Annotated in this window: 50 protein-coding genes (1 of these 50 running past the window's edge); 17 read left to right on the forward strand and 33 right to left on the reverse strand. The window is 59.8% G+C overall.

Annotated features, from left to right (window positions below; all coding sequences use genetic code 11):
* Nucleotides 1-264: 264 nt before the first annotated feature.
* The 9 genes from MRBLMR1_RS27015 to MRBLMR1_RS27055 all read right to left on the reverse strand — a co-directional run bounded on the left by MRBLMR1_RS27015 (nt 265) and on the right by MRBLMR1_RS27055 (nt 9,068).
* Nucleotides 265-471: a substrate-binding domain-containing protein gene (locus tag MRBLMR1_RS27015; RefSeq protein ID WP_148144450.1), complete on the reverse strand. Its 207-nt coding sequence runs from the start codon at nt 469-471 to the stop codon at nt 265-267.
* Nucleotides 472-547: 76 nt separating this feature from the next.
* Entirely contained in the window at nt 548-1,387 is an 840-nt protein-coding gene (locus MRBLMR1_RS27020) for a MurR/RpiR family transcriptional regulator (RefSeq protein ID WP_148144451.1), read from the reverse strand.
* Between the two features lie 98 nt (nt 1,388-1,485).
* Complete coding sequence (locus tag MRBLMR1_RS27025; RefSeq protein ID WP_500066968.1) at nt 1,486-2,163, reverse strand: aspartate/glutamate racemase family protein; 678 nt, start codon at nt 2,161-2,163, stop codon at nt 1,486-1,488.
* Nucleotides 2,164-2,229: 66 nt separating this feature from the next.
* Nucleotides 2,230-3,198 carry an ABC transporter ATP-binding protein gene (locus MRBLMR1_RS27030; protein ID WP_500066969.1) on the reverse strand — a complete coding sequence of 323 codons (969 nt, stop codon included), beginning with the start codon at nt 3,196-3,198 and terminating at the stop codon, nt 2,230-2,232.
* A gap of 1 nt (nt 3,199) precedes the next feature.
* Nucleotides 3,200-4,273, reverse strand: coding sequence for an ABC transporter ATP-binding protein (locus tag MRBLMR1_RS27035; protein ID WP_404945516.1), 1,074 nt, complete (start codon nt 4,271-4,273; stop codon nt 3,200-3,202).
* The gene (locus tag MRBLMR1_RS27040; RefSeq protein ID WP_500066970.1) at nt 4,270-5,160 is read right to left on the reverse strand and encodes an ABC transporter permease; all 891 of its coding nucleotides are present in this window, start codon (nt 5,158-5,160) and stop codon (nt 4,270-4,272) included. The genes MRBLMR1_RS27035 and MRBLMR1_RS27040 overlap by 4 nt, the downstream gene beginning before the upstream one ends.
* Before the next feature lie 2 nt (nt 5,161-5,162).
* Entirely contained in the window at nt 5,163-6,116 is a 954-nt protein-coding gene (locus MRBLMR1_RS27045) for an ABC transporter permease (RefSeq protein WP_500066971.1), read from the reverse strand.
* Between the two features lie 66 nt (nt 6,117-6,182).
* Nucleotides 6,183-7,826 (reverse strand): ABC transporter substrate-binding protein, encoded by a 1,644-nt coding sequence (locus MRBLMR1_RS27050; protein ID WP_206827125.1) that lies wholly within the window; start codon nt 7,824-7,826, stop codon nt 6,183-6,185.
* 357 nt (nt 7,827-8,183) lie between these two features.
* Nucleotides 8,184-9,068, reverse strand: a complete 885-nt coding sequence (locus MRBLMR1_RS27055; protein WP_148144458.1) for a LysR family transcriptional regulator — start codon at nt 9,066-9,068, stop codon at nt 8,184-8,186.
* A 113-nt stretch (nt 9,069-9,181) separates the two neighbouring features.
* Between MRBLMR1_RS27055 and MRBLMR1_RS27060 the strand changes: the two genes are divergently transcribed.
* Nucleotides 9,182-10,357: an L-talarate/galactarate dehydratase gene (locus MRBLMR1_RS27060; RefSeq protein ID WP_500066972.1), complete on the forward strand. Its 1,176-nt coding sequence runs from the start codon at nt 9,182-9,184 to the stop codon at nt 10,355-10,357.
* Nucleotide 10,358: 1 nt separating this feature from the next.
* Here MRBLMR1_RS27060 and MRBLMR1_RS27065 read toward each other — a convergent pair whose 3' ends face one another.
* Nucleotides 10,359-11,384 (reverse strand): LacI family DNA-binding transcriptional regulator, encoded by a 1,026-nt coding sequence (locus MRBLMR1_RS27065; RefSeq protein WP_206827126.1) that lies wholly within the window; start codon nt 11,382-11,384, stop codon nt 10,359-10,361.
* 237 nt (nt 11,385-11,621) lie between these two features.
* Here MRBLMR1_RS27065 and MRBLMR1_RS27070 point away from each other — a divergent pair, with 237 nt between their 5' ends.
* From MRBLMR1_RS27070 to araD, 5 genes are read left to right on the forward strand one after another with little or no spacing between them, the layout of a single operon-like run.
* A complete protein-coding gene (locus MRBLMR1_RS27070; RefSeq protein ID WP_148144461.1) occupies nt 11,622-12,602 on the forward strand; it encodes a tripartite tricarboxylate transporter substrate binding protein in 981 nt (326 codons plus the stop codon).
* Nucleotides 12,599-13,144 (forward strand): tripartite tricarboxylate transporter TctB family protein, encoded by a 546-nt coding sequence (locus MRBLMR1_RS27075; RefSeq protein ID WP_286194853.1) that lies wholly within the window; start codon nt 12,599-12,601, stop codon nt 13,142-13,144. The genes MRBLMR1_RS27070 and MRBLMR1_RS27075 overlap by 4 nt, the downstream gene beginning before the upstream one ends.
* Before the next feature lie 52 nt (nt 13,145-13,196).
* Complete coding sequence (locus MRBLMR1_RS27080; RefSeq protein WP_206827128.1) at nt 13,197-14,696, forward strand: tripartite tricarboxylate transporter permease; 1,500 nt, start codon at nt 13,197-13,199, stop codon at nt 14,694-14,696.
* Nucleotides 14,697-14,702: 6 nt separating this feature from the next.
* Entirely contained in the window at nt 14,703-15,605 is a 903-nt protein-coding gene (locus MRBLMR1_RS27085) for a dihydrodipicolinate synthase family protein (RefSeq protein WP_206827129.1), read from the forward strand.
* 40 nt (nt 15,606-15,645) lie between these two features.
* Nucleotides 15,646-17,385, forward strand: a complete 1,740-nt coding sequence (araD, locus tag MRBLMR1_RS27090) for an L-arabinonate dehydratase (protein WP_500066973.1) — start codon at nt 15,646-15,648, stop codon at nt 17,383-17,385.
* 158 nt (nt 17,386-17,543) lie between these two features.
* On the opposite strand, the gene MRBLMR1_RS27095 is transcribed toward araD, so the two are convergent.
* On the reverse strand, nt 17,544-18,905 hold the full coding sequence (locus MRBLMR1_RS27095; RefSeq protein ID WP_500067043.1) for a formimidoylglutamate deiminase: 1,362 nt from the start codon (nt 18,903-18,905) through the stop codon (nt 17,544-17,546).
* Between the two features lie 117 nt (nt 18,906-19,022).
* Between MRBLMR1_RS27095 and hutI the strand changes: the two genes are divergently transcribed.
* From hutI to MRBLMR1_RS27115, 4 genes are read left to right on the forward strand one after another with little or no spacing between them, the layout of a single operon-like run.
* Nucleotides 19,023-20,312 (forward strand): imidazolonepropionase, encoded by a 1,290-nt coding sequence (gene hutI / locus MRBLMR1_RS27100; RefSeq protein WP_500066974.1) that lies wholly within the window; start codon nt 19,023-19,025, stop codon nt 20,310-20,312.
* Nucleotides 20,309-21,844 carry a histidine ammonia-lyase gene (gene hutH / locus MRBLMR1_RS27105; protein ID WP_206827133.1) on the forward strand — a complete coding sequence of 512 codons (1,536 nt, stop codon included), beginning with the start codon at nt 20,309-20,311 and terminating at the stop codon, nt 21,842-21,844. The genes hutI and hutH overlap by 4 nt, the downstream gene beginning before the upstream one ends.
* Nucleotides 21,845-21,872: 28 nt before the next feature.
* Complete coding sequence (gene hutU, locus MRBLMR1_RS27110; RefSeq protein ID WP_206827135.1) at nt 21,873-23,558, forward strand: urocanate hydratase; 1,686 nt, start codon at nt 21,873-21,875, stop codon at nt 23,556-23,558.
* Between the two features lie 4 nt (nt 23,559-23,562).
* Complete coding sequence (locus tag MRBLMR1_RS27115; RefSeq protein ID WP_148144469.1) at nt 23,563-24,135, forward strand: HutD family protein; 573 nt, start codon at nt 23,563-23,565, stop codon at nt 24,133-24,135.
* Between the two features lie 32 nt (nt 24,136-24,167).
* Here MRBLMR1_RS27115 and MRBLMR1_RS27120 read toward each other — a convergent pair whose 3' ends face one another.
* From MRBLMR1_RS27120 to MRBLMR1_RS27170, 11 genes are all read right to left on the reverse strand, one after another.
* Nucleotides 24,168-25,904, reverse strand: a complete 1,737-nt coding sequence (locus MRBLMR1_RS27120; RefSeq protein WP_148144470.1) for a sulfite reductase subunit alpha — start codon at nt 25,902-25,904, stop codon at nt 24,168-24,170.
* A gap of 10 nt (nt 25,905-25,914) precedes the next feature.
* Nucleotides 25,915-31,410 carry a glutamate synthase-related protein gene (locus MRBLMR1_RS27125; RefSeq protein ID WP_500066975.1) on the reverse strand — a complete coding sequence of 1,832 codons (5,496 nt, stop codon included), beginning with the start codon at nt 31,408-31,410 and terminating at the stop codon, nt 25,915-25,917.
* 216 nt (nt 31,411-31,626) lie between these two features.
* Complete coding sequence (locus MRBLMR1_RS27130; protein ID WP_148144472.1) at nt 31,627-32,481, reverse strand: D-amino-acid transaminase; 855 nt, start codon at nt 32,479-32,481, stop codon at nt 31,627-31,629.
* A gap of 72 nt (nt 32,482-32,553) precedes the next feature.
* Complete coding sequence (locus MRBLMR1_RS27135) at nt 32,554-33,468, reverse strand: LysR family transcriptional regulator (RefSeq protein WP_148144473.1); 915 nt, start codon at nt 33,466-33,468, stop codon at nt 32,554-32,556.
* Nucleotides 33,469-33,473: 5 nt separating this feature from the next.
* A complete protein-coding gene (locus tag MRBLMR1_RS27140) occupies nt 33,474-34,133 on the reverse strand; it encodes an aspartate/glutamate racemase family protein (protein WP_148144474.1) in 660 nt (219 codons plus the stop codon).
* Complete coding sequence (gene hydA / locus MRBLMR1_RS27145) at nt 34,130-35,590, reverse strand: dihydropyrimidinase (RefSeq protein ID WP_148144475.1); 1,461 nt, start codon at nt 35,588-35,590, stop codon at nt 34,130-34,132. Before hydA ends, MRBLMR1_RS27140 begins: the two co-directional genes overlap by 4 nt.
* A gap of 11 nt (nt 35,591-35,601) precedes the next feature.
* Complete coding sequence (locus tag MRBLMR1_RS27150; protein WP_206827145.1) at nt 35,602-36,528, reverse strand: N-carbamoyl-D-amino-acid hydrolase; 927 nt, start codon at nt 36,526-36,528, stop codon at nt 35,602-35,604.
* A gap of 22 nt (nt 36,529-36,550) precedes the next feature.
* Nucleotides 36,551-37,216 (reverse strand): amino acid ABC transporter permease, encoded by a 666-nt coding sequence (locus MRBLMR1_RS27155; RefSeq protein WP_148144477.1) that lies wholly within the window; start codon nt 37,214-37,216, stop codon nt 36,551-36,553.
* A 9-nt stretch (nt 37,217-37,225) separates the two neighbouring features.
* Nucleotides 37,226-37,900, reverse strand: coding sequence for an amino acid ABC transporter permease (locus MRBLMR1_RS27160; RefSeq protein ID WP_148144478.1), 675 nt, complete (start codon nt 37,898-37,900; stop codon nt 37,226-37,228).
* Nucleotides 37,901-37,905: 5 nt separating this feature from the next.
* A complete protein-coding gene (locus tag MRBLMR1_RS27165; protein ID WP_148144479.1) occupies nt 37,906-38,649 on the reverse strand; it encodes an amino acid ABC transporter ATP-binding protein in 744 nt (247 codons plus the stop codon).
* 162 nt (nt 38,650-38,811) lie between these two features.
* Nucleotides 38,812-39,663 (reverse strand): transporter substrate-binding domain-containing protein, encoded by an 852-nt coding sequence (locus MRBLMR1_RS27170; protein WP_148144480.1) that lies wholly within the window; start codon nt 39,661-39,663, stop codon nt 38,812-38,814.
* Nucleotides 39,664-39,897: 234 nt separating this feature from the next.
* On the opposite strand from MRBLMR1_RS27170, the gene MRBLMR1_RS27175 reads away from it, so the two are divergent.
* Nucleotides 39,898-40,119, forward strand: a complete 222-nt coding sequence (locus MRBLMR1_RS27175) for a hypothetical protein (protein WP_500066976.1) — start codon at nt 39,898-39,900, stop codon at nt 40,117-40,119.
* 85 nt (nt 40,120-40,204) lie between these two features.
* Here the strand turns inward: MRBLMR1_RS27175 and MRBLMR1_RS27180 are convergent, their stop codons facing one another.
* From MRBLMR1_RS27180 to MRBLMR1_RS27205, 6 genes are all read right to left on the reverse strand, one after another.
* Nucleotides 40,205-40,960: an SDR family NAD(P)-dependent oxidoreductase gene (locus tag MRBLMR1_RS27180; RefSeq protein ID WP_404945504.1), complete on the reverse strand. Its 756-nt coding sequence runs from the start codon at nt 40,958-40,960 to the stop codon at nt 40,205-40,207.
* Complete coding sequence (locus MRBLMR1_RS27185) at nt 40,953-41,837, reverse strand: polysaccharide deacetylase family protein (protein ID WP_148144483.1); 885 nt, start codon at nt 41,835-41,837, stop codon at nt 40,953-40,955. Before MRBLMR1_RS27185 ends, MRBLMR1_RS27180 begins: the two co-directional genes overlap by 8 nt.
* A 22-nt stretch (nt 41,838-41,859) precedes the next feature.
* Complete coding sequence (locus tag MRBLMR1_RS27190; RefSeq protein ID WP_148144484.1) at nt 41,860-43,572, reverse strand: ABC transporter ATP-binding protein; 1,713 nt, start codon at nt 43,570-43,572, stop codon at nt 41,860-41,862.
* Complete coding sequence (locus MRBLMR1_RS27195) at nt 43,569-44,444, reverse strand: ABC transporter permease (RefSeq protein WP_148144485.1); 876 nt, start codon at nt 44,442-44,444, stop codon at nt 43,569-43,571. Before MRBLMR1_RS27195 ends, MRBLMR1_RS27190 begins: the two co-directional genes overlap by 4 nt.
* Nucleotides 44,444-45,415: an ABC transporter permease gene (locus MRBLMR1_RS27200; protein ID WP_148144486.1), complete on the reverse strand. Its 972-nt coding sequence runs from the start codon at nt 45,413-45,415 to the stop codon at nt 44,444-44,446. The genes MRBLMR1_RS27195 and MRBLMR1_RS27200 overlap by 1 nt, the downstream gene beginning before the upstream one ends.
* 70 nt (nt 45,416-45,485) lie before the next feature.
* Complete coding sequence (locus MRBLMR1_RS27205) at nt 45,486-46,187, reverse strand: creatininase family protein (RefSeq protein WP_148144487.1); 702 nt, start codon at nt 46,185-46,187, stop codon at nt 45,486-45,488.
* A 205-nt stretch (nt 46,188-46,392) separates the two neighbouring features.
* Between MRBLMR1_RS27205 and MRBLMR1_RS27210 the strand changes: the two genes are divergently transcribed.
* The 5 genes from MRBLMR1_RS27210 to MRBLMR1_RS27230 all read left to right on the forward strand — a co-directional run bounded on the left by MRBLMR1_RS27210 (nt 46,393) and on the right by MRBLMR1_RS27230 (nt 50,545).
* Entirely contained in the window at nt 46,393-46,956 is a 564-nt protein-coding gene (locus tag MRBLMR1_RS27210; protein WP_353654211.1) for a MarR family winged helix-turn-helix transcriptional regulator, read from the forward strand.
* Nucleotides 46,953-48,545: an ABC transporter substrate-binding protein gene (locus MRBLMR1_RS27215; protein ID WP_148144488.1), complete on the forward strand. Its 1,593-nt coding sequence runs from the start codon at nt 46,953-46,955 to the stop codon at nt 48,543-48,545. Before MRBLMR1_RS27210 ends, MRBLMR1_RS27215 begins: the two co-directional genes overlap by 4 nt.
* Before the next feature lie 71 nt (nt 48,546-48,616).
* A complete protein-coding gene (locus tag MRBLMR1_RS27220; RefSeq protein WP_148144489.1) occupies nt 48,617-49,561 on the forward strand; it encodes an isoaspartyl peptidase/L-asparaginase in 945 nt (314 codons plus the stop codon).
* A 157-nt stretch (nt 49,562-49,718) separates the two neighbouring features.
* Complete coding sequence (locus tag MRBLMR1_RS27225; protein ID WP_148144490.1) at nt 49,719-50,165, forward strand: RrF2 family transcriptional regulator; 447 nt, start codon at nt 49,719-49,721, stop codon at nt 50,163-50,165.
* A gap of 134 nt (nt 50,166-50,299) precedes the next feature.
* Nucleotides 50,300-50,545 carry a DUF982 domain-containing protein gene (locus MRBLMR1_RS27230; protein ID WP_206827159.1) on the forward strand — a complete coding sequence of 82 codons (246 nt, stop codon included), beginning with the start codon at nt 50,300-50,302 and terminating at the stop codon, nt 50,543-50,545.
* Nucleotides 50,546-50,580: 35 nt separating this feature from the next.
* On the opposite strand, the gene MRBLMR1_RS27235 is transcribed toward MRBLMR1_RS27230, so the two are convergent.
* The 5 genes from MRBLMR1_RS27235 to MRBLMR1_RS27255 all read right to left on the reverse strand — a co-directional run bounded on the left by MRBLMR1_RS27235 (nt 50,581) and on the right by MRBLMR1_RS27255 (nt 57,404).
* On the reverse strand, nt 50,581-51,864 hold the full coding sequence (locus tag MRBLMR1_RS27235; protein WP_148144492.1) for a cystathionine gamma-synthase family protein: 1,284 nt from the start codon (nt 51,862-51,864) through the stop codon (nt 50,581-50,583).
* Between the two features lie 212 nt (nt 51,865-52,076).
* The gene (locus tag MRBLMR1_RS27240; protein WP_148144493.1) at nt 52,077-53,240 is read right to left on the reverse strand and encodes a sugar ABC transporter permease; all 1,164 of its coding nucleotides are present in this window, start codon (nt 53,238-53,240) and stop codon (nt 52,077-52,079) included.
* 34 nt (nt 53,241-53,274) lie between these two features.
* The gene (locus MRBLMR1_RS27245) at nt 53,275-54,807 is read right to left on the reverse strand and encodes a xylose ABC transporter ATP-binding protein (protein WP_148144494.1); all 1,533 of its coding nucleotides are present in this window, start codon (nt 54,805-54,807) and stop codon (nt 53,275-53,277) included.
* A gap of 61 nt (nt 54,808-54,868) precedes the next feature.
* Complete coding sequence (gene xylF, locus MRBLMR1_RS27250) at nt 54,869-55,885, reverse strand: D-xylose ABC transporter substrate-binding protein (protein WP_148144495.1); 1,017 nt, start codon at nt 55,883-55,885, stop codon at nt 54,869-54,871.
* Between the two features lie 334 nt (nt 55,886-56,219).
* On the reverse strand, nt 56,220-57,404 hold the full coding sequence (locus MRBLMR1_RS27255) for a DNA-binding transcriptional regulator (RefSeq protein ID WP_148144496.1): 1,185 nt from the start codon (nt 57,402-57,404) through the stop codon (nt 56,220-56,222).
* 203 nt (nt 57,405-57,607) lie between these two features.
* Here MRBLMR1_RS27255 and MRBLMR1_RS27260 point away from each other — a divergent pair, with 203 nt between their 5' ends.
* A protein-coding gene (locus tag MRBLMR1_RS27260; protein ID WP_500066977.1) for an ABC transporter substrate-binding protein crosses the window boundary here: on the forward strand, nt 57,608-57,671 show its start. It continues 1,190 nt past the right edge of the window; only the first 64 of its 1,254 coding nucleotides appear in the window; its start codon is at nt 57,608-57,610; its stop codon lies beyond the right edge, outside the window.

Consider the following 57,671-nt stretch of genomic DNA (forward strand, 5'->3'; position numbering starts at 1 on the left):
CCGTCAGATCGAACAGCGGAAATGACATCAGAAATTCCTCCCGGTTCATAAGCGTCTTTGAAGTTGACATAGATGTTATCGATAACATATGCAATCGAAAACAAAACGCGGGAGTGAGAAATGAAGCGTAATTGCTTGGTATCGATCCTCATCCTGAAAGCAAAAGCGGTAGCCTGAAGGATTGCCGTTTACGTGGTATTCCCATCACCCAAACGCCGATTTTTTCCGCCCGCGCAACCGATCTTGTTTGCTGGATAGCGGCTCTCAAGTGCTGCCTTGTCGCAAGACATTATAGCCTGTTTTTGTGATCTTCGCCGCACTTCGGTTTTCCAGCATGGCAATCATCTGTTCGGCCGCCTGCGCGCCGATTACGAAGCTGTCCACGTTGATGGTGGCGATCCCAGGGTCGGACACCGATGCCATTTCATAGTTCCCGAAGCCGGCGATGGCGATATCGCGTGGCAGGACCAACCCATGGGTTCAGTCCACATGAAAGCCCCTGACCACCCACCTGCGAGCGCTGCCTTTGCATCGCGTTCAAGACAGCTCAGAGTTCCTCAAGGCTTTCATTCAGCGCTTCGATGTTTCTTAAGCGTTTGCGGCCCTCGGTGCCCGCCTTTTCGAGGCATCGTGTGATCAGCAGATGGCACAATGCCATCAGGGCCGTGTGATTGAACAGGGGGCCGGGGGCGAATGTCTGGCATTGCATATGCCATGTCGCCCGCGTGTCGAAGGGTGCGCCTTCGTCGGTAACATAGAGAAGCTTCGCCTTCGATTTGCGAACCTGGGTGAGGATGGCATCGGCCTGAGCAGTCCGGCGGCGCAGGGCGAAGAAGACCACGACGTCGTCCTCCCGAAGGCTGACGAAATGCTCGCCCAGTGTCTGGCCGGCGGCGGGAACGGCGACGATATCCTCGATCACCTGCGTCAGCTGCCATTGCAGATAGGAAGCGAAAGGGTGGCTGCTGCGAAAGCCGATCACCCAGACTTTTCGGGCCGCCATCATCGCGTCGGTCACCGCCGTGATCTGGCCGTCAGAAATGGAGAGAAACGTCGCTTCAAGATTGGCCATGCTTTGCGCGACATGCGCCTGCATGGATTGTGCTGTCGATGCATCGGTCGCGGTTGCCAGGAATAGCCGCGAGCCCGTCTGCTTTTCTGCGCGCGCGTGGCGGCGGGCTTCCTCATAGGTCTCATAACCCAGATGTTGGATGAAACGGGTGACGGTTGCCTTGGAAACATGCGCCAATGCCGCCAGTTCCTGGGCGGAATAGCTGGCGAGTTCGCCAGGAAAATCGCAGACGAATTCACCGAGCCGCTTTTCGGCGGGTCGAAGATCGGGCAGGGCCTGCCTTACGCGATAGAGGAACGACCTGTCCTTGGTCACGGGAAACTCCGCCATGTCATCAGCGGGCGGAATGTCGCTTGGAGTTGTTACGCTTGCAACAGGAAATATGTCCCGGCGGTCGGGCGATGACGCCCCTGTCACCGTGCGATCCTTTTCCTTGCCGGAGGTGCCGCGATGCGGGAAAGAAGCAGTGCAACGGCGGAACGGATCGGCGCGATGACCGGGGCGGATAAGAGGCGCTGCAGATCATCGGCGGCCTGACCAAGCGGGCCGCCGCCGATGATCACGGCTTCTGCGCCGTCCTGTTCGAAACATTCGCGCACTGCGACCGCCAGTGCCGCATGGAGGCGCTGAGGATCGGATGCAAGCGCTACCGGATCTCCGCTCGTGAGTCGCGTGCCGGTGAAGAACGGGGTCAGGCCCAATGCATCGGCTTTTCCGGCAAAGCTTCCGACAAGATCCGGTGTTACTGTCGCGATGCCGAAGCGTCGCCCACCGAGCGAGGCTTCAAGCATGCTCGCTTCGCATATGCCGACCACCGGAATATCGCAAATCTCCCGCAGCCGATCGAGCCCCGGGTCGCCGAAGGCGCTGATGATCAATCCATCCGACTTGCCTGATTTGGCCAGCCCCATTTCGATGACGCCGTCGGTGGCTGCGCCAAGCTGCTTCTCATCAAGGATCATCGGCACGCCACCGGCCGCGGTGACGCCCTCGATGGTCGTCTCCGCAGGCAGATATTTGCGTGCGATATCGGTCATCATGGCTGTGGTGGCCGCTGATGTATTCGGGTTGATCAAGGTGATATGCGTCATGTCTCGAGCCGTGCACGACCGCACGACTGCCTCCCTTTGTCATTGCGTTTTTTATTGTGCTTCAGTTCAGGCATATTGAATGCAGGCGATATTGCCCGTCTCTCCGATCGGCTTCAAGAGCGGCACGTCCCTGAGGCATATGTCCGAGGCCTGGCCGCAGCGCGGTGCGAACGCGCAGCCGGGCGGCATAGCGGCAAGATCTGGTGGCGAACCGGGTATCGTCACCAGCCGGTCGCGGCCATGCGCGAGTTCGACACGGGCGCCGAGAAGACCCTTGGTATAGGGATGTTTCGGATCGCGGATGATGTCGCCGACCCTGCCTTCCTCGACAATCCGGCCGGCATACATGACGGCGATGCGGTCTGCCACTTCGGCCGCGACGCCGATATCATGGGTGACGAAGATGACCGAGAGGCCGTATTCCTTCTGCAGCTCGCGGATCAGAAGCAGGATCTGGATCTGAACCGTCGCATCTAGCGCGGTCGTCGGCTCGTCGGCGAGGAGGACTTTCGGATTGCAGGCAAGTGCCATGGCGATCATCGAGCGCTGCAGCATGCCGCCCGACATTTCATGCGGGTAATTCTTCAGCCGCCGTTCGGGCGAGGGAATGCGCACTTTCTGAAAGAGTGCGAGTGCCCGTTCGGTCGCTGCCTGCCGCGACACTTTTTCGTGCCGCATGATGGTTTCCTCGATCTGCCGGCCAATCGTGTAGACCGGATCGAGCGCGAGACGCGGCTCCTGGAAGACCATCGAGACGGTGGCGCCGCGCAATTGGCCGAGTTCGCGTGTCGAAAGCGCCATCACATCGCGACCGGACACGGTCATGCTGCCGGCGATATCCGTGCCCTTCGGATGCAGGCGAAGCAGGGAGCGCATGGTGACGCTCTTGCCCGAACCGGATTCGCCGAGAAGCGCCACCACTTCGCCGGCCTTGACCGACAGGCTGACGCCGTTAACGGCTTTCACCGGCTTGCGGCTGCGATGGAAGGTAACTGAGAGGTCGCGGATATCGATAACTGTCTGCTCTTCACTCATCTCAGGCCTCCATCAATTCGAGTGCAGGTTTTGGTGCATGGCTGTGGCCGGAGCCGGGAACCGACATCAGGCAGGCGGCCTGCTGTTCTCCCGAGACGACCGCAAGGGGAGGGGGCGTGGCAGAACAGACGCCTTCCGCCATGCTGCACCGGGTGTGGAACCGACAGCCCGATGGCGGGTCGATCGGGTTCGGCGGATCGCCGGAAAGCGGCGGTTCCTCGGTGCGCTCCGCCGGATCCATCTTCGGCATGGAGGCGAGGAGGGCGGCTGAGTAGGGGTGTTTCGTATTCTCGTAGATCGCCTCGCGCGTGCCGACCTCGGCGACCTTGCCGAGATACATGACCATCACCCGGTCGCACATGAAGCGCACGACGTTGAGATCGTGGCTGATGAACAGATAGGTCAGGCCGAAATCGCGCTTGAGATCAAGAAGCAGATTGAGCACCTGCGCTTCAACCGATTTGTCGAGTGCCGAAACGGCTTCGTCGAGGATGACAAGGCGCGGTTCGAGCGCCAGAGCGCGGGCGATGTTGACACGCTGTCTCTGGCCGCCGGAGAGTTCGTGCGGATAACGGCCGGCAAAGCGGACCGGTTCAAGGCCGACGCGGTGGAGCAGGTCATGGGCGCGGGCAATCGCCTTTGCCTGCGGCACGCCATGGACGCGGGGGGCAAAGGCGATGGACTCTTCGATTGTCAGGCGCGGATTGAGCGAGGCGTAACTGTCCTGAAACACCATCTGCACCTGTCGCCGGTACTGGGCAAGCGGCAGGGCGGCACCGACCTTTTCACCGTCGAACAGGATCTCACCCTGGTCAGGGATGATCAGTTGCATCAGAAGCCGGGCGGTGGTGGACTTGCCGCAGCCGCTTTCACCGACAACGCCGAGCGTTTCACCTTTCAGGATGTCGAAATCGACGCCATCGACGGCGCGCACGACCTTTTTCGGCTGAAGAAAGCCGCTGCCTTTTACAGGGAAATGCTTGATCAGACCGCGGGCCGAGATCAGCGGCTGAGCCGGGCCGCCGCGTTCACCGAGCGGAAGGTCGGGAATGGTGGTCTCTGCGACTGTCCTCATGATTTCACATCCATTGCCTGGCGCAGGCCGTCCGAGAAAAGGTTGAAACAGATCGAGGTGACGAAAATCATTACGCCGGGAAGGGCGGCGACTGCCGGGTTGTTGTAGATCGCGGTGCGCAGCGTATTCAGCATCAAGCCCCATTCGGCGTCCGGCGGACGCACGCCGAGACCGAGGAAGGAGAGGCCGGAAGCAAGGATCATCGAGACGGAAATCAGGCTGGTGGCGAAGACGAAGATCGGCCCGAGCACGTTGCCGAGAACATGGACGCGGATGATCGTGAATGCCGTGGCGCCGGAGGCACGCGCTGCATCGACATAATCGAGGCTGCGGATCTGGGTGGTGACGCTTTCGGCGACGCGGGCGATCTGCGGGATGAAAACGACGGTAAGCGAAACGAGCGCATTCGTCAGGCCCGAACCGAGTGCGCCGGAAAGGGCGACCGCGAGCAGGACCGAGGGGAAGGCATAGAAGACATCGACCGTGCGCATGATCAGCGTGTTGGTGATGCCGCCGGCATAACCGGCGACGATGCCGATGATCGAGCCGATGACAAAGGCTATCGGCACCGGGATGACGCCCATGATGAGCGACAGGCGGGCGCCGTAGATGAGACGCGAGAGCATGTCGCGGCCGAGTTCGTCGGTGCCGAGAATATAGCTCTCGGTGCCGATAGGTTTCAGCCTTCGGATGACACTGCCCTTGGTCGGGTCGTAAGGGGCGATATAGGGCGCGAGGATGGCGACCACGACGATGATGATGAGGACGGCGAGTGCCGCGAGCGCCACCGGGTCACGGCAGAGACGTTGCAGGACGCCGCTCCAGAAACCGGGGGATTTCGGCACGGCAAGCGGGGTGGGCAAAGTGTCGGCGGTGATGACGGCCATGTTCAGCTCCTCTGGATGCGCGGATCGATGGCGCTTTGCAGCACGTCAACGACGAGATTGACGATGACGAAGAACATTGCGAGCACCAGGATCGTGCCCTGTAGGATCGGCAGGTCGCGGGTGAAGATCGCTCCGTTCAGCAGAAAACCAGTGCCGGGCCAGGAGAAGACGGTTTCGATCAGGATCGAGCCGCCAAGCAGGTAACCGAGTTGCAGGCCCATGACGGAAATCGCCGTCGGTGCGGCGTTGCGGATGACGTGGCGCATCACATGTTTCGTCATCAGCCCTTTGGCAGCCAGCGCTTGAACGAAATCCTGCGACAGGATGTCTGCCACCAGCGAGCGGATGGTGCGGGCGATGATGCCCATCGGGATGACCGACATGGTGACGGCCGGCAGGATAAGATACTGGATATAATCCCAGCTGAAGCTTCGTCCGTCCGAACCGCCGGGACCGCCGCCCATCGACGGCAGCCAGCCGAGCGATACGGAAAAGGAGATGACAAGAACCATGCCGAGCCAGTAATGCGGCACGCTGACACCGAGCATGGCAAGACCGGAGGCGATGCGGTCGATCCAACCTCCGCGGAAGACACCGGCGAGGAAGCCGAGGATCGAGCCGAAGGTAAAGCCGATTATAGTGGCGGCAACTGCGAGGATGATCGAGTTGACCGAGGCGCTGAGGATTTCGGCAAGCACCGGGCGGCCGGTGGCGATTGAATTGCCGAGATCGCCTTGCAGGGCATGCCAGGCCCAGAGCGCGTATTGCACCGGAAGCGGCTGGTCGAGACCGTAGAAGGAGCGCATCTGCGCCTGCAATTCGAGCGAGGCATCTGTCGGCAGGATGGCGGCGAGAGGATCGCCGGGGGCGATATGGATGAGCATGAAGCAGACGATGCTGACCCCGATCGCGACGGGTATGACATGCAGAAGCCGTTTAAAGGCGTAGACGAGCATGAGCTTCTCCGGAAAACCTGAACGAGTGGGATCGCGCCCTTTAGGGCACGATCCGGGCGTTGGGCATCAGGGATCGACGGTGATCGGCGAGAAATCCTGGAACCAGTTCTGCGCCTGCACGAAACCCTTGACTTTGGTGTTCATGGCTCGCGGGTTGACGTCATGCGTCACCATCAGGAACAGCGCATCGTTGACATATTTCTCGTGGACCTGCTGCAGCACCTTGTCCTGTTCGGCGGCATCGAAGGTGGTGCGCACCTTGTTGAACAGGGCATCCATTTCCGGGTCACAGTAATAACCCCAGTTGGTGCCGTTCGGCGGTGCGAGGTTGCACTGCGACTGGCGGATAAGCGCGGTGAAGGGGTCCTGGATGAAGTAGCTGTAGTTGACAGCCGTCGCGCCCTTGGCGCTGGCATCCTTGGCGCCAGCGCGCCAGACATTGATGACCGTGTTCCAGTCCATCACCTCGTATTCGACATTGATGCCGATTTCGGCGAGCGTCTGCTGGATATATTCGTTCATCGCGAGCGGCAGCATCTGGCCCGAACCGGAGGACGAGATGACGACCTTGGTGGTGATCGGCTTGTCCGGACCGTAGCCCGCTTCCGCCATCAGCTTCTTGGCTTCCTCGACATTGTATTCGAGCTTGAAGTCGGGCTTGCCGAACCACTGGTGGCCGGGCGGAAGATAGCCCTGGGCGGGAATGGACAGACCGCCGAGCAGCTCGTTCAGGCCGTCGCGGTCGACCGCGAGATTTGCGGCCTTGCGGACGCGAACATCGTTCCACGGCGAGCCTTCGACGCGGGACAGATGCCAGGTCCAGTTATGCGGATAGGCATTGGTGACGATGGAGAACCCTGCATCCTTCAGCGACTTGACGGAATCCGGTGCCGGGGCTTCGATCCAGTCGACCTGGCCGGAACGCAGAGCTGCAACGCGGGTATTCGGTTCCGGCAGCGGGATCAGCACCAGCTTGTCTAGCTTAGGGATGCGAGCTGTATCCCAATAATCCTTGTTGGGTGTCAGTTCGGCACGTTCGCGCGGGGTAAATCCGCTTTCCATCTTCCACGGGCCGGTGCCGGACGGATGCTGCGCGACCTTTTCCCAGCTCTTGCCCTGGGCTTCCCAGTTTGCCGGCGAGGACATCAGGATCCAGCTGATCTGGTAGGGCAGGGTCGCATCAGGAGACTTGGTGACGATCTCGACGGTCTTTGGATCGGTCGCCTTGTAGCTGGCAACCGCCGGAATGCGCGATTTGCCCTGCGCCGACTGGCGCTGGTCGAATTGCGGGGCGTCGGTCTTCAGGAGCTTGTCGAGGTTCCAGACGACGGCATCGGCGTTGAAGACGCTTCCGTCATGGAATTTCACGCCGTCACGCAGCTTGAATGTCCATTTGGTATGGTCGGCCGGGTCGACAGTCCAGGCCGTCGCAAGGCTGGGGATCAGCGCAGAGGGCTTGTCGGCTCTGCTGAGGTCCCACTCAATCAGCGAATTGTAGACCGTGTATCCCATGAAGCGCTGGCCTTCGCCGCCTTGGTCCGTCTGACCGGTGGTCAGGGGAATATCGGATGCCGTCATGCCAATCCGGAGCGTCCCGGCAGCAAACGCCGAGCTGGCAGTGGCAGCAAAAGCCACGCCGAGTATCGTCGCCGTCCGCAGGGTCTTCAAAAATCCCCCGTCACGCCAGTTCCTCAAAGATGTTTTTGTCATACCGTTCCCTCTTTTTTAATCTGTGCTGGACTTTTGCCCAGTCGAATAAAGAGAAGCAGGTTTCATGCCAACAAATGTGAAACTGAAATTTCATAATTTTGTCAGTTGTTTAGATTTTTTCTCCGAGGGTAAGGCGATGCGTTACAAGTGTATCTGATAAAAAATCAGGCATGGGACGGGTCAGATATGGGCAGTTGAGAACATAGGATATGGAGGCCTGAGATCAGCTATTCGCATCAGCGGTACGAGCATCGGTTTTCCTCAAAATCGCTCGGCATTGACTTTATGGTCGAGTTTTTCGGAACTCATCCCTATTGGGATGCAGATATCTGAAAGCCTCGCTAATCTCTGCAAACCTTAGCTGTCGATGGCAGATACGAGGCCGCAGATGTCCGGCAGTAGCGCATTCCGGTTGTTCGGGCTCCAGATGGCATGAAGTTCGGCAACACATTCTTGCTGCAGATCCATCGGGCGAAACACGACGTTGTCGAAACAGGCGTTCTGTGTGCCGGCGGGCACGATTGCCAGACCTATTCCGGCACTGACCAACGATAGGATCGCCTGCGAGTGGGTCATGCTTTGAACGATCCGGGGTGTGACTGAATTGTCAGCCATCAGTCTCGTCAGTTTGTCGTGGAGATAGCGGGCTGGCGTCGAGAAGCTGATAAAGGGTTCGCCGTTGAGTGCATCCAGGCCAGGGCGGCGCTTGGTGGCGAGTGGATGTGCACGAGGTATGGCCAGCATCATGGGCTCTTGCGCAACAGAGATACTTTCGAGATGGTGTGTGCCGGCAAGCGGACGTGAGAGGCCAAGGTCGATATCGCCAGCATTGATGGCTTGAAGCTGCTCGGACGTTTCCATCTGCACAAGCTCCAGCTCGATCTGCGGTGCTGCGGCGCGCGCTTGACCTATGAATTTGGGCAGGAAACTATATGTGGCGGCTCCGACAAAGGCGATCTTTATGGATCCGGCGCTGCCCCGCGCAGCCCTCCGTGTTGCCGTTATCGCGGCGTCGCTTTGCTCAAGTAACCTTTGTGCTTCGGCAAGAAACGTCATTCCCGCAGCAGTGAGTGTGACGCGACGGCTCGTGCGCTCCACCAGTTTCACATCGAGTTCCTGCTCCAGCAGCCTGATTTGCCGGCTGAGCGGTGGCTGGGTGATGTTCAGTCGTCTGGCTGCCCGGCTGAAATTCAGCTCGGATGCCAGAATAACAAAGGATCGGACCTGACCCATATCCAACATCTATTCAATCCTTGTATCGATATTCAATAATAATCGACTTGGACTTAAATTGATCTCGAGATTATTGGTCAAGCGAGGATGTGGCTCCGAGCAGCCGAACATGGGGTGGAAACATGGACACGCAGTTGCCAGTAGCGAATGATCCGCAAAGTACGACGGTCGGAGCCGACAGTATTGCCTGGATCAAGCTGTCGTCGGTCTTCTTGCCACTGAAGACGCCGATCAGCGATGCGAAAGTGCTCACCGGACGACAAAAGCCGCTGACGGAAGTGGCGTTCCTCTTCGCTGAAATCGAGACGAAGCACGGTCACAGCGGCATTGGCTTCAGCTATTCCAAACGCGCCGGCGGGCCGGGACAATATGAGCATGCAAAAGAAATCGCCCATGTCCTGATCGGCGAAGACCCGAACGATATAGGCAAGCTTTGGAACAAACTCTGCTGGGCGGGGGCTTCCGTTGGGCGCAGCGGACTTGCGGTGCAGGCAATCGCTGCCTTTGACGTCGCGCTGTGGGATCTGAAAGCCAAGCGTGCCGGACTGCCGCTTGCCAAACTGCTCGGCGCACATCGCGACAGCGTGCAATGCTACAATACGTCCGGTGGCTTTCTTTCCTCGCCGATCGAAGAGGTACTCGACAACGTCGAGCAGTCGATCGCGGCCGGCATTGGCGGGATCAAGATCAAGGTCGGGCAACCGGATATGGCGGTTGACCTCAAGCGCGTCGCCGCCGTGCATGACCGGATCGGTGGCCGTGCTGCAATGATGGTCGATGCCAATCAGCAATGGGACCGCCCGAATGCGATGCGTTTCGGTCGGCTCATGGAGCCTTACAATCTAACCTGGATTGAGGAGCCGCTCGACGCGTATGACGTCGAAGGACATGCCGCGCTGGCAGCCCAGCTCGATACGCCAATCGCGACCGGTGAGATGTTGGCGAGCGTGCTGGAGCATATTGCGCTCATCCAGAATAATTCTGTCGACTTCATCCAGCCGGACGCACCGCGTGTCGGTGGCATCACGCAGTTCCTGAAGATCTGTGCGCTGGCTGAGGCGAAAAAGCTGCAGCTCGCGCCGCATTTTGCCATGGAAATCCATCTGCATCTCGCTGCAGCCTACGAACTTGAGCCTTGGGTAGAGCATTTTGATTGGCTTGATCCCCTGTTCAACGAGCGGCTGGAAATCAAGGGGGGACACATGCTGGTGCCCAACCGGCCCGGACTTGGGATCACGCTATCAGAGCAGGCGGGACATTGGACGCGCGGCACGGCCGAATTCGGCAAGAAACCTTGAATCAGGCGGTGCCGCGAGCAACGATGTGGAAGTCGATATCGATCATCGCCTCTACACTTGTATCACCCGCTATTTTTCGAAGAATCGAGCGGGCCGCCTTGGTGCCGATATCGCGACGGTCGATACGGACCGTTGTCAGCGGCGGATGGGTGTGCGGGGCGAAATCGAAATCGCCAAACCCTATGATGGCGAGATCCCCCGGCATGTTGCAGCCGCGTGCATGAGCTTCAGCCAGTGCGCCATGCGCGACCACGTCCGATGAGCAAAAGACGCCGAGCGAGCCTCCTCCGCGATCGAGAAGTTGCGCCATCGCCATGCGTCCGTCGCGGAAGGTGGAGGGTGAATTCATATCCAGTTCCGGCAACTCGACCTCGGCAATCCCTTTCAGCCGATTGACGAAACCATCGCGGCGCTGAACGGCGCGCGGGTCGTTGGCGCCGACCTGCGCATAGCGGTCATAGCCCCGGATTAGCAGATGCTCGGCAACCAGCCGACCGACTGCCGCATGGGAAAAGCCGACGGCGGTGTCGAGCGGCGAGGGGGTAGAGTCCCATATTTCCACTATAGGCAGTGACGCGCCCGTGAGCATGGCGCGGGTTTCCTTCATATGGGTAATGCCGGTGAGGATGATGCCGTCCGGCCGGCGGGCAAGAATGGCACGGGTCAGTTCCAGCTCGCGGCCGGGGTCATAGCCTGACAGGCCGAGCAGAAGCTGATAGCCTGCGGAGACGAGTTCGGCATTGAGCCCTTCAATGGTTTCGGCAAAAATGGTGCTGGCGACCGAAGGGACGATCGCGGCGATCAGCCTCGTGCGGCGTGAAGCCAGGCCGCCGGCAAGCAGATTTGGCACATAGCCGGTGCGGGCAATGACCTTTTCGATCGCTTCCAGTGTGTGCGGCTTGACCAGCGCCGGAGTGTTGATGGCGCGCGAAACGGTGACCGGCGAGACGCCGGCGAGTTTGGCTATATCGGCAAGCGTCACCGGACCGCCGTGCCTGATATGCTTGCTTTTGTCGTAATCGGTCATGACACTCATTCCTGTGAAAATGAGTTACGCTTTCATTATAGCTTTTATCAAGCGATAAATGGAAAAATTTGGCGATAAAAGTTCTAATCAATTGAAATTAATGATTTAAAATTTTTCACGTCGCGGTTGCGGATGAGGATTTTGAAGTTACAATGAAAGCGCTTTCATTTCTTCGTCGGAGGGTCGGGGAATGGAGGATTGGGACCGGCAGGAGGCCGGATAATTGGAGGAAATAATATGAAGCTCAAACGTTTCATGACGATTGCGGCCGCTGCGACCGCTATCTGTGTCGTCGGCTTGCAACCGAGCCACGCGCAGGATTATCCGACCAAGACCGTGACCGTCGTCGTGCCATTCGCAGCGGGCGGCAATACCGATACGTTCGGCCGTCTCGTTGCCGAGGAACTGGACAAGCGCCTTGGGCAACGTTTCATCGTGGAGAACAAGCCTGGCGCGGGTGGTAACATCGGTCTGGGCGACCTCGCTCGTTCGAAGCCTGACGGCTATACGATCGGCATGGGTACGGTCAGCTCCAACGCGATCAACCAGACGCTCTATAAGACGCTGCCTTACGACAAAGAGAAAGGTTTCGCACCTATTTCGCTGATCGCGAGCCTGCCGAACGTGCTCGTTGTCAACCCGGACAAGATCAAGGCGAACAATGTAGAGGAGCTGATCGCGTTCCTGAAAACAGAGCCGGGCAAGCATACCTATGCGTCTTCTGGCGTCGGTACCTCCATCCATCTGGCCGGCGAGCTTCTCGCGACCAAAGCCGGCATCAAGATTACTCACGTTCCATACAAGGGTAGCAGTCAGGCGATCCTCGATGTCGTGGCCGGCCATGTGGATATGATGTTCGACAATATTCCAACGGCCGCCCAGCAGGTGAAGGCGGGCAAGGTGAAGGCGCTGGCTGTCACCAGCCTCGGAAAGGCTGATTTGCTGCCCGACGTGCCGACCATGGCAAGCACGATTCCCGGCTTCGAGGCGACCTCGTGGCATGGCCTCTTCGCTCCTCCCGGCACGCCGCCGGAAATCGTCGAAAAGCTCAGCAAGGAAGTTCAGGCCATTATCGCGGAGCCTGCGATGCAGGAAAAGCTCAAGGCGATGGGCGTGACGCCGGTCGGTAATACGCCGGCCGAGTTCCAGGCTTTTATAGACAAGGAAACGGCAAAGTGGGCTGACGTCATCAAGGCCGCGAACGTGCCGCTGCAATGAGCCAATCTGCCGGCCGGATCCAGTTCCCGGCCGGCATGTCTTTCACACGCGAGTATCATGCCATGCTGAAAATTAGAAACAGCCGCGACTTCGTCGGCGGCGTGACGATGATCTGTGTCGGTTTGCTGTTCATCTGGTTCGGCCGGGAACTTGAAGTCGGGAACTCCTTCCAGATGGGGCCGGGTTACTTCCCGACCATGTTGAGCCTTCTCCTGATGGCTATTGGTGCGTTGATCGTCGTGCAGTCGCTGATGGTCGATGCCGAAGCAGGTGATCCGGAAACCTGGAACTGGAAGGCTTATTTTCTGGTAATTCTCGGACCGATCGGCTTCGGTCTCGCACTTGCGGGGCTTGGTTTGGCGCCGACAATGCTCCTGCTGATCGTCGGCGTAGCGACCGCCAGCCGCTATGCCAATTGGCGACATTCAATTCTGCTCGGACTGTTTCTTGCTGCCTGTTCCGTGTTGCTTTTCACCAAGCTCCTGTCGCTTCCGGTCTCAGCCTTTGGCCCCTGGACCCCCTTTATCGGCGAACTTTTCTAGCGGGCTCTCACAAGTGCTTTCTGACTAGCCGACGAAACGGAATGGATTGCTTATGGATATCTTCTCTAACCTCTGGCTCGGTGCTTCGACCGCCTTCATGCCGATGAACCTGTTCTATGGCTTTATCGGCTGCCTGCTCGGCACCGCGATCGGTGTACTGCCGGGGCTAGGGCCGACGGCGACGATCGCCATGCTGTTGCCGATCACTTTCGGCTTGCCGCCGGAATCGGCACTGATCATGCTGGCTGGCATCTTCTACGGTGCGCAGTATGGTGGCTCGACAACGGCGATCCTGATCAATCTGCCGGGCGAAAGCTCCTCGGTTGTTACTGCAATCGACGGGTATCAGATGGCGCGCAACGGCCGAGCCGGTGCTGCGCTTGCTACGGCGGCACTCGGTTCGTTTTTCGCAGGTACAGTGGCAACCATCCTTCTTGCTGTTGCCGCACCGCCTCTGGCAGCCGTAGCGCTGAATTTCGGGCCGGCGGAATATTTTTCGCTGATGGTGCTGGGTCTCGTCGCTTCGGTTGCGCTCGCCAGTGGGTCGCTGTTGAAGGCATTTGCAATGATCGTCTTCGGATTGATCCTCGGCACGGTCGGCACCGATGTGGAGAGCGGCACGCCGCGTTATGTTTTTGATATTCCCGAACTCTATGACGGTTTGAACTTCGTTGCCGTTAGCATGGGTATCTTCGGGATCTGCGAGATCCTGCGCAACCTGGAAAGCGAGCATGAACGTTCGGTGGGTGTGAAACGCGTCACCGGACTGATGCTGACCAGGCAGGATATCAAGCGGATCATCGCCCCCGTCCTTCGCGGCACCGCCCTCGGTTCCTTTCTCGGGATCCTGCCCGGCGGTGGAGCGATGCTTGCCTCGTTTGCTTCCTATGCGATGGAAAAACGGATTTCCCCAAACCGCGCCGAATTCGGCAAAGGGGCGATCGAAGGCGTTGCAGCACCGGAATCCGCCAACAATGCCGGCGCGCAGACCTCATTCATTCCGATGCTGACGCTCGGCATTCCTGGCAACCCGGTGATGGCGTTGATGGTCGGCGCCATGATCATACAGGGTATTACCCCCGGTCCGAACGTCATCTCGGACGAACCGGCTCTGTTCTGGGGTATGATTGTTTCAATGTGGTCGGGCAACCTCATGCTTGTCATCCTCAACCTGCCGCTGATCGGGCTCTGGGTGAAAATGCTAACCGTGCCGTATCATCTCCTCTTCCCTGCTATTATCGGCTTCTGTTGCATCGGCGCCTACAGCATCAACAACAGCGTCTTCGACGTATTCGTCATGGCGGGTTTCAGCGTCATCGGCTTTGCGCTCAGCAAAATGCGGTTCGAACCGGCGCCGTTGCTTCTGGGCTTCATTCTTGGGCCGATGCTGGAGGAGAATTTGCGCCGTGCGATGCTGATCAGCCAGGGCGATCCGTCGATTTTCGTGCGCAGCCCGCTCAGCCTTTCGCTTCTGATCTTCGCCGTCGTGGTTCTGGCGCTCGTGCTTTCGCCGAGCATCAGCCGCAAGCGCGAAGAGGCATTTACGGAGTAGGACGCAATGATGCAGGATCTGAAATCCGCCCTTACCGGCATATCCGGCATTCTGGTCACGCCTTACGATCATAACGGCGATATCCTGCCGGAGATGCAGGAGCCGATCATCGATCGGGCGATCGCCGCGGGCGTCCATATCATGGTCGCCAATGGCAATACCGGCGAGTTTTACGCCCTGACGCTCGACGAGGCAGAGGCGATGGTGCAATCTTCGGCCGAACATGTGGCCGGCCGGGTGCCACTGGTAGCCGGCGTCGGGCGAGGCATACGTGATGCCTGTCGGCTGGCATCCGTGTCGCGTCAAGCCGGCGCTTCGGCGCTGATGGTCCATCAGTCACCGGATCCGTTTTCCTCCCCGCGCGGGCTTGTCGATTACGTACGGACGGTGGCGGATGCGGCAGACGGGTTGCCGGTCGTGCTTTATTTGCGCAACGATGCAATCGGCACCAGGGCGATTGCGGATCTGTGCGCGCTGCCCTCCGTCATCGGCGTCAAATGGGCAACGCCAAACCCATTGAAACTATCGGAAGCGATGGCGGCCTGCGATCCGGAGATCGTTTGGGTGGGCGGTCTGGCGGAGATCTGGGCACCGGTATTCTATGCGGTTGGTGCGCGAGGTTTCACGTCCGGCCTCATCAATGTCTGGCCGCAAAGGTCAGTTGCCATTCATGCCGCACTTGCAACGGGTGACTATACGGGCGCCAACCGGCTGATCGACGGCATGAAGGACTTCGAGTCGGTTCGGGCTGAAGAGATGAACGGGACGAATGTGACCGGGGTGAAGGCCGCGCTGGCGCTGATTGGGCATGATTGTGGCCCAGCACGCCCGCCCTCGGCCTGGCCTTTGACGGCACAGCAGCAAGCTGCGCTTTCGGCTTTCATTTCAGGCAACGGAATCAGCTTCTGATGAGCCGATTGGCAGCGCCTTATGGTGCGAGGAGTGAAGAATGACGATCAGGAAAAAGACGTATGAGGAACTGCGCTCGGCGCGCTGGATGATGCCGGACGACCAGCGGTCGTTCGGCCATCGGTCGCGGACCATGCAGATGGGCTATGCGCCGGAAGACTGGGAAGGTCGGCCGATCATTGCGATCATCAACACATGGTCGGATGCGCAGCCCTGCCACATGCACTTTCGCGAACGGGCTGAATGGGTGAAGCGTGGGGTCTTGCAGGCAGGCGGCTTTCCGATGGAACTGCCGGCGCTGTCGCTCTCGGAAAATTTCGTCAAACCGACGACCATGCTCTATCGCAACATGCTGGCAATGGAGGCAGAGGAACTGCTCAGATCGCACCCGATTGATGGTGCGGTGCTGATGGGTGGTTGTGACAAGACCACGCCGGGACTGGTCATGGGCGCGGTGTCGATGGGACTGCCTTTCATCTACCTGCCGGCCGGGCCGATGCTGCGCGGTAACTATGCCGGAAAGGCTCTGGGCTCCGGCACAGACGGCTTCAAATATTGGGATGAACGGCGGGCCGGAACGATTTCAAAAGAGGAATGGCAGGGGGTCGAAGGCGGTATCGCCCGCAGCTACGGCCATTGCATGACCATGGGCACAGCGTCCACGATGACGGCGATTGCCGAGGCGATGGGGCTCACCTTGCCGAATGCTTCCTCCATTCCGGCGGCCGATGCCAACCATCAGCGCATGTCGGCCACCTGCGGCCGGCGGATCGTCGAGATGGTGTGGGAGGATCTGACGCCCGAAAAGGTGATCACGCCGGCTGCTGTCACCAACGCCGTCACAGTGGCGATGGCGACGGGCTGTTCGACCAATGCGATCATCCACCTGATCGCCATGGCGCGCCGCGCCGGCGTGCCGTTGGAACTAGAGGATCTTGACCGCATCGGCCGCACGACGCCGGTTATCGCAAACATCCGTCCTTCAGGCGCGACCTATCTGATGGAGGATTTCTTCTATGCCGGGGGCTTGCGGGCGCTGATGAAGCAGCTTGGCGACAAGCTGGATCCGACCGCTATCACCGTCACAGGCAAGCCGCTCACGGATGGGCTGGATGATGTGAAGATCTGGAACGAGGATGTCATCCGGCCGCTGTCCAATCCCGTCTATCACGAAGGGTCGCTGGCCGTCTTGAAGGGCAATCTTTGCCCGGATGGAGCAGTGATCAAGCCCGCGGCCTGCGATCCGAAATTTCACCGGCACCAGGGTCCGGCATTGGTGGCCGACAGCTATCCGGAACTGAAGAAGATTATCGACGATCCCGATTATCCACTGACGCCGGAAACGGTGCTGGTGCTGCGCAATGCAGGGCCGCAGGGCGGACCGGGAATGCCGGAATGGGGGATGATCCCGATGCCGAAAGCGCTTTTGAAACTCGGCCTGCGGGACATGGTGCGGATTTCCGATGCCCGCATGTCGGGAACGAGTTTCGGGGCCTGCGTGCTGCACGCCGCACCGGAAGCCTTTGTCGGTGGACCGCTGGCCCTGTTGAAAACCGGGGATATGGTGGAACTCGATATTCCGGCCCGCAGCCTCAACATGCTCGTCCCGGATGATGAACTGGCGGCACGCAAGGCTGCCTGGGTATCACCCGAGCCGCTCTACGAGCGGGGCTATGGCTTTATGTTCACCAAACATATCGAACAGGCAGACAAGGGCTGTGACTTCGATTTTCTAAAGACAGAATTCGGTGCCAAAGTGTCTGAGCCGGTGATCAATTAAGCAAGCGTTGAGGGGGCGAAATACCCCCCTTAGTGTCTCATGTTCAGGCCCAGCTGCTCACAGCCTGATGGCATCTTGTGCAGCAAAGTCCGCTTCAAAAGCTTGCTGGTTGTCGTGTCTAAATCGGTCCGGCGCGAGTCGCCCTATTCAGTAGCCGCTTAACCGCTAAGCAGGGCCTGCATTGTTTTTGCGAAGTGTTTCCGGATCTTGTCTCGTGCTACGTGCCGGCCGTTGACGACCTTCTTGTTGCCTGCAGCCCAGACGCTTTCGACTGTGACATCTCCACCGAAAATCCAGTTATCAAGCAGGCTGTCCTCTGCGAGATAGGAGGCATTGCCGGTATCGAGAGCAACGATATCGGCGGGGGCGCCTGCAGCCAGCCCCGCCTTCGTCGCAAGAGCCTGTGCCCCGCCATAAATAGCCGCGTCGAAAAGTCGGCGACCGGTTGATCCGTTCGGTGCCGCAATGACGTTGCGGGCGCGATGAGCGAGACGTTGCGAATATTCGAGCTGGCGCAATTCGCCCGCGAGAGAAATCTGCACGTTGGAATCCGACCCGACGCCGAAGCGGCCGCCCTTTGAAAGGAATGCGGAGGCTGCGAACGTACCGTCACCGAGATTGGCCTCGGTGATCGGGCAGAGACCGGCGACCGCGCCGCTTGTGGCCATATTCGCCACTTCCTGATCCGTCAGGTGGGTGGCGTGGATCAGGCACCAGCGATCATCGACCGGAGCATGATCCAGCAGCCATTCGACCGGGCGCGCACCGGACCATGCGATACAGTCCTCCACTTCCTTGGTCTGTTCGGCGACATGGATATGAACGGGGCAGCCTTCGGCCAGCGGCAGAATGGCGGTAAGCTCGTCGGGCGTGACTGCGCGCAGGCTGTGCGGTGCTATGCCGAGCTGCATGCCGGGTAGTGAGGCCTGCATTGTCCGGCAAGCCTCTATCAGTTGGCCAAAACTCTCTGTCGAATTGATGAAACGGCGCTGGCCGTCGATCGGAGCCTGCCCGCCGAAGCCGGAATGCGCATAAAAGACCGGCAGCAAGGTGAGGCCGATACCCGTCTCGGCGCTCGCCGCGCCGATCCGCTCGGCATGTTCTGCGATATTGGCATAAAGCGAGCCGTCGCGGTCGTGATGCAGATAGTGGAACTCACCGACGCGGCAGAACCCGGATTCGAGCATTTCCATATAGAGCTGTGCCGCAACCGCCTCGATCTGTTCCGGCGTCATCTGCAGGGCGAAACGATACATCAGGACGCGCCAGCTCCAAAAACTGTCGTCTGTCGGTCCGCGAAGTTCGGCCAAGCCGGACATGGCGCGCTGGAATGCGTGGCTGTGAAGATTGCTCATGGCAGGGACGAGAACCGAATGACGCTCGTCGGTTGCCTTGGCGTCAACGCCGAAATCGATATCCGAGATAATCCCGCCCGTGATCGAGATGCGCACATTGGAAGCCCATCCCTGAGGCAGGAGTGCCGAGCCTGCATGAAGCGTCGAAGCAGCCGAATTGGTCATGATTGCCGGTCCGTCGTTGGATTGTCTGATCACGGGTGTATCTTCAGGTGAAGATAAACGCTTGCCAAGATGGCTATTATGTATATACATGTTTACCCATAATGAAAGGCGCAATCAATGTGCGGGAACGAAAACTTGGGCAGTGTTTCTTCCAGTCATTCCGAGCCTCATGCGGGCATCACGGTCTGGACAAATGCGCATCTGGCGACCCTTGCCGAGGGCGCGAATGGGCTTGGCGTCATGGAGAATGGCGCGATCGCGGCCAAGGATGGGCGGATCGTATTCGTCGGCGCTGAGGTCGATCTACCGGCGGATTTGAAGGATGCTGCCTCGATCATCGATTGCGAGGGGCGCTGGATGACGCCGGGTCTGATCGATTGCCATACGCATATCGTCTTCGGCGGCGATCGTGCGATGGAATTCGAGATGCGGCTGGAAGGTGCGACCTATGAGGAAGTTGCGCGCGCAGGCGGCGGTATCGTTTCCTCCGTCAAGGCAACCAATGCGCTTTCCGTCGAAGGCTTGGTCAAGGCGGCGCTGCCGCGTGTCGATACGCTGCTTGCCGAAGGTGTCTCGACGCTTGAGATCAAGTCCGGTTACGGGCTTTCGATCGAAGGTGAGCTCAACATGCTGCGCGCCGCACGCGCACTGGAAAAGGCTCGCCCTGTCCGCGTCATGACCTCCTATCTTGCAGCTCATGCGACGCCGGTCGAATACAGGGGGCGCAACGGCGATTACATCACCGATATCGTGCTGCCGGGCATGGACAAGGCGCATGCCGAAGGTCTGATCGATGCCGTCGACGGATTTTGCGAAGGCATCGCCTTTTCGGTCGAGGAGATGGCTCGTGTCTTCGATCACGCCAAGGCGTTCGGCATTCCGGTAAAGCTGCACGCCGAACAGTTGTCGAACCTTGGCGGGGCAAAAATGGCGGCGTCCTATGGCGCGCTGTCTGCCGATCATCTGGAATATCTCGATGCCGAGGGTGCTGCCGCGATGGCCGAGGCGGGCACGGTGGCCGTAATCCTGCCCGGTGCTTTTTACGCCATCAATGAAACCCAAAAGCCGCCAATCCAGGCGCTGCGCGATGCTGGTGTGAAGATAGCAATCGCCACCGACTGCAATCCCGGCACCTCTCCGCTGACCTCACTGCTTCTGACGATGAACATGTCGGCAACGCTCTTTCGCCTGACGGTGGATGAGTGCATTGCCGGCGCGACCCGTGAGGCGGCGCGGGCTCTCGGACTTCTGCGCCAAACCGGTACGCTGGAAGTCGGCAAGTCCGCCGATCTCGCGATCTGGAATATCCAGCGCCCTGCGGAGCTTGTTTATCGCATCGGCTTCAATCCGCTCTATTCCCGCATCTTCAAAGGCCAGACCATCAAGGGCCAGCAGGTATCCGCATGACGATCACGCTTCATCCGGGCAGCGTCCCGCTTGCCGATCTCGCAAACATCTATTGGGACAATGAACCGGCCGTTCTCGACCGCTCCTTCGATGCGGGCATAGAGAAGGGCGCTCGTCGCATCGCCGAGATCGCCGCCGGCAACGCGCCCGTCTATGGCATCAATACCGGCTTCGGCAAGCTCGCCTCGATCAAGATCGACAGTGCCGATCTTGCCACGCTGCAGCGCAATCTCATCCTGTCGCATTGCTGCGGTATCGGCGCTGCCTTGCCGGAAAACGTCGTGCGGTTGATCATGGCGCTGAAGCTGATCTCGCTTGGTCGCGGCGCTTCGGGCGTCCGGCTGGATCTGGTGCGGCTGATCGAGGGCATGCTGGCAAAGGGCGTCATTCCGGTCATCCCTGAAAAGGGCTCGGTCGGCGCTTCCGGCGACCTTGCACCGCTTGCCCATATGGCAGCCTCGATGATGGGCGAGGGTGAGGCCTTTTTCGCCGGCGAGCGGATGGCTTCCGCCGATGCGCTTGCAAAGGCAGGCCTGACGCCGGTCGTGCTCGCTGCCAAGGAAGGACTGGCCCTCATCAACGGTACCCAGACCTCGACCGCGCTGGCGCTTGCCGGTCTGTTCCGCGCCCATCGCGCCGCACAGACTGCACTGGTTACTGGCGCATTGTCCACCGATGCGGCAATGGGGTCTTCCGCCCCTTTCCATCCGGACATCCATACTTTGCGTGGTCACAAGGGGCAGATCGATGCCGGTGCCGCGCTGCGCCAGCTTCTGACCGGTTCCGAAATCCGCGAAAGCCATATCGAGGGTGACGAACGTGTGCAGGATCCCTATTGCATCCGCTGCCAGCCGCAGGTGGATGGCGCCTGCCTCGACTTGTTGCGACAGGTCGCCCGCACGCTGGAAATCGAAGCCAATGCGGTGACCGACAATCCGCTGGTTCTCTCCGATAGCGAAGTCGTTTCGGGCGGCAATTTCCACGCCGAACCGGTCGCCTTCGCCGCCGACCAGACGGCGCTCGCCATCTGCGAAATCGGCGCGATTGCCCAGCGCCGTGTAGCGCTTCTGGTCGATCCCGCCCTGTCTTATGGCCTGCCGGCGTTTCTCTCGCAAAAACCGGGCCTGAATTCCGGCCTGATGATCGCCGAAGTCACGTCTGCCGCGCTGATGAGCGAAAACAAGCAGATGTCGCATCCGGCCTCGGTGGATTCGACGCCGACTTCGGCTAACCAGGAAGATCATGTTTCCATGGCATGCCACGGTGCCCGCCGCCTGCTGGCGATGACGGAAAACCTGTTCGGCATTCTCGGCATCGAGGCCCTTGCTGCGGTTCAGGGCGTCGAGCTGCGCGGTCCGCTGAAGACCAGCCCGGAGTTGGAAAAGGCCGTGGCGGTGCTGCGCGCTGCCATTCCGTCGCTCGAAGACGATCGCTACATGGCGCCGGATCTTGCTGCCGCGAGTGTCCTCGTTTCATCCGGTGCACTCGCCTCCGCTATTTCTCCCGGCATCCTGCCGGTGCTCGACATCTGATTGCAGAAGAACAACGGGAACAGAAGTCATGACCAATCCGCGCCACAATATCCGCGACGTCCGCTCCCCGCGGGGATCTGAACTCAATGCCAAGAGCTGGACGACGGAAGCGCCGCTTCGCATGCTGATGAACAATCTCGACCCGGACGTGGCCGAGAACCCGCATGAGCTGGTCGTCTATGGCGGTATCGGCCGCGCGGCCCGCACCTGGGACGATTTCGACAAGATCGCCGCAACGCTGAAGACGCTGACCGAAGAAGAAACCCTGCTTGTGCAATCCGGCAAGCCGGTCGGCGTGTTCCGCACCCACAAGGATGCGCCGCGTGTGCTGATCGCCAATTCCAACCTCGTGCCGCATTGGGCGACCTGGGACCATTTCAACGAGCTGGATAAGAAGGGTCTCGCCATGTACGGCCAGATGACCGCCGGTTCGTGGATCTATATCGGCACGCAGGGCATCGTTCAGGGCACGTATGAAACCTTCGTCGAGGCCGGTCGCCAGCATTATAACGGCAGCCTCAAGGGCAAGTGGATATTGACCGGTGGCCTCGGCGGCATGGGCGGCGCCCAGCCGCTTGCCGCCGTCATGGCCGGCGCCTGCTGCCTTGCGGTGGAATGCGACGAGACCCGCATCGATTTTCGCCTGCGCACTCGATATGTCGATGCCAAGGCGAAGACGCTGGACGAAGCATTGGCCTTAATCGCCGAGTGGACGGCCAAGGGCGAAGCCAAATCGGTCGGCCTGCTCGGCAATGCCGCCGAAATCTTCCCGGAACTGGTCAAGCGCATGCAGGCCGGTGGCCCACGCCCCGATATCGTTACCGACCAGACCTCGGCGCATGATCCGCGCAACGGTTATCTGCCGATCGGCTGGACGGTCGAGGAGGCCAAGGCCAAGCGCGAAAGCGATCCGAAGTCGGTTGAAGTCGCCGCCCGCGCATCGATGAAGGCGCATGTCGAAGCCATGGTTGCCTTCTGGGATGCCGGTGTGCCGACGCTCGATTACGGCAACAATATCCGTCAGGTGGCCAAGGATGAGGGGCTGGAAAACGCCTTTGCCTTCCCCGGTTTTGTGCCAGCCTACATCCGTCCGCTCTTTTGCCGCGGCATCGGCCCGTTCCGCTGGGCCGCACTCTCCGGCGATCCGGAGGATATCTACAAGACCGATGCCAAGGTGAAGGAACTGCTGCCGGACAACAAGCACCTGCACAACTGGCTGGACATGGCGAAGGAACGTATTGCGTTTCAGGGACTTCCGGCACGAATTTGCTGGGTGGGTCTCGGTGATCGCCACAAGCTCGGCCTCGCCTTCAACGAAATGGTCCGCAATGGCGAGCTTTCCGCCCCGATCGTCATCGGCCGCGATCATCTCGACAGTGGCTCGGTCGCGTCGCCGAACCGTGAGACGGAAGCGATGAAGGATGGATCGGATGCCGTCTCCGACTGGCCACTGCTCAATGCGCTCCTGAATACCGCATCGGGCGCCACATGGGTGTCGCTGCATCACGGCGGCGGCGTCGGCATGGGCTATTCGCAGCATTCCGGCATGGTGATCTGCGCTGACGGGTCGGAAGATGCCGAGCGCCGTCTGGAGCGAGTGCTGTGGAATGACCCGGCGACCGGCGTCATGCGCCACGCGGATGCGGGATATGAGATCGCCGTTGAATGCGCGACCGAAAAGGGATTGCGTCTCCCTGGCATCCTCGGAAACTGAGCCGATGCGCATTCTTCGTGCAGGCGACCACGAGCGCATGCCGTGGAAGAACGGCAAGGGAGAGACGGTCGAGATCGCCGTCTTTCCTGAAAGCGCGAACGTCGACACATTCGACTGGCGCATCAGCATGGCGCCGGTCGTGTCCGATGGCCTGTTCTCCATCTTTCCGGGCATTGACCGGACGCTGAGCATCCTGACCGGGGATGGCATGATGCTTTCGGTCGAAGGCATGGCGTCGACGATACTTGGCCGTAAATCTATGCCGTTTTCGTTTGCGGGTGATGCCAAGACCGAAGCCGTGCTTCAGGAAGGGCCGATTACCGATCTGAATGTGATGACCCGGCGCGGGCGCTTTTCGCATCGTGTGACACGGGCAGAGCACGGCGGCGAGATCGGGTTCTCTGCTGAGGCGACACTCGTCATCCTCGTTGTGACGGGCAAGGCGCAGGTGTCACAGGTCGAGCTTGGCCCGCTCGACGCCGTGATCCTTGATAATCCGGCAGATAGCCGTGACTTGAGGCTTGAGACCCAAGAGCCCTGTTTCGTCATCGAGATCTTCGCGTCCGCGAGCCACTGACCTGTCAGGCTCGCAACCGCATAAGTCAGCCGTCAGTAGACGTCGCGGAGATACCGCTTGTCCTTCTTCAGGCCGGCCAGATAGTCCGCTGCCTTTTCCGCGGTCATGCCGCCATGTTCGGCGATGATCTCACCGAGCGCAGTGTCGACATCGCGGGCCATGCGGCTGGCATCGCCGCAGACGTAGAAGGAGGCACCGTCTTCCAGCCAGGAAAACAGCGCCTTGCCGTTTTCCTTCATCCGCGTCTGGACATAGATCTTGGCATCCTGATCGCGCGAGAAAGCGAGATCGAGGCGGGTCAGTAGGCCGTCGCGGCTCATCGTCGAAAGCTCGTCTTCATAGATGAAGTCGCTTTCGCGGCGTTGGTCACCGAAGAACAGCCAGTTGCGGCCCTTTGCCCCGCGGGCACGACGTTCCTGCAGGAAGGCGCGGAAAGGGGCAATTCCGGTGCCGGGACCGACCATGATCATCGGCGCATCGTCATTGCCGGGCACGCGAAAAGCCTTGTTCGGCGAGACGAAAATGCCTGCGGAGGCACCCTCAGTCACCCGATCCGCCATATAGGTCGAGCAGACACCGCCGCGATCGCGGTTGGCAGCGTGATAACGGACGCTTGCAACGGTGAGATGGACGCTACCTTCTGCCTCTTTCGGGCTGGACGAGATCGAATAGGCGCGATGTTGAAGCGGCTTCAGAAGATTGATGAACTCGCTTGCAGTCAGGCTGCCTTGCGGAATGAGTGAGATCAGGTCGAGCGTGTCCTTGCTCCACAGAAACGCATCGAGCGCTTCCTTGTCGCCATTGCGGACGACATGGGTGAGTTCCTCGTGGCCGGCACGGCGTTCGACTTCGGCAATCAGGTCGCGCGACGGCGTCGAGATTTCATATTGGGTCGAGAGCCGCGCGCCGAGTGAGGCACCGCTGATTTCTGTTTCGGCCGCAGCGCCGAGCCTTGCGATCAGCAGATCGACCAGTGCCGGATCGTTGACCGGCATGACACCGAGCGCATCACCTGCTTCGTAAACGAGACCACTATCTGCCAGATCGAATTCGAAATGACGGATTTCCTTGGTCGAAGCTGCCCCGGAGAGGCGGCGATTGACCGCCATTGTCGAGACGTAAGGGTTCTTACGGCTCCAGCCGGTTTGTTCTCGTGATGGTGCCGTCGCGGTGGCTGCGCCGGCGACCGGCTTTTCGGCCGCAAGCGGCAGGGTTTCGCCAAACCATGCGGCAGCGGCATCCTCGAAATCGATATCGCAATCTAGACGGGTGGCGATACGCGTGGCGCCGAGCTGTTCGAGGCGTGTGTCGATCAACTTGCCCGCCTGGCAGAAGCCGTCATAGCCGGTATCGCCAAGAGCCAAGACGGCGAACTTCATGCCCTCGAGACGCGGCGCGGTATCGGCGGACAATGCCTCCCAGAAAAGCTGGGCATTGTCCGGCATCTCGCCCTCGCCATAGGTGGAGGTGACGATCACCACATGGCGCATTGCCGCGAGCGCTTCCATCTCGATATCGTCGAGGCCGCGCACCTCCGGCGCCATCCCGAGGCCTTTGGCGGAAGCGGCGGCATCCATGGCCAGATTTTCGGAATTGCCGGTCTGGGTGCCGTAAAGGATATGGATCGGCTGCGCGGCACTAGAAGCCGGAGCGCTGGCGGTATTTTCACCAGCGATGAGGCGCGAATTGAGGCCGGCCATGAAACCGGACAGCCAGGCGCGCTGTTCGCCGTTGAAGGGAGCGTCCTCGGGGATATGCGGGATCATCATCGGCACGGTCTCAGGCTCTGGCTGTTGCAAGGCCACCGACGGCCTTGGCTGCAAAGAGCTCCTCGAAGCTCGGGATGCGTCCGATCCGGTCGCGGTTGCTTTCCGTCTGCTGGATGATCCAGCCATAGGTGCCGGGGCTGTCGATCGACAGCGTGTTGCGGCCGGCGAGCGCTTGGCGATAATCCGAAAGCCGCTTTTCGGAGACGAGAACCGCAAGGCCCTGGTCGTCGTAATCGGCAATCGCCTCGCGGGCATAACGCGACAGTTTCTGCATCAGCGCGAAATCCTCGGTCAGGATCAGGTTGCGCACCGCCTTTTCGACCGCCGGTTCGGACGGGCCGAGTGCGTTGGGAACCCGCGCCATCGCAAGCGACTGCGCCATGGAAAGCACCGTGTAGTTGTTGATGAGCGTGAACATCTCTTCGGTGTCCGTCTCACCATGGCCGGGAGCCTTGCCGTTCAATATCGGCTTGCGATCGCGATAGGCGAGCTTGAACTTGCGCACCTGATGGCCGGCAAGTGCGGTCGACAGTTCCTCGATCAGGTCCTTGCGGCTCTTCGCCTTCAGGATGGCATCGCTATCCTGATAGAGGAGCAGTGCGCGCGGCAGGCAATAGACGAAATTCGAGCGTTCGCTTTCGAAGTTTTCGAGCAGCCAGCGCGCCTTTTCCGATCCCGTCGCTTCCACATGCCATTGCAGCATCATGCGGATCGCGTCGGCGTGGAAGGCCACATAAGGGTCGGTCGGATCGGCGATCGAGCCGATCAGGATGGAATCGTGGCTCATCTTCTTCGGCAGGTCGCGATAGGGATCGTACTGATAGAAGAAGCCGCCGCTCATGCCGTTGCCGACGCCCTTGCCGAAGGAGCCGAGATTGAGGACGGCGCCGTTGGTCATGTATTCGCAGCAGAAATCGCCAACGCCTTCGACGACCGCGGTGGAGCCGGAATTGCGCACGGCAAACCGGTCGCCCGCCTGGCCTTCGACGAAGAGGCGGCCGCCGGTTGCACCGAACAGGGCGAAATTGCCGATCAGCACGTTGCCGCCTGCCTCGACCGAACCGCCGCCCGGCGAACGAACGGAGATCGTGCCGCCATTGGCGCTCTTAGCCACGCCGTCATTGCAGGTGCCGGTATGTGTCAGCATCATGCCGTCGTTGCAGAATGCGCCATAGGACTGGCCGGCGGAGCCGGATGTGGCGATCTTGACCGAACCCGCATCGAGGAAACGGCGACCGCGCTTGTCCTGCCGCACCGCCGGAAGATGACGTGTCTCGTCCTCGCTCAGTTCGTGGTTCAGCATCCGCTCGATATCGACCGCCAGCTGGCCGCCGACGCTCTTGTTGCGGTTGTTGAGATGCTGGTTGCCGCCAAGCTCGACCACCGGCAGGCCGCCGTCGATCAATGCCGAGCGCACCATGTCGATGAAGGCATCATCGACTGCGTAATCCTTTTCCATATAGACCGGATCGGTGATCTTCACCTCCTCGACCACCTGCAGCATCGCGCGGAGGTCAAGCTGCCCGACGCTGGACGGGTGATCGAGAAGGTGAAGAAGGTCGCTGCGTCCCCGCGCTTCGCGAAGAGACCGGAAGCCGAGGGACGCGAGGATTTCGCGGGTTTCATGGGCGATGTTCAGGAGATACTGCGCCAGCGCCCGTGGGTCGCCGTCAAACACTTCGGCATTGGTGGTGAGGCCCGCCGGGCACTTGATGTTGCAGTTCTTCGCCATGACGCATTTCAGCATCATCAGCGCCGTCGTACCGAATTCAAAACTGTCGCCGCCGAGTAGGGCGGACTTTACCACGTCGCTGGCGGTCTGGTGCGCGCCGGAGCAACGCAGCAGCACCTTCTGGCGCAACCCGTTGGCGCAGAGCGCCTGATGCACTTCGGCAATGCCGATTTCAGCGGCGCGGCCGGTGTATTTGAGGCTGGTGACGGCAGCCGCCCCGGTACCGCCGGTATTGCCGGCGACGTTGATGACATCGGCACCCGCCTTGGCGACGCCGACGGCGATCGTGCCGATACCTTCCGACGAGACGAGCTTGACGATGACGCGCACGCGCGCCGCCTTGCAGTCGTGGATGAGCTGCGCCAGATCCTCGATCGAATAGGTATCGTGATGCGGTGGCGGCGAGACCAGTTCGACGCCCGGCGTGCCGCCGCGCGCCGCAGCGATCTCGACCGTCACCTTGGCGGCAGGCAGCTGTCCGCCTTCGCCGGGCTTTGCGCCCTGGCCGATCTTGATTTCCAGCTCATCCAGCATCGGATCGGCGAGGTAACCTGCCCAGATGCCGAAACGGCCTGACGCGAACTGCTTGATGCGCGAGGCACGGATCGTGCCGTAACGGGAAATATGTTCGCCGCCTTCGCCGGAATTCGACATGCCGCCGACCATGTTGGTGCCGTGGGCGACGGCTTCGTGAGCGGTTGCCACCAGCGCACCATGGCTCATGGCGCCCGATGCGAGAAGCGGCGTGATTTCGCTCGCCGGCTGAACCTCATCGAGCGCAATGCCGGTGGGGGCGGTGCCGAGAAGCTTCAGGTAAGCGAGAGCCTGGCCGCTCGCGTGGACGGCAAGCGCACCGCCTTCCAGCCAATGGCCGAGGATATCTGCGCCGAAGCGGACGACGAGCGACTGGCCGAGCGCTGCAAGCCGGGCAAGATCGCCGCCCTGCGGACCGGTCAGGGTCAGGCGGAAGACATCGTCGGGTAAGGCCTCGCAGCACAGTCCACGCACGAGGAAGCTGTTGTTCCCCTTGCGGGAAAACCGCTTCATCTCCTTGCGGAAATCGTCCGGTGAGGTCGCGTAGGTGACATCTGCCGGGAAGGCCAGCACGTCGCGAAGAGCGGCGGGACGACGGGCGCGTTCTTCAGCCATCATCCGGGCGAAGGAACGGTAACCGGGCGTGATGGTGAAACGGTCGATCGCTTCGGAAGACAGGCGGTCGTAGCTCGTGTTGGTATAGGCCGCGTCGTCGATGCCGAAAGCGTCGTCGAGGCGGTTGAGGGTGAGCAGGCGCAGGAAGGGATCTTCCTCGCCATCCGGTTCGGCGAATGAGGGCATTTCCTCCGTCATATCGACGAAGCCACGCACGGCCGTGGTGCCGAAGGAATGACCGGCACCCTCTGCACGTTCCTTGAACAGGCCAAGCAACGGGATCTCATCCTCGCTCTTCACCGTCAATGCCTTGGCATGCCAGTCGGCGACCGCCTGGGCGATGACCTTGAAGTTGACGCCACCGACCGGCGTCTTGACGTTCGGGAAGTAGCGCTTGAGCACCGGATCGCTGGTATCGAGGAAATTCGGCTCGAAAAATTCGCCGGCGACATAGCTTTCGGCGGTGCAGAGACCGACCTTGCCCATGGTCTTCATCAGCGACTTTTCGGCCGCCTTGGCGAAGCGCTTGAAGGCCTTGTCGGCTTCCGCCCCGAACTTTTCCTCGGCGCGGAACTGCACGCCGAGCGGGTAAACAGCCGAAGCGCCGAAGCCGAGCGCCGCCGCGACATGGTGGGAGGACGAGATCTGGCCGCTTTCGACGACGAGTGAAACGCGCAGACGTGCGCCTTCCTCAATGAGCTTCTGGTTGATTGCCGAGACGACAAGGATCATCGGAAGCGCCGCGCGGTCGCGTGACACATGCCGGTCTGTGACGACGGCAATCCCGCCTTCCTCGCGGGCAAAGGCTGCAATCGCATCGCAAAGCGTGCCTATGCCGGCCTCAAGCGCCAGCGCATTGGCATCCGCATCGTCGAGGATCGGCGTGTAGAGCATCTCGAAGCAGCGGAAAGGTGTTTCCGTCTGCTCGCGCAGCTTCAGCATGTCGAGATGAGTGAGGATGGGCGAGGGGATGACGATCTGCCTTGCTGCCTTCGCGCCGATATTCGGCTTGGCGCCGAGCGCGATCCTGAGCGTCATGCCGTCGGCCTCGCGGATGCTGTCGAGCGGCGGGTTGGTCACTTGGGCAAAACGCTGCGAGAAATACTTCGCGACGCCGCCTTCCTGGTCGGACAGCGCGTTGATGGCGTTGCCATAGCCCATGGCGGAGATCTTTTCCGCGCCGGTCTGAAGCATCGGGTCCATCAGGAACTTGAAGCTTTCCTGATTGTGGGAATAGGCAACGTAACGCTGGTGGCGCTCAAGGTCGCCATTATAGCGAAGCGGCGAGCCCTGAGCTTCGGCGGGGATTTCCGGCAGGTCTGAAAGGCGCACGCGGGCTTCGACCAGCAGGTCGCGGTATGGCCTGCTGGCAGCCAGCATTTCCAGCGCTTCGACCGTGCCATAGCTGCGCTTTTCGACGTGATCGTAAATGAGCATGCCGCCGGCTTCGATGCGGCCGCGGTTGAGCACGGTTTCCGGCGGAAAGGCGATCTGACCGGCTTCCGACATGACGCAGAGATAGTCTTCCGTCTCGACAGTGCGTAGCGGGCGCAGGCCGAGGCGGTCGAGACGCGCGCCAATGACATCGCCATTGCCGAAGATCAGCGCTGCCGGCCCGTCGTTCTTCTCCTCGTAGAGCGAGAAATATTCGAGCATGGCGACGACTTCGGCCGATAGCGTCTCGTCGTTTTCCCATGCCGGCGGCATCATCGAGACAACGGCGGTTACCAGATCGAGGCCGTCTTCCAGAACGCGGGACTGCAGCGTCTGGTCGAGACGGCAGCTGTCCGACTGTCCCTTGGGACGGATGATCGCAGCATTCTTCGCAGCCGCAATCGCTGCCTCGGACAGGCGGTTCTTGCGGTCGGTGTTGAGTTCGCCGTTATGCGCCATCTGCCGGAACGGCTGGGCCATGGACGGATGCGGGTCCGTGTTGGTGGAAAACCGAGTGTGGAAATACATGGTGTGGATCATGTGGTCTGGATCCACCAGATCGCGGAAATAAGGAATGACCTCATCCGAATTGAGGCGGCCCTTCAGAACCTGGGTGCGGGCGCTGAGCGAAATCGGGTAAAGACCGCCAAGTTCGGCGCGCGTATAGGCTTCCGCCTCGATCGCAAGCAGCGCCTCGTGGATGCGGAAGTCGAATTCGGCCTGCGAAGCGGCCTCGCTGTGACAGCCAAAGACCCATTGGCGAATCGTCAGCTGATAACGGATGGCGGCAGGACGGATCGCATCATTGTCGACCGGCACGTCACGCTTTAGGAGAATTCCGAAACCCTGTTCCGCCAGCGCCGCCTCGACGAGGCGCTCTGCTTCTTCGTAGAATGCGGGATTAGCTGGCAGGAAAAAGTTGCCGACGCCGAAGCGGCGCCGCTGAAGATCTGGGCGTCCGGTCAGCTTTCGGAAAAAGCCCAGAGATAGGTCCACGGAGATACCAGCTCCGTCACCGACACCTTCTGCGGACATGCCGCCGCGATGGGGGACGGCGCAAAGAGCTTCGTGTCCCTTCAGCAATACGTCGTGGGTCTGAACGCCGCTCTTTCTCGTTATAAAGCCGACGCCGCAGCTGCTTTTTTCCTCTGCGGGATCATATAGACCGAAGCCCTTGTTTATCGCTTCCATGCTCAGACTCCCACAGGAAATAAGTCAACTGTGCTGACCTATATAATGTGATAAAATGAGTCAAGTTTAATCGTTTTTGCATCGCACAACAACACTCCGGCGACCGGCCGAGATGGTGTGGGTCTACCTGAGAAGTCGCGGTATGGAAGCGGTTTACAGAACTTGCGACGAACAAGGATGGCTTCATCCTTGCTCGTCTCAAAGTGATACTGACGATCAGATCGCGCTGGCGGTCTTGTGCGCGATATAAAGCTCGCGCAGCTTCAGGGTCAGCGGGCCGGGCTTGCCGTCGCCCACCGGCTGGCCGTCGATCACGGTGACCGGCAGGACGAAACTTGTTGCCGATGTGATGAAGGCTTCGGCTGCTCCCTTCGCCTCTTCCGGCGAGAACGGGCGTTCCTCGTAAGGGATGCCGGCCTTGTCGGCGATGTCGAGGACGCTGGCTCGGGTAATGCCGTGCAGGATGGCATTCGACAGCGGCCGGGTGATCAGCTTGCCGCTCTTGTCGATGATATGGGCAGTCGCCGAACTTGCTTCGGTAACGTAGCCGTCTTCCACCAGCCAGGCGTCATCGGCGCCCTTTTCCATTGCCTGCATCTTGGCCATGGACGGATAGAGCAGTTGCACGGTCTTGATGTCGCGACGCTCCCAGCGCCAGTCGGGCAGCAGCGCCACGGACATGCCGGCTTTCACCTTGGGATTTTCGATCACCGATTTCGCCTGGGTGAAGAGAACCAGCGTCGGCTTCGGCTCTTTCGGGAAGGCGAAGTCGCGATCGGCGGCGCCCCGGGAAATCTGCAGGTAGATCAGGCCCTCCGTCAGATCGTTGCGACGGACGATCTCGCGATGGACTTCCAGCAGTTCCTCGGTCGAGATCGGTAATTCGATGCCCAGTTCGCTGATCGAGCGCTTCAGGCGGGCTGAATGACCGTCATATTCGAGAAGCTTGCCACCGATGACGCCGGTCACTTCGTAGATCGCATCGGCAAACAGAAAGCCGCGATCGAAAATGGAAACCTTGGCATCGGCTTCAGGCAGCCATTCGCCATTGAGATAGACGATACGGGACAAGACGGATTCTCCTTCAGGATGATGAGTGGCGGTCAGCGAATGCTGTGCAGCGCCGATAAGGCAAAATAGGGATCACAACACATCGCCGACGGCTCGTTTTAGTTCGGCGATGAAACCATGCAGCAGGCGCGAGCGTGGAACGCCCTTGCGGGTGATCATCACCGCCGGGATCTCGCAGGGCGGCTGGAAGGGAAGCTGTACCAGTCCTTCAGACGGCTGATAGGCGGCGCTATAGGGATCAACGATAGCGGCGCCAACCCCGGCACCGGCCAGAACCGCTGCCGTCGCGCAATAACGGACTTCGACACGCGGCTCATAGGTCATGCCGTCGCGCTCGAAGGCGTCGCGCAGCATCTGGCCCATGCGCGATTCGACCTCCAGGCCGATGAACCCATGTTCCGTGAGATCGTTGACCGTCACTTCCTGGCGTGCCGCGACCTCGTGCTCCTTCGGCACCAGTGCGACCATGTGAGTGCGCGCCAAAACCTCGACATTGACTGATGGATGGCGCTCAAGCGCGATGGCGAGGCCGATATCGGCAGCACCGCTCTGGACGGCATCGATGACGTGTTCGAGGCGACGTACGTCATAGGCGACCGAAACATCCGGCCGGTCCTTTAGAAAACGGGCGAGCGCCATCGGCGCGACCGTATTGCCGAGGGGCGGCGTCGACATGATCCGCAACCGGCCCGACGTGCCATGCCTGATCGAACGGGCGCGGGCGGAAAAGTTGCGCAGCATGCTGAAGACCGGGCGGACTTCCTCGAATAGAAGCAGGGCTTCCTCGGTCGGCTCCAGCCGCCGATGCAGGCGTTCGAACAGGGTCACGCCAAGCTGGTTTTCGAGCTGGCGGATGCCGTTCGACACGGCCGGCTGGGAGATGCCCAGCTGCTCGGCTGCCTCGACTGTCGTCTCACAACGCATCATCGCGCCGAAGATTTCGAGAAGGCGCAGCGAGATATCCGGCTTGTGCTCGATTTCGGTCATGGCTGTCAGGTCAAAACTGCGCCGAGGGCCATGGCAACGGCCGCCTGGGTCGGGTCGATGACGCGGATGCCGAGTTCTCCTTCCAGCCTGCGGCGGTGGCCGGACATGCCGGCGCAGCCGAGCACGACGGCACCGGCGGCCATCTGGCGCAGTTTCGTGCCGGCCTTGAGCAGTGCCGAATAGCTCTCCTCGCCATGGCCGCTTTCCGCGACGCTGATCGAACCTTCGAGCGCGACCTCACCGGCAAGCCTGCCATCGACACCGAGCCGACGAAGATTGCGCAGGTGGCGCGGGATCGAGCCTTCGGCGACAGCGATGACACCGAAGAGATCGGCAAGCGCCAGCGCACTCAACACACCGGCGTCCTGAATGCCATAGACGGGTTTGGTGGTGATCGACCGGGCGAGATCAAGGCCGGGCTGCGAATAGCAGGCCAGTACATAGGCGGACGCATCCGGCCGGCTTTCGATCAGGTCTGCCGTGCGAAGCGAAGCCTCGTCGACATGGCGCTGGGTGACGACGCCGGGCGGGCCTTCCTTAATGGTGACGCATTCGATAACCGGGCCGCCGGGAAACTGCATGCCGGCAACTGCTTCACGAAGGCCTTCGGTTACGCTTTCGGAACTGTTCGGATTGATGACGAGGATCGGGCCGATATTGCTCATGGTGCGATCTCCACGCCAAAATTCTGCACCGGATCGAGTTCCTTGGCGCGGTAGCCGGGCTTGCCCGTGAGATTGACCGGGTTGCGGGCGATAAAGCGGCCGCGGCCGCGCTCCGCCTTCAACTCGCCGTTCTCGACGATGACGTCGCCACGGTTCATCGTGAGGACCGGCCAGCCCTCAATCTCCATGCCCTCGAAGGGCGTGTAGTCCATGTTGTCATGCTGATCGGCAAGCGTTGCCGTGCGGCGGGCTTCCGGGTCCCAGATGACGATGTCGGCATCGTAACCAGGCGCGATTGTGCCCTTTTTCGCCACTCCGAATGTCTTGGCCGCGTTCGTGCTTGAAAGCGCAACGAACTGCTGCAGCGTGATCCGGCCCTTGGCGACGCCTTCGGAGAAGAGGTAGGGCAGGCGCATGGCAATGCCGGGCATGCCGTTGGCAATCCTGGGGTAGGGTGCATCGGTGCCATTGGCGAACTTGCCTGTGGCATCGAAGCGGTAAGGCGCGTGGTCGGAAGACACGCTTTCGAATGTGCCGGACTGCACATGCCGCCAGAGTGCGGCCTGGGTTGCCGTATCGCGCACCGGCGGCGAGCAGATGAATTTTGCACCTTCCATGCCCGGCCGGTCGAGGTCTTCGCGGGTCAGCGCCAGATATTGCGGGCAGGTTTCGGCAAACAGTTTCGTGCCGGCAAGCTTTTCCCGCTGGACGATGGCGGCACCGCCAGCGGTCGAGACATGGACGATGAAGAGCGCGGCGTCGACGAGTTTCGCCAGTGAGACGGCGCGGTTGATCGCTTCTTCTTCGGCCAGTTCCGGACGGCTGATGGCATGGTATTTCGGCGCGGTGAGGCCGGAAGCGGCCAGCCGCTTGTTCATCCATTTGACCATGTCGTTGTTTTCGGCATGGACCATGGTCAGCGCGCCATGCGTCTTCGCCACCGTCAGAATGTCGAGCATGCCGCCATCGCCGATGTTCATCAGGTCGTAAGTCATGAACACCTTGAAGGAGGTGATACCGCGAGCAAAGACGCCGGGCAGCTCTTCCAGCACAGCGGCGGACGGGTCGGAAATGATCAGATGGTAAGAATAGTCGAGCACCGATTGCGGCGCCGCGCGGCCGTCATAGGTGGAAATGACATCGGCAATCGACTGACCGCGATGCTGTGCTGCAAACGGAATGAAGGAGGAATTGCCACCGAAGGCGGCGGAGACAGAGCCCGAATAATAGTCGTCGGCGGACATCAGGCCGCTCGAACTTTCCTGGGCGATATGGGCGTGTGCTTCGATGCCGCCTGGAACCACCAGCTTGCCGCCCGCATCGATACGTCGAGCGCCGCCGGCGATCTTCTCGCCGATTGCGGCGACGCGACCGTCGATGATGCCGATATCGGCATCGAAAACATCGGATGCGGTGGCAATACGGCCGCCATGGATGACGGTATCGAACTCTGTCATTTCGCTATTCCCTATACTTCGACGATAACGCCGGTCTGGCTCGTGATGCGGCCATAGTGTTCGATACGACGATGGCGCTCGAAATCAAAGATCGTCTTCTTGCCGAAGTCGCATTTGGCAAAATCGCATTCGGCTATTATCAGCTCGTCTTCCTCAGTGACCGCCCTTGCCAGAATGAAGCCGTCCGGATCGACGATGATCGAGCCGCCCATCAGCGGATGGCCATCCTCGACACCTGCCTTGGCGATGCCGGCGACATAGGTGGCGTTCTGATAGGCGCCCGCCTGCAGCGAGAGTTCCGAGTGGAACAGGCGCTTTTCAAGGCCTTCGGCGCTCATCTGGGCATTCACCGAAGGCGTGTTGTAGCCGATCGTCACCAGTTCGACGCCCTGCAGGCCGAGGCAGCGGAACGTTTCCGGCCAGCGGCGATCGTTGCAGATCGCCATGCCCATGATGACGCCCTCGTTGCGCCATACGTTGAAGCCCAGGTCGCCGGGTTCGAAATAGCGCTTTTCGAGATGCTGGAAGGCGCGTTCGCTATCGTATTCGGAATGGCCCGGAAGATGGATCTTGCGGTACTTGCCAACAATATTGGCCTGCCGGTCCGTGATGATCGATGTGTTGTAGTAATGGCCGTCCGGCGTCTTTTCGGCGTAACCGAAGGTGATCGCGATATTGAGTTCGCGGGCGCGGTCGAACAGCGGCTGGGTAGCCGCATTCGGCATTTCCGTTTCGAACCAGAAATCGATCTCGGCCTGATTTTCCATATACCAGCGGGGGAAGAAGGTGGTCAGCGCCAGTTCCGGGTAGACGACCAGATCGGCACCCTTTCCGGCTGCCTCATCGAGCAGGGCGATCATGCGCTTGACCACGCTTTCGCGGCTGTCGGCTTTCTGGATGGCGCCGAGCTGGGCGCCTGCGATCTTCATGACGGTCATGATGTTTTTCCTTTCGAAGCGATCAGGCGGCCAGGCGCCGCTGGAAATGGCTGACGAGGCGCACCAGCGGCCACAGCAGCACGAGATAAAAGAGAGCGGCCAGCACCAGTGGTGAGGCATTGTAGGTAACCGAGCGGGCCATGCCGGCATTGTAGAGAAGCTCGGACAGCGAGATGACGGAGGCGAGCGAGGTGAGCTTCACCACCTCCACCGTGTTCGACAAAAGGTCCGGCAGGATGTTGCGCACTGCCTGTGGCAGGACGACATGGATCAGCGTCTGCGCGGGGCTGAGGCCTGTCGATTGTGCCGCTTCCCACTGGCCTTTCGCGACGGAGATGAGGCCAGCGCGATAGACTTCCGCATAGTAGGAGGAATTGTTAAGCAGGAAGGCAATGACGACGGCGGCAAAGGGCGAAATGTTGATGCCGGCAAAGGGCAGGCCGGCATAGATGAAGATCAACAGAACCAGCGGCGGCAGCGCCCGGAAGAGATCGGTATAGGCAATCGAGATCCAGCGCAGCCAGCGGCGCTCGCTCATATTGCCGAGTGCGACGAACAGGCCGCCGATAAGCCCGAGCAGGATGACGGCGCTGCAGAGCTGCAATGTCATCCACAGGCCCTTGAAGAGCAGCGGCAGCGACTTGCGCATGATCTCGATATTGAAGAACTGATCGATAAAGATATCCATGTCGGCCTCCTACCGCTTCTTCCAGGCGGTGCGGCTTTCCAGCCAGCGGGCGACAACAACCATCGGCAGGAAAATCACCAGATAGGCGACGACCGACATGGTGAGCGGCGTGGCGCTGCCGGAAAAACTCTGCGCCGTCGTGGCGCTCGACAGGATTTCGGATACGCCGATGGCGGAGCCGAGCGCCGTCATCTTGGTGATCGCCAGAACACGGTTGACGAGCGGCGGAATGGCGAGCCGCACGGCCTGGGGCAGGGCGACATAGGCGAGCGTGCGGGTGAAACCGAGACCCGTGGCAATACCGGCTTCCCACTGACCCTTTTCGACCGACGAGAAACCGGCCCAGAAAATTTCCTCGGCGAAGGCCGCAAGCGTCGCGGCCAGCACTATGAACAGCACCATCGGCCCGGAGAGCTGGATACCGATCGAGGGAAAGCCGAAATAGAGGATGAGGATGACGACGAGCGGCGGCAGCGCGCGAAAGATGTCGGCATAACAGATGATGAAGAAATTCAACGCCCTGATGCGATAGCTGCGCAGGCAGGCGAGCGCCAGACCGCCTGCAATGCCGGCGACGATGACGGCTGCAGCGATCTGGAGCGTCACCCAGACGCCGGCAATGATATCCGGCGTATATTGCGCCATCACCACAGGGTTGAAGAAGGTTTGCAGAAACCGGTCCATGGCGGTTACCCGGAAACGCGCGAAAGGAAGGCGCGAGTGCGCTCGGCTTTCGGCGCGCCGAAAATCTCCTCCGGAGTGCCCTGCTCGACGACGACACCGCCATCCATGAAGACGACACGATCGGCAGTCTCGCGGGCAAAGCCCATTTCGTGGCTGACGACGACCATCGTCATGCCCTTGGATTTGAGGTCTTTCATCACCTTCAGCACAGAGCCGACCAGTTCGGGATCGAGCGCCGACGTCGGTTCGTCGAACAGCATGACTTTCGGATCGAGCGCCAGCGAGCGGGCAATCGCGACGCGCTGCTGCTGGCCGCCGGAGAGTTCGCCGGGATAGGCATCCGCCTTGTGGGCCATGCCGACCTGTTCGAGCATGTCGATCGCGCGCGCATCGGCTTCCGCCTTCGTACGCTTGAGCGCCTTGCGCTGGGCAAGCGTGACATTCCTCAACACGGTCATATGCGGATAGAGGTGAAAGCCCTGGAAGACCATGCCGATCTGCAGCCGCATGCTGTCGAGATCGCGGCGGGTGCCGGCCATGATGTTGCGGCCATCGACAATGATGTCGCCGGATGTCGGCTCTTCAAGACGATTGCAGCAGCGCAGCATCGTGCTTTTGCCGGAACCGGACGGTCCGATGACGAAGACGAGTTCGCCCTCTGCAACCTTGAGATCGATCTTCTTCAGAATGGTGTTGGTACCGAAGCGCTTTTCCAGCGAGACGATTTCCAGCATGGGGCGATTGGCCATTCAGGCTACTCCGTGCAGGCTCGGTGCAAGGCGGGCTGGCTGATTTGATCTCGGCCGCAAGAAAGCCCGCGTGGATACGACCTGTAGCGGCCGGTCGCATCTTGATCTGTAAAAGAGTGCGAACAGGCGAGTGGGAGGCCCCGCCCGTCCACGATGCAAGGATTACTTCAGGTTCTCACAGGATGCCTTGTGGTCATCGTCCTTGTAACCTTCGAAGCCCGGCACGCCGAAACCCTTGGTCGGAGTAACGATTGTCGTTCCGGAAACCGGCGTGACGCCGAACCATTTTTCGGAAAGCTTGGCCATGGAGCCGTCCAGCTTCAGGCATTCGATTGCGCGGTCCACCAGATCGCGGTTTTCCTCATCGCCCTTGCGGAAGGAAAGCGCCCAGACGAGGCCGGTCTGATATTCGAAGGACAGTTTCAGGCGTGGGTTCTGCTTCACCGACCATGCGGCAACGGTGTTGCCCGCAAGATTGGCATCCGCACGGCCTGCCATTACGGCTGCGACTGCATCCGTATTGGTGCCATAGCTTTCGACCTTCCAGCCGAATTCCTTTTCCTTCTCGCGCAGGAAGCTGTCATAGGCAGAGCCCTTGTTGACGGCGATCGTCTTGCCCTTGAAGTCTTCGAGCGTCTTGTATTCCGGGGCATTGGCCGGGACGACGAAGCCGAAATTGGTGTCCATGAAGCCTTCGGTGAAGAGAAGGTTCGCGGCACGCTCCTTGTTTACCGTCACCGGTGCGACGAGAAAGTCGTAGGTGCCGGCCTGGAGTGCAGGGATGAGACCGGAAAACTGGGCGCCGGTCAGATCGACCTTCTTGCCGAGGCGTTCACCGATCAGGTTGGCCATATCGACATTGAAGCCCTCGATCTTGCCGTCGAGGGTAGGCATGGCGTGCGGCGCAAAGGTCGCGTCGATCGCGGTCTTGATCGGGTCGCCAAGCGCGAAGGCTGAACTGCAGGCAAAAAGTGTCGATAAGCCGACAATGCCGGCCTTTATAAAGGATTTCATCGATGTTCTCCTACTGGTGGTCCAGGCCTTTAGCGACCCTTGTTGCCTCCATAGTTCCATCGAAAATTCCGCACTGCAATATAATTTATTATTATAATCGAATTAGAATTATACGAATTTCAAATATGAAGATCACGCTTCTTCTGAAGGCGCCGCGTATGACCGAGGCCGGTTCGGAGCTTGTCTTGAGCGCCGTTTACGTTAGATGGGAGCCACAACTGAGGGAGCAATGATATGGACGACACGATCGAGATCGGCAATCGCGGTGACTTCGGTCTTTGGGCGATAGAGGTCGCAAAGCAGCTTGTCGCCGACCAAGGCTTCGAACTTGCACGCGCGGCGCGCGACGGAAACGACGATGATGTTCGCGCAGCCGGCAATGCGCTAGGCCAAGCGATCACCAATGCGCTGATGTCGGTCTATGACGGCCTGACGGAAGGCGTCGAAAAAGAGTAACCTAAGGAACACTCATCTTTTCGTCAGATCGGCAAAGAATGTAAGACACGCGGCTTGCTACCTCACGTCACGGTAACCGGTCGTTTCACCTCACCCACTGCATGCCGTCGATCTGGATGTCCTGGCCGGTTATGAAATTCGGTTCGGCGGTTGCCAGAAACGTCACAACACTTGCGACATCCTGCGGAGTTCCCACACGGCCTAGCGATATGCCGGCAGAAAGGCTTGCCTCCCGCGCATCGATCATGGCGTTTGATCGTTCGGTCTTGATCACACCGGGGCAGACGGCATTGACGACGATTTCCGGCGCAAGCTCCTTGGCCAGTGCTTTCGTCATGCCGATGATGCCGGCCTTGGCAGCGGTATAGGAGAATTTGCTGACGGCGCTGGTGACGCCGCCAGTATGGGCGTTCATCGACGACATGTTGATGATCCGCCCACCGCCATTGCGACGCATGATCGGAACTGTCGGCTGGATATAGTTGAATGCGCCCTTGAGATTGATGGCGATCGTATCGTCGAATTCCTGCTCGGAAATTTCCTCGATCCCCTTCGACATCGAACGACCGGCATTGTTGAACAGGACGTCGATGCGCCCCCAGTGCCTATCGACCTCGGTCACGATTTCGGCCGCACGCGCGTGATCGCTGACATCCGCGATGAACGTCAAGGCTTCCTGGCCGAGCTCACGGATTTCCGCAGCCGTGCTGACGAGATCACCCTTGATCAGGTCGACAATCACGATATCGAAGCCGTGGCGGGCGAGATCGAGCGCGCAGCCACGGCCGATGCCGCGACCGCCGCCGGTGACGATCGCAACCTTCCTCTGTCCGTCAGACACCGGCATCCTCCTTCACGAAACGGGCGATATCCGCATGAGTGGCGAACCAGACATCCTCATGACCCTGGATATGCCGGATCAGTTCTTCGAGAATGAAGATGCGTGAGCGATAACCCGAGACATGCGGATGCATGGTGAGCAGAAACAGCCCGCCTTCCTGGTAGGCGCGGTCGAATTCGCGCTTGAAGATGTCGAGAACGGCGGTCGGTGGCGTGTAGGGCCTGAGCGCTGTGAAACGGTTCATGTTGAAATAGACCGCGTCGTCACGGATCCATTCGACCGGCAACTCGACCATGCCCGTCGCTTCGCCCTCTTCGACGAGCTCATAAGGGTCATCGTCGGCCATCAGCGAGGAATCGTAGATCAGCCCGAGTTCGCGCTCGATCTCAAGCGTCACTGAGGAAAAATCCCAGGACGGCGTGCGCATGCCGACGGGGCGGATGCCGGTGATTTTCTCCAGCGTATCGGCGGCGCGGAAATGCAGTTCGCGTTCCTTATCTGCCGGCACCTTGGTGTTCACCTCATGGATCCAGCCATGCAGGCCGATCTCGTGGCCTTCGGCAATCACGCGCCGTTGCTCGTCTGGATAGAGCAGGGCGGTGACGGCCGGCACGAAGAAGGTCGCCGGAATCGAGGCAGCGGAGAGCGTTTCGAGAATACGCGGCACGCCCTTGCGATTGCCATACTGGCCTTGCGACATGCGGCCGATGGAGTCGCCGCCGTCGCGTAACTCATTGGTCTCGTGGTCGCTATCGAAAGAAAGTGCCACGGCGCAACGCGCGCCGTCCTTCCAGGCCTTCGGCTTCAGCGACCGGCCCGCGCGAACCTTCTCGACCTTGCCGCGCCAGGTCCCTTCTTCCCATTCCCATGGTTCCATGTGAGTGATCCTCCAGTAATGATTATGCCGCGGTCGGCAAAACGGGAACGGCTGCCAGCAGCCGCTTGGTGTAGTCGTGTTGCGGGTTGTCGTAGATTGCCGCGGCACCGCCTTCTTCGACGATCCGGCCGCGATACATGATCGCCACCCGGTCGCAGAGGTGCCGCACGACGGAGAGGTCATGGCTGATGAAAATCAGCGACAGGTTGAGTTCGGACCGCAGACGGATCAGCAGGTTGATGATCTGCGCCTGGATCGACACGTCGAGCGAGGCGACCGGTTCGTCGCAGACGATGACATCCGGCTGCATGGCGAGAGCGCGGGCGATCGCGATGCGCTGCCGCTGCCCGCCGGAAAACTGGTGCGGGAAGCGATTGGCAAAGGACGGATCGAGGCCGACTGCCGACAGCCATTGGGCAACATATTCAGGCGCCTCGGCACGTGAGACGAGTTTGTGTGCCAGCGGGCCTTCCGCAACGATATCACCGACGCGCATGCGGCTGTTGAGCGAGGCGAACGGGTCCTGAAAGATGGTCTGCACGCGGGTGGTCACCTTGCGCGGACTACGACCGGCGCTCATGACCGGCTTGCCCGCGAGACGAATGGTGCCGGATGTCGGCACGGTTATGCCGGCTGCCATGCGTCCGAGCGTCGACTTGCCCGAACCCGATTCACCGACAAGGCCAAGCACCTCGCCTCGTTTCAGCGTGATCGAGACGCCATCCACGGCCTGCACGACTGCCTGAGGCTGAGCGATGCCGGTGCGGATCGCCAGGTTCTTGAACAGGCCGGCCTGCTTTTCGAAGCGTTTGACGGCGGTATCGATCACCAGATACGGGCTGCCCAGGGGTGGCAGGTCGCTTGTTGCGGTCTTTCGGGACGGCGGGGTAGCATCCGCGATACCGCTGCCGCGCAGCAGAAGCTCGCCCGGTTTTGCCCGTGAGGGCAGGGCATCGAGCAGCGCCTTGGTGTAATCGTGCTGCGGTCTGGTCAGCACGCCGAGTGCCGGCCCGATCTCGACTATCTTGCCGAAGCGCATGACGGCCACCCGGTCGGCAATAGAGGCAACGGTTGCGAGATCATGGCTGATCCAGATCAGCGCTGTACCGAGTTCAGCGACGAGTTCTTTCATTTCTGCGAGAATTTCAGCCTGGATCGAGACGTCCAGCGCGGTCGTCGGCTCGTCGCAGATAATCAGCTTGGGGCGATGAAGCAGTGCGATCGCGATCGCCACGCGCTGGCGCATGCCGCCGGAAAACTGGTGCGGGAAAAAGTCGACTTTACGCTCGGGATCGGTGATGCGAACCTGCGCCAGTGCCTTGATCGCCCTTTCGCGTGCTTCTGCCGCGCTGATGTTCTCATGGGCTTCGAGTGCAAGCCTGATCTGCGTGCCGATGCTGAGCACCGGGTTCAGCGTCATCATCGGGTCCTGGAAAACCATGGAAATGGTCTTGCCACGGATCTTCCTCAACTCGTGCGGTTGAAGGCCGATCAGTTCACGGCCTTCAAGCTTGATCGAGCCCTCGACGATCCGGCCGGGTTCATCGATCAGGCCGATAATAGAGAAGCCGGTGATAGACTTTCCCGATCCGGATTCCCCGACAAGGCCGAGAACCTCACCGGGGGCCAGCGAGAAGGAGACGCTGTCGACTGCCTTGATCTCGCCCCTTGCACTGGGGAACCAGGTGCGAAGATTGGAGACTTCCAGAAGTGGTGCAGTGGTTTCTTCGGTCATCGGCGAAGCCTCGGGTTGAGCTGGTCGCGGATCTGGTCGCCGACGAGATTGAGCGAGACGATGAATAGGATCAGCGCTACGCCGGGATAGATCGAAATCCAGTAACGGCCGGAGAGGAGGTACTGAAAGCCGTTGGCAATCAGCATGCCGAGTGACGGTTCGGTCGGCGGCAGCCCGACACCAAGGAAGGAAAGCGTAGCTTCGAGCGAGATGGCGCTTGCTACCTGGACCGTCGCAACCACGATCAGCGGCGGCAAGGAATTGGGCAGGATATGCCGCAACACCACACGTAATGGAGACAGCGGGATGGAGAGTGCAGCCTCGACATAATCCTTCTGCCGTTCGGCCGATGCCGCGCCATGGGCGGTGCGGGCGAAATAGGCATATTGGGCGAAGATCAGCGCGAGAATAAGCTGATAACGTCCCTGACCGAGAATGGCTGCGATGACGAAGGCGAGCAGGATTGCCGGAAACGAAAGCTGCAGATCGACGATGCGCATGACGAGGCTTTCGAACCGCCCGCCGATATAGGCCGCAGCACAGCCGACGACCGCGCCAATGACGAGCGCGATGCCGCCGGCAATCACGCCCATCTGCAGCGAAATACGCAGACCGTAGATAATCGCCGACAGGAGATCGCGCCCTTGCGAATCCGTGCCCAGCCAATGGGTATAGCCGCCCGTGCCGACATAACCCGGCGGCCTTCTTGCATCGCGCAGCACGAGATGGGCAAGATCGTAAGGGTCCTGCGGAGTTACCAGCGGAGCGACAAGCGCGATGATGACGATGAGGCCGACAACGATGGCCGCACCGAACGCGACCCTGTTGCGACGGAACTCTTCAAGAAAGTGGAAAAATGGCGTGTCGCGCATCAGGCTCTTCCCTTCCGCAGGCGCGGGTCGAGCAGCGCATAGGTAAGGTCGACCACAAGATTGATGACGATGAACAGCATGGCGACCAGCATAAGATAGGCGACCATAACGGGACGATCGAGCGATGTTATGCTGTCGATGATGAGCTTGCCGAGGCCGGGCCAGGAGAAGATCGTCTCGGTTACCACTGCAAAGGCGAGCGTGGAGCCGAGTTCCAGGCCGAAGACGGTGACGAGCGGGATCGAAATCAATCTCAGCACATGGCGGCTAAGAATGGTGAATTCCGAAATGCCGGCCGCGCGGGCGAACTTGACCGTATCGCTGAGCATCAGTTCGCGGGTGCCTGCGCGCGCCAGCCGGATCATCAGCGAGAACTTGAAAAGTGCGAGGTTCAAGGCCGGCAGGATCATGTGCGACAGGCCGTCAGCCGTCAGAAAACTGAAATCGACGCCGAACAGGCTCACCGTATCACCGCGCCCGCCCGCGGGCATGCAACCGCATTGCACGGCAAACAGCATGATCAGCATCAGGCCGAACCAAAAGGTAGGCACGGAAAAGCCGAGAATGGACAGCGCCATGATGGTCCGCGACACCGGGCTGTTGGGCCGATAACCGGCATACATGCCGATCGGGATGCCGACGAGGCTGGCAAAAAGCACGGCCGCCAGCGTCAGTTCCAGCGTTGCCGGCAGGCGCGACAGGATCAACTCACTGACAGGCATATTATAAACGAAGGAACGGCCGAAATCGCCTTCGAACACCCGGCCGAGAAAGCCGAAATATTGCTGCCAGAGCGGCAGGTCCAATCCGTATTGCGCGATGACGGCGGCGCGGATGTCCTGTGTCGCATCCGGCGAGATCAACACGTCGATCGGGTTGCCCACGGCATAAACGCCGCAGAAAACCAGCGCCGACATGGCCAGCACGACGATCGCCGCCTGCCATAGTCTTTGCAAGATGAAGCCCAACATCTGTTCCCGTTCTCCCGTCTCGTGCGGGTTTCAAAGTGCGGCGCGCCTTCGCGGCCCTTGATGGTGGCGTTTAGTGCCAGTCACTCTCCAGAAGTTCACGTGTCTCCGAAACCGCGACCGACCAGATTGCCAGCATGTCCTCATCGGGGCGCTGATAGAGACCGTGATAGTTGCCGTCGCCGAGCAGGGCGCGCTTGCGCTCCGTATCGACCCGCGCCAGCGCGGCAAAGTCTATTCTCGGCTTCTGCGTCGAGGGTTGGCGCGCATCACCGGTACGTGTCCAAGGGAAGTTTTCCATCCAGGAGGCGTGAGAAGCTGCCGGATCGATTTCGACGACTTTCGCCATCGTCTTCGGCGCGCGCCACCAGTCGTGGAATTTCACCGATGCGTCGGGGTGATCGTTCAGCCATTCGGAGATCACTGTCATTGCCGGTGTGTTGCCGCCATGGCCGTTGACGACGAGGATCCGGCGGAAGCTGGAGCGGTAGATGCTGTCGAGAAGGTCGCGGATCACGCCGATATAGGTTGCAAGCGACAGGGTCAGCGTGCCGGGAAAGCTCGCGAAGGATGAGGCGAGGCCATAGGGCAGGGCCGGGAAGACCGGGACACCGAGCGGCTCGGCGGCATCGACTGAGACTTTTTCCGCCAGGATCATGTCGGTCGCAAGGCTGAGATAGGCGTGCTGTTCGACGCTGCCGATCGGCAAAATACAACGATCGTCACCAGCGGCTCGCGTCTCCACCTGCATCCAGTTCATATCCGCGATCTTCACTTATCTCATCTCCATTCTCCGTTTCGGCCGGCATGCGCAAAGAATTTGCTGAGTACAGCCAAAACGCACAAAAAATATGCTTTTAGGCGCGATGTTGCGCCAAATGCAAAGTTCCATACGGGACTAAAAAAAAGAAATTGACAGCCAATTAATGCAGCGTCAAGTTCCATACGGGACTAAATTGGATATGGATGGAAATCGACGCGTGCGTGAAACGGATGAAAAGGCGCTGGATAATCTTTTGCGTGAAGGCGGTCTGGCTGCGGCCGGCCACCGCCATGTGGAAGATCTCGTCGCCGTCAAGCTCTGGCAAAATCCATGCTGGCTGTCGTTCCGCATCAACTTCCTGGCACTTCAGTTCAACGAGCCGATCTATCGCCGGTTCGAGAAGGAGTACGGGCTCCCCCGTCCCGAATTCGTAGTGCTCTATTCGCTCGGCCTGTCGGATGGGCTGACGGCAAGCGCCATCTGCAGTTCCTCGGGCTTTCCCAAGAATACGATCAGCCGGGCGATACAGAAGCTGATCGACAAGAACATCATCCGCCGTGAAGTCGATCAGGCGGATTTGAGAAGCTTCGTTCTCTACATCACAGACGAAGGCAGACGTATCGTCGATCAGGCCATGCAGCCGATGGTAGAGCGGGAAAAGGCCATGGCCTCCGCGCTGACGCCGGCCGAACAGCTGATGCTGTCGGAGCTACTCGCCAAGATCGTCGTGGATTCACCGAACTGGCCATTAATCACAAGTATTGAGGAGAACGAGGAATGACGATTTCCAAGACATTTCGCACAGTTGCGCTTGCAACGATGCTGCTCAGCGGCGTTTCGGGCTCGGCTTTGGCAGCTGATCTCACTATCGGTGTCCGCGCCGGTCCGCTGTCCATCGATCCGGATTTCACCGCCGCCGGCACCCATGCCGAGGCGATGAAGCATATCTACGATTCACTCATCAAGTCGGGTAACAATCTCGAACTGGAGCCGGGCCTTGCCACCTCCTGGACGGCGATCGACGATACGACCTGGGAGTTCAAGCTGCGCGAAGGCGTGAAATTCCATGACGGGTCCGACTTCACCGCGGAAGACGTTAAATTCTCCATCGAGCGCATTCCGAAGGTTGCCGGCCCCAATCCGACGACGATCTATGTTCGCCGCGTGAAAAGCACCGAGATCGTCGATGCACATACCATTCGGGTCAAGACCGATGGTCCCGCTCCGAACCTGCCGAACGATTTCATCCGCCTCTTCGTCGTGTCGCATGTCGCAGCCAAGGATTATTCCGATAGCGCTGAAAAGGCAGCCGAAGGCTTCAATTCCGGCAAGGCCGCAATCGGCACCGGTCCCTACAAATTCGTGTCCTGGACGCCGAAGGAACAGCTCGTGCTGGAGAGCTTCGACGGCTACTGGGGTGGCAAGGAGCCTTGGGGCAAGGTTACCCGAAAGGAAATCCCGAATGACGCAGCCCGCGTTGCACAGCTGAAGGCCGGCCAGGTCGATTTGATCGCCCGCATTCCCGCATCGGACGTTCCGACGCTCGAAACCGACAGCAAACTCAGCATCGTCCGCCAGGATAGCGTCTACCTCTTCAACATAGCCTTCGATTTCCGCGAAAAGCCGCCGCAGGTCACGGCCAAGGACGGTTCGCCTCTGCCGAAGAACCCCTTCCTCGACCCGAAGGTTCGTGAGGCTTTCGATCTTGCCATCGATCGTGAGACCATCACAGAAATCGCCATGGAAGGCATGGGAACAGTACAGTCGCAGCTCGTGACCCCCAACATCTTCGGCTACAATCCTGATGTGAAGGCACCAGCATCGGATGTCGAGAAGGCCAAGAAGCTCCTGACCGAGGCCGGTTATCCGGACGGGTTCAAGGTCGTGTTCAGCTTCACCAACGACCGCTTGCCCGGCGACAAGGATACGGGCACGACGATTGCCCAGATGCTGACGGCGATCGGCATTCAGGTCGAGGCCAATGCCCAACCGGGTGCCGTCTACTTCCCGGCAAATACGCGCGGCGACTATTCGCTGACCATGTCGGGCTGGGGCACGCTGACGGGCGAAGCGAACTACACGCTGTCCTCGCTCGTCCACACAAACGATCCGGCGAAGAAGCTCGGCGCCTTCAACATCCGAGGTTATTCCAATCCTTCGATGGACAAGCTGATCGAGGATGCTGGCGTCGAGATGGATGCCAAGAAGCGCGAGCAGTTTTTGAAGGATGCCAATGCGCTGGTCGCCAGCGACCGTCCCAACCTGTCGATTGCTTCGATCGTCTCGGCCTGGGGCATGAAAAAAGCGATCAAGATCACGCCGCGTTCGGACGAAGATACGCTTGCGATGAATATTCGCCCGGCACAATAACGGGTCGGACACGAGAACAATCGGCCGGGCGCTTTGCCCGGCCTTTTTGCAGGTTGAGGACAGGACAGACGATGAATAGGATTGCACTCGCCATTCACGGTGGCTGCGGAGTTATGGCGAAGCTCGATCTGAGTGAGGAGGAGTGGACGGCTGCCCGCGCAGACCTTCATCGCTCGTTGCAGGCTGGCTGGGCAGTTCTGAATACTGGCGGTTCGGCGCTTGATGCGGTCCAGGCGGCGGTGGTCGTCATGGAAGACAGCCCGCATTTCAATGCCGGTTATGGGGCGGCGCTGAATACCAATGGCGAGCATGAGCTCGATGCATCGATCATGGATGGCAGGACATTGGAAGCCGGTGCCGTGACACTCGCCAAGCGCATCCGCAATCCGATCAAGGCAGCGCGCCGCGTCATGGAAAAGGGTGAGGCTGTTCTTCTCGGAGGCCCGGCAGCGGACGCATTCGCGCAAGCAGAAGGCCTCGATATCGTCGAACCCGATTATTTCACCACCGAGCGCCGCGTGAAGGCACTGGCCGCGATGAAGGCGCATGTTACAGCTGGGACCGCAATCAAGGCGAGTGAGGCTGAAAAACACGGCACGGTCGGGGCAGTGGCGCTCGACCGCGCAGGTCATCTGGCGGCTGCGACATCTACTGGCGGCTATAACAACAAGCCGGCCGGGCGTATTGGCGACACACCGATCGTCGGGGCAGGGACCTATGCGCGCGACGGCGCCTGCGCCGTTTCGGGAACGGGCAAAGGGGAATTCTTCATCCGTTATGCTGTCGGCCATGAAGTGGCGAGCCGGATAAACTATCTCGGAGAAGATCTGGAAAAGGCAGCTGGCAAGGTCATCATGGAGGACCTCAAACCCCACGATATCGGCGCTGGGTTGGTGGCAGTGGCTGCGGACGGATCAATCGCCGCGCCTTATAACACGGATGGAATGTTCCGTGGCTGGGTGACGCCGGAGGGCCAGTTCTTCGTTGCAACACACGGCGAGGTTTTCGAGGTTTAGCACCTTGAATGGGCACCGCGGCTTGATTGTCGCAAATACAAAGGGGCAGTCTGTCGAAACTGTTGCCGACAAGCGATTATTGAAGCTTTTGCTCCCGTCCTGTATCGGTCTTTGGTAGGCCGGCAATCATGCCGGCAAACCGGGTTCTCAGGCATCGATGCTGACCAAAAAAGGAAAATACGGGCTCAAGGCGCTTGTCCATCTGGCGCAACTCGAACCTGGCAAGACCGCGTTCGTGAGCGACATTGCTCAGCAGAACAATATCTCAAAGAAGTTTCTCGACGCGATCCTTCTGGAATTGCGCAAGGGCGGGATTCTTCGTTCGAAGAAGGGGCCGGGTGGCGGTTATGCCTTGTCGAAACCGGCATCGGAGATCTCCATCGGTCATGCCGTGAGAATTCTCGACGGCCCGCTTGCGCCGATCCTCTGTGCCAGCAAGACTGCTTTCGAGCCTTGTGACGATTGCGATCATCCGGAAGACTGTCAGGTGCGCCATTCGATGGTGGAAGTTCGCGATGCGATTTCAGCAGTTCTGGATAACATGACGCTTGAGCAGATGGTTGCCAAAGGATCATCGGTCGAGAAAGAGATCGCCGCGCGATAAGTTGTCTCGCGTCACCAATGCCTGCACCCAAGCCTTGAATGTCCGATCCGGTCATGCCGCTTTATATTTGTGGCCTCGCCAGCTGAATTGAATCGGGCTAAGAGGCCTGCGATTGAAGCGATGGAACGAGACCTATGAACACGCCCTGGAAAAAGCCGGTTGTCGTATCCGTTGGAGAGCCACCGGAAGAGACACTCATCGAGACGACGCAAGCCGCTGCCTGGGCGATGATCGAGGACTGGCCAACCGAGGATGGCACGTTTCTCGACAAGGCGCTGGAAATCTGTGCTGCAGTCGATGCCGGCAGGAAAAAGCCTGAAGATGCCCGACAGGCTTTCGTCGATGCTGCGCGCGAAGCGGGCATTCTGATCCGGGCGTGATCGAGCGAGCCGACGTGCAGCGCCGGCGCGGGGCTTCATGCCTTGTCGAGCGCCTGAGCAAGGTCGGCAATTAGGTCGTCCGGATGCTCAATGCCGATCGACAACCGGATCGTCGAATCGAGTACACCGATGCGCTGACGCACGTCTGCAGGTACACCTGAATGCGTCATGCTGGCGGGGTGGGAACCGAGAGATTCCGTGCCTCCGAGACTGACCGCGAGCTTGATGATCTGCAGCGCGTTGAGAAACCGGAAAGCTGCGGGCTGGCCGCCCTTTATATCGAACGAAAATGTCGAGCCGGCACCGCTGCACTGGGAGGCGTAGACGCGCCCGATGGGGGATTCAGGTTCCGCTAAACCGAGATAGTGAAGCTTGCCGACCTTGGGATGATCCTTCAGGAAATCGGCAGTGGCTTTCGCATTGCTGTTCGCGCGCTCCATCCGGATCTGCAGCGTCTCCAGCGATCGGCCGAGCATCCAGCATGAATGAGGGTCGAGCTGAGTTCCGATCGACCCTCGCAAGGACCGGATCTGCGTGATAATCGCCTTGCTGCCGAGGGCAGCCCCGGCGATCAGATCCGAATGGCCCCCAACATATTTGGTCAGGGAATAAAGCGAGATATCTGCACCATGCTGCAGAGGTCTCTGAAAAACGGGGCCAAGAAGGGTGTTGTCGCAGGCGACAATGGGGATGTGTCCCTGTTGCTCGCCGATCCTGTCGGCGATCCGTCTGACCAGAGCGACATCAACGAGGCCGTTGGTCGGATTGGCCGGCGTCTCGATGAGGATCACCGAAACACGTCCTTTTTTCATCGCCTCTTCCGCCGCCGCATTGATCGAACTCTCATCGACGCCATCGGCAAAACCGACGGCCGCAACGCCGAGGTTCGCAAATGTCTTCGAAAGCAGGGTTTCCGTTCCGCCGTAAAGTGGCTGGGAATGCACGATTACATCGCCGGGACGGACGAAGGCCAGCAGAGTGGTCGAGATCGCGGCCATACCCGAGGAAAAGACGGCTCCGCTTTCCGCACGTTCATAGACCGCAAGACGATCCTCGACGATCTCGCTATTGGGATGGTTGAAGCGCGAATAGACCAGTCCCGCGCCGCGGCCCTCCGGCGGGACCTTGCGGCCCGATACGTAGTCGAAGAAATCGCGACCATCTTCCGCCGATTTGAAGACGAAGGTTGATGTGAGGAATACCGGCGGCTTGACCGCGCCTTCGGAAAGCTCGGGATCGTAGCCGTAGTTCAGCATCTGCGTTTCCGGGTGCAGCTCGTGATTGCCGATGCTGGTCTTCGAGGGATGCGGCGAGGTCATGATGCTCTCCTGATACGACTTGCGGCGGAAAATACCGCCTAGCTCTGTCTTAGATCTGGGGCTTTTCGCAGCGGTTGGAAGGAGATGTCGCCCAGATCTTTTCTTCGGAAACTGTGAAGTCCGACTTTCTAACGAAACAGACACCCTGCCGAACCGGGTAAAGTTCGACAGGGTAGGTCTTGGCGACATGTCTTTCGTCGGGAACGTAGCGCTCAGAGGCGCTTCACGCCCGAGGAGATGATGTCGAGATAGACGGCGATGACAAGGATGATGCCCTTGATGATCTGCTGCCAGAACGTATCGACGCCGAGCATGGACATGCCGTTATCGAGGCTGGCCATGATCAATGCGCCAACAAGCGCGCCGATAACGGAGCCGACACCGCCGCGCATCGAGGTGCCGCCGATGAAGCAGGACGCGATTGCATCCAGCTCGCCGCCGAAACCGGCCGATGGCGTACCAGCGGCGAGGCGTGCCGTTGTCGTGATCCCGGCCAGTGCCGCCATCAGGCCCATCAGGCCGAACACCACCATCTTGACCAGATTGACGTTGACGCCGGACAGACGCGTGGCTTCGGAATTCGAGCCGACGGCATAGATATAGCGGCCGAATACTGTTCCCTTGGCGATGATCGTGAAGATGCCCAGCACGAAGAGCAGCATCAGCACGGGGACAGGAATGCCTTGGTAGGAATTCAGCACCAGCACGAAGCCGAGGATGAACAGAGCGATGACGACCAGTCTGACCGCTTCCATCACCGGGGTCGGTACTTGCAGGTTATGCTGCAGACGTTTGCGGCGCGTCCTGAATGCCATGACAAGCAGGACAAGGAAGAGCAGAACGGCACATCCGTTGCCGAGCCAGCCGGGAAGATAGCCCTGGCCGATATAGCGCAGGCTGGGAGAAACCGGGGCAATGGTGATGCCGCCTGTCAGGCCCAGTACCGCCCCTCGAAAGGCAAGCTGCCCGCCGAGAGTGACGATGAAGGAAGGAATACCGAGATAGGCCGTCAGCCAGCCGTTCATCAGGCCAAGGGCCGCGCCGGCAAGCAGAACGAAGGAGATAGTGCCGGCCAAGGGCCAGCCATACACCGCATCAAGAATGGCCGCGATACCGCCCAGAAGGCCAAGCAGGGAGCCTACGGATAGATCGATTTCGCCCGCCACGATGACGAAGACCATCGCGGCCGCCAATATCCCGGTGATCGCCATCTGGCGCAGCAGGTTGGAGAAGTTACGCGCGGTCAGGAAGCCTGAGACACCCGTATCGGCATTATAGGTGAGATATCCAAACAGAGCCCAGATCAGGCCGACCACGATCAGCAGGGCTACAATCTTGTTTTCGGAAAGGAATTTTCGAAGATTTACATTCGCCATGTTTAAAGCGCCTTCTACAGCGGTAACCGCAAATTCAGGCCATCTGCGTGGACTGGCCCAAAGCCGCAGCCAGCACGTGTTCCTGGGTCAGGTTGTCATTGACGAAATCGCCGCGCAGCCGGCCTTCCCCGATCACAAGGACACGGTCGGATATCCCCAGAACTTCAGTCAGTTCAGACGACACCATCAGAACCGCCACCCCGGCCTTGGCTAGCGCGAAGATCAATTTGTAGATTTCGTATTTTGCGCCGACATCGACGCCACGGGTCGGTTCGTCGAGGATGAGTATGCGCGGATCGGGCAGCATCATCTTGGAAAGCACTGCCTTTTGCTGGTTGCCGCCCGAAAGGGAGGCAATGGGCAGCATCGGATCGGCCGTCTTGATCTTCAGACGCAGGATTTCCGCCTGGATCTGGGCAAGTTCCTCATGCTCGTCGATAAGCCCGAAAGCGGCAAAGCGATTGAGCACCGAGATCGTCATGTTATGCCCGACGCCGATGATCGGAAGGATGCCGCTTCGCTTGCGATCTTCCGGCACCATGCAGATCCCGGCCTTGACGGCGTCGCGCGGCGAACGGATCGTGATCTCGCGCCCGTCGAGATGGACACTTCCCTTGTGGCTGCCAGCATAGGCGCCGAATAGCGTTGAGACCAGTTCGGTCCGACCGGCGCCGACCAATCCCGCTATGCCCAAGATTTCACCCCTGCGGATCTGGAAGGAAACATCGTCGACCACCTTCCGGTCGGGATTGGTGACATCCCAGCAGGAGACATTGTGGGCCTCGAGAACGACTTCGCCGATCGCATGCTCTTCCTTGGGATAGAGGTTCTTCATTTCCCGGCCGACCATCATCGTCACGATGTTGGCCGTCGTCAGATCGCTGATCGGACGTGTGGCGATATGTGTGCCGTCGCGAATGACGGTGACGGTGTCGGAAATCTCGGCCACTTCCTCGAGCTTGTGAGAAATGTAGACACAGGCGAGACCTCCGGCCTTCAAACTCTTGATCAGATCGAGCAGGGTTCGGATTTCGGTTGCCGTCAGTGCCGATGTTGGCTCATCGAGGATCAGCAGCTTGGCGTCCTTGTTGAGCGCCTTGGCGATCTCGATGAGCTGCTGCTTGCCGCCGGAATAGTTGAGAACGGGCAGCGCCGGGTTGATGTCATGGACATTCAGCTTGGCGAGCAGTTCCTGCGCCCGGGCGTTCATCGCATCATAGTCGAGAAAACCGTGATTGCTGATTTCGGACCCGAGGAAGATGTTTTCCGCGACGGACAGATGTGGAACCATCATCAATTCCTGGTGGATGATGGCGATGCCCGCCTTTTCCGTTTCGCGGATGGACGAGGCCTTCAGTTCGTGCCCCTCCCATAGGATTTCGCCTTCCCAGGTGCCATAGGGATAGACTGCGGACAGGACCTTCATCAGCGTCGATTTGCCGGCCCCATTTTCACCGCAGAGGCCGACACATTCCCCACGGCGGACCTGAAGATGAATCCCATCCAGAGCCTTCACACCGGAAAAGCTCTTGGAGATGTTCTTCATTTCGAGAAGAAATTCACTCATCGTACCCTCGGAATGCTTGAAGGCCCCGGAACCGGTTGATGTCCCGGGGCCGTTCGCTCGTTTACTTCAGGCCGATCTGTTCCTTGGTGTAGAACCCATCCTTCACATAGATGTCGATATTCTCCTTGGTGACGGCGGTCGGCGTCAGCAACAGGGTGTCCACATCCTTGGTCCCGTTGTTGATTTTCGAGGTGAATGCCGGCTTTTCACCCTTAACCAGCTGTACCGTAAGTTTTGCAGCTTCGGAGGCGATCAGCTTCAGCGGCTTGTAGACGGTGACCGTCTGGGTTCCGTCGAGCAGCCGCTTGACGGCAGCAAGGTCGGAATCCTGCCCGGAAACGGCAGTCTTGCCGGCAAGGCCTTGGGCGGCAAGCGCCTGGATTGCGCCACCTGCCGTACCATCATTGGAGGCGACCACGGCATCGATCTTGTTGTCGGCGGCCGTCAGCGCGTTTTCCATGATCGAAAGCGCTTCGGTCGGGCTCCACTCCTTGACCCATTGCGAGCCGACGATCTTTACCTTGCCGGAATCTACTGCTGCCTTAAGGGCCTTTTCCTGGCCGGCACGCAGATATTTGGCGTTATTGTCGGTTGGAGAGCCACCAAGCAGGTAATAATTGCCTTCCGGCTTCACCTTCAGAACGTTTTCGGCCTGCATGAAACCGACACGCTCGTTGTCGAATGAAATATAGGCGTCGATATCGGCATTGAGGATCAGGCGGTCATAGGACAGGACCTTGATACCGGATGCCTTGGCATCTGCGACAACCGCGTCGAAAACCTTGGAGTTCATCGGCACGATGACGATCGCGTCAACGCCTTGGGCGATCAGGTTTTCAACCTGCTTGACCTGCTTTTCCTCATTTCCATCCGCAGACTGGACGCTGACCTTGGCGCCCAGCCCTTCGGCTGCCTGGATGAAATAGTCACGGTCACGCACCCACCGTTCGACGCGCAGATCGTCGATCGAGAAACCGATGACCGGTTTGTCGGGTGATGCGGCCGCAGTGCTGATGCCGGCAAAGGTGCCTGCCGCGAGACCAAGTGCTGCAGTCGTCAACAAAAGAAATTTCTTCATGAACTTACCTCCTCTATGATGCGGCCGAGACCGGCACGCTCCCAACGCCCATGCTCCCCGAGCATGCAGCCCACAGACCCATGCAAGATGCCAGTATGTGGCTGTTGCCTCCTATCGCGGCTGTCGCCACGTCGTAACCATTCCGCGAAGATGCGGTAGTTACCTCCTCTTGGTGTATTTGATACGGCTGTTCCTTCGGGTTGGAAAGCGGATTTGATGCACGTACCTCAAGTGCGACAATTTGTCGCACTTGAGGTACGGAAAGACTTAAGAAATGGCAGGTTTTGGCTAGTCAAAAAGCCAGCTCCCGCGCGGGCATAACCCGATCTGCAGCCTAGCGGGTGAAACTGTTTCGCTGATATTCGCGTGGGCTGCAGCCTAGCTCGCGCTTGAAGACCGTGTGCATATACTGGCTGTTGTTGAAGCCGCTGAGTTCCGCGACACGTTCCAGAGGCAGGCTTTCGTCGCCGAGCATCTCCTGCGCAAGCTGCAGCCGATAGGCGAGCATGTCGTCGTGAACCGTGTAACCGAAGGTGCGGCGGAAATGAGTCTCCAGCGTCGTTCGGGAGACGCCGACATAGGCGGCGACCTGCGCGACCTTGATCCCCTGGCCGGCGAACTGGCGAATATAATGACGCGCCCGCATCACGTAAGGGTCGTAGATCGGCTGGTAACGGGAAGACATTTGAGCATTCAAACCTTCCGGCGGGACGATCACACGGGTCTCATCCAATGTGGCGCCGATCAGCCTGCGGTGCAGCATCGCGGCGGCGGTGCGCCCCATGATGCGGGTCCCCTGCCGCACGGAGCTGATCGGAATACGTGTGAGCATGCGCAGCAGCGGGTCGTCGTCGATACCGACGATCGAGACCTGCTCAGGAACCGCGATATCCGCGAGAATGCAGGCCTGCAGGATGTGGCGCGCACGGGAGTCTGTCACGGCGATCACACCGATCGGCTTCGGCAGGCCTTTCAGCCATGCGATCACATCGGCAAGGATGTCGTCCCAGTCCGGCCCGAATGTACCCTGTCCCTTGAAGACTTCCGGCTTGGCGCGGTCGCGCGCACAGAGCTTCAGATAGGCTTTTTCGCGTTCTTCCGACCAGCGGTATGAACGGGTCTCCGGCAGCCCATAAAACGCAAAGCGTGGCAGGCCCATATCGACGAGATGGGTATAGGCTTCCGTGACCAGCTTTTCGTTATCCGTCGCGACATAAGGAAAATTGCGGGGATAGTCAGCATCTCGATGATAGGAGCCGCCGACGCCGATAACCGGTATCGACACTTCCGACAGCGCCTTGACGAAATCGGGATCGTCGAAATCCGCGATGATACCGTTTCCCGACCAGTCAGCGATCCCTGCAACGCTGTCGCGAAAATCCTCGTGCAGCAGCATGTCCCAGACGGCACGTGTCGATTTCACGTAATCGCAGACACCTGCAATGATCTCCCGCCCGTAACTTCCACGCGCCTTGAAAAGCAGCGCGACCTGAAATTCATTGCGTTTCTTCGCGGTCATCATCTCCTCCATCAGACCCCGATTCATCAGCGATATCAACTTGTCGGTGTTTGCAAGAAAAACCTTCGCAATCATCAAGACTGTTAAAAATTATAACGAGGGGTGCAAAACTGCATGGTCTAGGTTCCGAGAATGAACCGGGGGTGGAGCCTCGGCTCGGAGGGATCTGGCGTCATCTGCCAGGCTTATTGGAGGAAATTGTCATGAAATCATTTTGCCTCGGGGCCGCTACGGTCCTGGGATTGACCCTGGCTGGCTCGGTGCTGG

This window comes from Neorhizobium sp. LMR1-1-1.1 (assembly GCF_040675795.1).
Lineage (GTDB): Bacteria > Pseudomonadota > Alphaproteobacteria > Rhizobiales > Rhizobiaceae > Neorhizobium > Neorhizobium cellulosilyticum.

Excerpts from the sequence above, each read along its gene's own strand:
- hydA (WP_148144475.1), bottom strand. The coding sequence starts at position 35,590 with ATGACAGAGTTCGATACCGTCATCCATGGCGGCCGTATTGCCACCGCA.
- MRBLMR1_RS27240 (WP_148144493.1), bottom strand. The coding sequence starts at position 53,240 with ATGGCGAATGTAAATCTTCGAAAATTCCTTTCCGAAAACAAGATTGTA.
- MRBLMR1_RS27065 (WP_206827126.1), bottom strand. The coding sequence starts at position 11,384 with ATGACCGATTACGACAAAAGCAAGCATATCAGGCACGGCGGTCCGGTG.
- MRBLMR1_RS27025 (WP_500066968.1), bottom strand. The coding sequence starts at position 2,163 with ATGACGCATATCACCTTGATCAACCCGAATACATCAGCGGCCACCACA.
- MRBLMR1_RS27095 (WP_500067043.1), bottom strand. The coding sequence starts at position 18,905 with ATGACCAATTCGGCTGCTTCGACGCTTCATGCAGGCTCGGCACTCCTG.
- MRBLMR1_RS27085 (WP_206827129.1), top strand. The coding sequence starts at position 14,703 with ATGATGCAGGATCTGAAATCCGCCCTTACCGGCATATCCGGCATTCTG.
- MRBLMR1_RS27070 (WP_148144461.1), top strand. The coding sequence starts at position 11,622 with ATGAAGCTCAAACGTTTCATGACGATTGCGGCCGCTGCGACCGCTATC.
- MRBLMR1_RS27200 (WP_148144486.1), bottom strand. The coding sequence starts at position 45,415 with ATGTTGGGCTTCATCTTGCAAAGACTATGGCAGGCGGCGATCGTCGTG.
- MRBLMR1_RS27050 (WP_206827125.1), bottom strand. The coding sequence starts at position 7,826 with ATGACAAAAACATCTTTGAGGAACTGGCGTGACGGGGGATTTTTGAAG.
- MRBLMR1_RS27135 (WP_148144473.1), bottom strand. The coding sequence starts at position 33,468 with ATGACCGAAATCGAGCACAAGCCGGATATCTCGCTGCGCCTTCTCGAA.
- MRBLMR1_RS27040 (WP_500066970.1), bottom strand. The coding sequence starts at position 5,160 with ATGGCCGTCATCACCGCCGACACTTTGCCCACCCCGCTTGCCGTGCCG.
- MRBLMR1_RS27060 (WP_500066972.1), top strand. The coding sequence starts at position 9,182 with ATGGACACGCAGTTGCCAGTAGCGAATGATCCGCAAAGTACGACGGTC.
- MRBLMR1_RS27155 (WP_148144477.1), bottom strand. The coding sequence starts at position 37,216 with ATGGATATCTTTATCGATCAGTTCTTCAATATCGAGATCATGCGCAAG.
- MRBLMR1_RS27120 (WP_148144470.1), bottom strand. The coding sequence starts at position 25,904 with ATGATGATCCCGCATATCCCCGAGGACGCTCCCTTCAACGGCGAACAG.
- MRBLMR1_RS27215 (WP_148144488.1), top strand. The coding sequence starts at position 46,953 with ATGACGATTTCCAAGACATTTCGCACAGTTGCGCTTGCAACGATGCTG.
- MRBLMR1_RS27160 (WP_148144478.1), bottom strand. The coding sequence starts at position 37,900 with ATGGACCGGTTTCTGCAAACCTTCTTCAACCCTGTGGTGATGGCGCAA.
- MRBLMR1_RS27235 (WP_148144492.1), bottom strand. The coding sequence starts at position 51,864 with ATGACCTCGCCGCATCCCTCGAAGACCAGCATCGGCAATCACGAGCTG.
- MRBLMR1_RS27035 (WP_404945516.1), bottom strand. The coding sequence starts at position 4,273 with ATGAGGACAGTCGCAGAGACCACCATTCCCGACCTTCCGCTCGGTGAA.
- MRBLMR1_RS27225 (WP_148144490.1), top strand. The coding sequence starts at position 49,719 with ATGCTGACCAAAAAAGGAAAATACGGGCTCAAGGCGCTTGTCCATCTG.
- MRBLMR1_RS27195 (WP_148144485.1), bottom strand. The coding sequence starts at position 44,444 with ATGCGCGACACGCCATTTTTCCACTTTCTTGAAGAGTTCCGTCGCAAC.
- MRBLMR1_RS27150 (WP_206827145.1), bottom strand. The coding sequence starts at position 36,528 with ATGACCGTCATGAAGATCGCAGGCGCCCAGCTCGGCGCCATCCAGAAA.
- MRBLMR1_RS27255 (WP_148144496.1), bottom strand. The coding sequence starts at position 57,404 with ATGACCGCGAAGAAACGCAATGAATTTCAGGTCGCGCTGCTTTTCAAG.
- MRBLMR1_RS27165 (WP_148144479.1), bottom strand. The coding sequence starts at position 38,649 with ATGGCCAATCGCCCCATGCTGGAAATCGTCTCGCTGGAAAAGCGCTTC.
- araD (WP_500066973.1), top strand. The coding sequence starts at position 15,646 with ATGACGATCAGGAAAAAGACGTATGAGGAACTGCGCTCGGCGCGCTGG.
- MRBLMR1_RS27230 (WP_206827159.1), top strand. The coding sequence starts at position 50,300 with ATGAACACGCCCTGGAAAAAGCCGGTTGTCGTATCCGTTGGAGAGCCA.
- MRBLMR1_RS27190 (WP_148144484.1), bottom strand. The coding sequence starts at position 43,572 with ATGACCGAAGAAACCACTGCACCACTTCTGGAAGTCTCCAATCTTCGC.
- hutU (WP_206827135.1), top strand. The coding sequence starts at position 21,873 with ATGACCAATCCGCGCCACAATATCCGCGACGTCCGCTCCCCGCGGGGA.
- xylF (WP_148144495.1), bottom strand. The coding sequence starts at position 55,885 with ATGAAGAAATTTCTTTTGTTGACGACTGCAGCACTTGGTCTCGCGGCA.
- MRBLMR1_RS27045 (WP_500066971.1), bottom strand. The coding sequence starts at position 6,116 with ATGCTCGTCTACGCCTTTAAACGGCTTCTGCATGTCATACCCGTCGCG.
- MRBLMR1_RS27125 (WP_500066975.1), bottom strand. The coding sequence starts at position 31,410 with ATGGAAGCGATAAACAAGGGCTTCGGTCTATATGATCCCGCAGAGGAA.
- hutI (WP_500066974.1), top strand. The coding sequence starts at position 19,023 with ATGTGCGGGAACGAAAACTTGGGCAGTGTTTCTTCCAGTCATTCCGAG.
- MRBLMR1_RS27030 (WP_500066969.1), bottom strand. The coding sequence starts at position 3,198 with ATGAGTGAAGAGCAGACAGTTATCGATATCCGCGACCTCTCAGTTACC.
- hutH (WP_206827133.1), top strand. The coding sequence starts at position 20,309 with ATGACGATCACGCTTCATCCGGGCAGCGTCCCGCTTGCCGATCTCGCA.
- MRBLMR1_RS27175 (WP_500066976.1), top strand. The coding sequence starts at position 39,898 with ATGGACGACACGATCGAGATCGGCAATCGCGGTGACTTCGGTCTTTGG.
- MRBLMR1_RS27080 (WP_206827128.1), top strand. The coding sequence starts at position 13,197 with ATGGATATCTTCTCTAACCTCTGGCTCGGTGCTTCGACCGCCTTCATG.
- MRBLMR1_RS27185 (WP_148144483.1), bottom strand. The coding sequence starts at position 41,837 with ATGGAACCATGGGAATGGGAAGAAGGGACCTGGCGCGGCAAGGTCGAG.
- MRBLMR1_RS27220 (WP_148144489.1), top strand. The coding sequence starts at position 48,617 with ATGAATAGGATTGCACTCGCCATTCACGGTGGCTGCGGAGTTATGGCG.
- MRBLMR1_RS27170 (WP_148144480.1), bottom strand. The coding sequence starts at position 39,663 with ATGAAATCCTTTATAAAGGCCGGCATTGTCGGCTTATCGACACTTTTT.
- MRBLMR1_RS27115 (WP_148144469.1), top strand. The coding sequence starts at position 23,563 with ATGCGCATTCTTCGTGCAGGCGACCACGAGCGCATGCCGTGGAAGAAC.
- MRBLMR1_RS27075 (WP_286194853.1), top strand. The coding sequence starts at position 12,599 with ATGAGCCAATCTGCCGGCCGGATCCAGTTCCCGGCCGGCATGTCTTTC.
- MRBLMR1_RS27140 (WP_148144474.1), bottom strand. The coding sequence starts at position 34,133 with ATGAGCAATATCGGCCCGATCCTCGTCATCAATCCGAACAGTTCCGAA.
- MRBLMR1_RS27055 (WP_148144458.1), bottom strand. The coding sequence starts at position 9,068 with ATGTTGGATATGGGTCAGGTCCGATCCTTTGTTATTCTGGCATCCGAG.
- MRBLMR1_RS27245 (WP_148144494.1), bottom strand. The coding sequence starts at position 54,807 with ATGAGTGAATTTCTTCTCGAAATGAAGAACATCTCCAAGAGCTTTTCC.